Origin of the sequence: Methylobacterium sp. E-045, assembly GCF_022829685.1 — a bacterium.
Taxonomy (GTDB): Bacteria; Pseudomonadota; Alphaproteobacteria; order Rhizobiales; family Beijerinckiaceae; genus Methylobacterium.
This window is the reverse complement of sequence record NZ_JAKSYE010000055.1, coordinates 1-57,292: the sequence shown is the minus strand read 5'-3', so window position 1 is coordinate 57,292 and position 57,292 is coordinate 1. Positions and strand designations below refer to the sequence as shown.

The window sequence follows — 57,292 nt, the reverse complement described above, 5'->3', positions numbered from 1 at the left end:
GGCCACGAGTTCACGGTGATTCTGGGCGATGAGCTCGCGGGTATGGGTGACGATGGCGATCCGTGCCTCGGGGCGGTCGGCGATCACCTCCCGCACCAGGGCCGCGATGACGAAAGCCTTGCCCGCCCCGGTGGGCAGGACGATCAGCCCGTCGCCGGTCTCGTCGCGCCACGAGGCATAGAGGGCATCGAGGCTGGCGCGCTGGTAGGGTCTGAGATCCATCGCCGGCTCTGTAGGGCCGTTCGCGCCGAACCGGAACACCGCCCGCCGGGATGCGGGCTCGCCCGGACGGTCAGGCCCCTGCGCCGACCACCCCGTCGCGCATCGCCCGCGCGATACGCTCCACCATGCCCTGAGACAGCCGGACGAACTGCCCGGTGCCATGCCCGCGCCCATCGAGCAACTCGGCGAAGACGGGCTTGGCGGGCTCGCAGACCAGGGCCGCCACCGGCCTCGTATTGCGCCGCTTGGCTCGCAGCCGCTCGGCCAGCGCATCGGGAACGAACGGTTCGCGCAAGGCGGGCTTCTCCTGTCAGGGCCGACGGTCCGAGGAGAGGGGCCTAGGCGTTCAGGGTTGCCGAGAGATTAAGGCTGGCCGTTCGGCGACGTCATGCAGCGCCGCCGTGAACGTCGTGTCGAGGCGGCAGGGGAAAGGATCGGCCCTGCGGCTCGGGCGATTCTTCAGGACCAGTCCAGACCTTCGGATCAACCTGCAGAAGCGGTTCGAAGTCGTGTCGCATTCTTAGGAGAGAGGCGCCGATATCGAGAGGATCACGCCGTTCGAGCCGGAGGCCGCCTGACAAATCGGGGCAGCCTTTTCCTCGGTCGCCATCACCCGGCTCGGCGCCGCAGAGGACTCTTCTCGGTGACGTAGGGCGCCAGGACCCGGCTGAGATCCCGCTCGCGCGGCGGCTCGGCGACGATATGCGCGCGCACCGCGACGGCATCGAGGTGGTGATCCATCAGGTGGGTCGCCCGGTCGACGTCGCCGGCCATCAGCGCCGCCACGATCTCGCGGTGTTCGTTGACGGCGCAATCGGACGAATGCGGCCGGCTGTAGAGCGAGAGCGTCAGCGCGCAGCGATAGCCGAGTTCGGCCACGTAGCGGACGAGGACCGGGCTGCCGGTCATCCGTGCCAGCAGCAGGTGAAACTCGGTGGCGAGGCGGATCGATGGAGCTTCGGGTCCGCCGCGAACCGCGTCCTCCTCGTCGATATGGGCCAGCAGGATCGCTTCCTGCTCGGAGGTGAGGCGACCGGCCAGGCGCTGGACCACGAGGCGTTCGAGGGAGATGCGGACCTCGAACGTGTCGCGCGCCTCTTCCCAGCTCGGCGTTGCCACGATGGCGATCCGGTTGCGACGGAGTTCCACCAGCCCCTCGCCGGCGAGCTGCCCCAGGACCTGCCGCGCGATGGTGCGGCTCACGCCGAAGCGCTCGCCCAGGGCATCCTCCGGCAGGCGATCACCGGGCGCCAGCGCACGCTCGACGATGGCCCGGCGCAGGGACTGACACATCATCCCCACGCGATCCTTGGCCGCCTGCGTCTCAACTCCCGCCATCGCCCACTACATTCCTCTCTCGCAGCGCTTCGGTCACGGCCGTGCCGCCGGCACGCTGTCCGTCGTCGTCCGCCGAAGACGACATCGCCATGCACGAGAGAGACCAAAGCCGAGCGGCAATGAAAGACCCCGTCGGACGTTTCAAGCTCGGCGCCCGCCGAAACGGCGCCAGGCTGGACGTCCCCCGGCGTACCTGCCATCACCTCGACACTTCGAACAAGCGGTCGGAGACGCCCTCGGCGGCCCCTCCCGGATCGCGCCGGCCGCTTCCCCTTACCCGTGCCCCGCGAGCCACCCGATGACGATGCTCTCGCTCCTGTCCACGCGCTCGCGTATCGAGGCGGGGTCGCTCACCCCCGCGCAGGCGGTGGCGCTGACCCGCGAGGCGATGGCCGAGCACGAGCCCTCCGTCCGCGCCTTCGTGGCGACCGATCCCGATCCGCACGTCCCCGATACGGGGCCGCTCGCCGGCATCGCGGTGGGCATCAAGGACATCATCGACACCGCCCACCTGCCGACGCAGATGGGGTCGTCGATCTACGCGGGCTGGCAGCCGCGCGCCGACGCCCCCATCGTGGCGCGGTTGAAGCGCCTCGGCGCGGTGCCCCTGGCCAAGACCACCACGACCGCTTTCGCCTTCATCGACCCCACCGAGACCCGCAATCCCCGTGCGCCCGGCCGGACGCCGGGTGGATCGTCCGCCGGTTCGGCGGCGGCGGTGGCCGCGGGCATGCTGCCGCTGGCGCTGGGAACCCAGACCGGCGGCTCGGTGATCCGGCCGGCGGCCTTCTGCGGCGTGGTCGGCGTGAAACCGTCGTTCCGGCTGCTGCCGACGGTGGGGGTGAAGTGCTTCTCCTGGACCCTCGACACGCTCGGCCTGTTTGCCGCCAGCGCGGCCGACGCCGCCCGTGCCCTCGCCCTCATCGCCGGCCGGCCGGAAATCGACCAGCCGGCCTCGGTGCCGCGGATCGGGCTCCTCGTCCCGGAATATTGCGAGGCTGCCGAACACGAGGCCCTGCAGGCCCTCGACCGGGCGCGGGCGATGGCGGAGGCGGCGGGTGCCGGCATCCGCACCTTCACGCTGCCCGACGAGTTCCGCCACGCCTTCGACGAGCACGCGACGATCCAGGATTTCGAATCCGCGCAGGCCCTCGCCTGGGAGTACGAAGCCCATCGCGCCGCCCTGCCGCCGCTCCTGCGCGCCCATCTCGACGAGGCCCGGACCATCGAGGCCGCGGCCTACGACGCCGCCCGGCGCGTGGCGCATCACGCCAGGCGGAGCCTGCGGGACATCCTGCGCCATTCCGACATCGATGTCCTGCTGACGGTTTCCGCCCCGGGCCATGCACCGGAGGGATACGCGTCCACCGGCGATTCCCGCTTCAACCGGCTCTGGACGATGATGGGCGTGCCCTGCGTCACCGTCCCCGTGCCGGGGGAGGGGCCACCGATCGGGGTTCAGGTCATCGCCCGTTTCGGCGACGATGCGCGGGCGCTCTCGGCTGCGAGATTCCTTGAGAAGGCTTTCGCCGAAAGGCCCTGACGTCATCCCGGGGATCCGGCCGCCGGCACAGGTCGGCGGATCGCCCGGGCGGGGATCGAGCGGAGCGAGACCATAACGTCACGAAAACGCCGGTGTCGCACTGCAGGACCGTATGGAGCGGCGTCGCGCCGACGATGTCGTCCAGATCGATCCGCCGAACGGTGAGCCACCTCGTCATGCGCCTGCTTCGGCTTTTCGCGATCCTGCCGCTCCTCGTGTCGACCCAGATGATCCACGCGGCGGAGACCCCGCCGGCGAGCGGGTCCACCGCGCCCGCACCGGCGGTGACCATCGTGCCGGCCGCCAACCGCGAGATCGTCGAGGAGGCGGTGGTCACCGGCACCCTGGTTCCGCGTGACGAGATCCTGGTGGCGCCGGAGATCGAGGGCTACCGCATCACCGAATTGCTGGTGGAGGAGGGCGCCGAGGTCGAGAAGGGGCAGGTCCTGGCCCGACTTTCCCTGGAGATGATCGCGACGCAGGAAGCGGCCAACGCCGCCGCCATCGCCAAGGCCCAGGCGGCGATCGTCCAGGCCCGCAGCCAGATCGTCCAGTCCGAGGCGGCGCAGACCGAGGCCAACCTCTCGCTGGAGCGCGCCCGCTCCCTCCTCAAGACCGGGAACGCCACGGCGGCGGTGCTGGAACAGCGGGTCTCGGCCGCTCAGGGCGGCGAAGGCAGGCTCGCCGCCGCGAAGGGCGGCCTGCAACTCGCCGAGGCCGATCTCGCGGCGGCGCGGGCGCAGAGCAACGAGATCGCCCTCAAGCGCGCACGCACCGACATCAAGGCCCCCGACGGCGGCATCGTCAGCCGCCGCACCGCCCGGATCGGCGCGGCGGCGACGTCCACGGGCGAACCGCTGTTCCGGCTCATCGCCCGTGGCGAGATCGAACTCGAAGGCGAGGTGCCGGAGACATGGATGCCTCGGATCAAGCGCGGCGACGCCGTGCGCCTCGAGGCCGAGCAGGGCCGGCTGGTGACGGGGAAGGTCCGACGGATCGACCCCGAGATCGACCGGCTGACGCGCCTCGGCAAGATCCGCATCAGCCTCGACCGCGACCCGTCCCTGCGCATCGGCGCCTTCGCCCGCGGCAAGGTCGAAGTGGCACGGCGGGACTCCGTGGCCGTTCCCCTCTCCGCGCTTCTCTACGGGATCGACGGCTCGGCCCTCGTCTATGTCGTGGAGGACGGCACGGTCGAGGCCCGCAAGGTCACAGCCGGCCTCGCGACCGACGGTTTCATGGAGATCCGGGAGGGGTTGAAAGCCGGCGAGGCCGTCGTCGCACGGGCCAGCAGCTTTCTGCGCCATGGCGACCGGGTGCGGCCGGTGCAACCGATGGCCGACGCGGCCGCCACCGCGACCCCGCGCTGAGAACCGGACCGCACCGACATGCGCCTCAACATTTCAGCCTGGGCGATCCGCAAGCCGATCACCTCCATCGTGCTGTTCCTCGTCCTGATGATCCTCGGGCTCGTGAGCTTCCGGTCGCTGCCGATCACGCAATTCCCGAACATCGACATCCCGATCGTGGCGATCCAGGTAACCCAGGCCGGCGCGGCTCCCTCCGAGCTGCAGACCCAGGTGACGAAGGTGGTGGAGGATGCCGTCGCCGGGGTGAAAGGCGTCAAGCACATCATCTCGACGATCTCGGAGGGCGTCTCCGCCACCACCATCGAGTTCCGCCTCGAAGTGAACGTGGACCGCGCCGTCAACGACGTGAAGGACGCCATCGCCAAGGTGCGGGTGACCCTGCCGCGCACCATCGACGAGCCGATCATCAGCCGCGTGGAGATCGCCGGCCTGCCGATCATGGTCTATGGCGCCTCCGCCCCGGCCATGACGCCGGAAGACCTGTCCTGGCTCATCGACGACGTGATCGCCCGGCAGGTCCAGGGGGTGAAGGGCGTCGGCGGCGTCGAGCGCCTGGGCGGCGTCGCGCGCGAGATCCGCGTGACGCTCAAACCCGACCGCCTGCTGGCGCTGGGCATCACCGCGGCGGACGTGAACCGGCAGCTCCGCCTCACCTCGGCTGACATGGCGGGCGGACGCGGCGAACTCGGCGGCCAGGAACAGTCGATCCGGACCCTGGCCGGCGCCGCCAGCCTCGACACTCTGGCCCAGACGTCGATCATCGTGCCGGGCAACCGCAAGGTCCGCCTTGACGAGCTGGCGACGCTGGTGGACGGCTCGGAGGAGCCGCGCACCTTCGCGCGCTTCAACGGGGAGCCGGTTGTCGCCTTCGCGATCTCGCGGGCGACGGGCGCCAGCGATGCCGAGGTCGCCAGCGCCGTGGCGCGCAAGATCGCCGATCTCGCGGCGAAGAATCCCGGTGTCCGGTTCGACCTGATCGACACCTCCGTCATCAACACGGTGGGCAACTACCATTCGGCGATGCTGAGCCTCATCGAGGGCGCGGCGCTGGCCGTCATCGTGGTGTTCCTCTTCCTGCGGGACTGGCGGGCGACGCTCATCGCCTCGATCGCGCTGCCGCTCTCGGTGCTGCCGACCTTCTGGGTGATGAGCACCCTCGGCTTCTCGCTCAACGCCGTCAGCCTGCTCGCCATCACCCTCGTCACCGGCATCCTGGTGGACGACGCCATCGTCGAGATCGAGAACATCGTCCGGCACATGCGGATGGGGAAATCCGCCTACCGGGCGGCGCTGGAGGCCGCCGACGAGATCGGCCTCGCGGTCATCGCGATCACGGCGACGATCATCGCCATCTTCGCGCCGGTCTCCTTCATGAGCGGCATCGCCGGCCAGTATTTCAAGCAGTTCGGCCTCACCATCGCGGCGGCCGTGTTCATGTCGTTGCTGGTGGCGCGCCTGATCACGCCGCTGCTCGCCGCCTATTTCCTGCGCGATCACGGACCGGACCACGAGCGCGAGGGGCCGGTCATGCGGGCCTATACCCGCGTGGTCGCGTGGTCGGTGCGGCACAAGTTCATCACCCTCGTGGTGGGGCTCGCCTGCTTTGCCGGGTCGATCATGTCCACCGGGCTGCTGCCCGCCGGCTTCCTCCCCGCCGAGGATGCGGCGCGGACGATCTTCGTGGTCGAACTGCCGCCCGGCGCCCGCCTCGCCGACACCACCCGCGTCACCGACGGCATCGTCGACAGGATCAAGGCCCTGCCCGAAGTCCGCAGCGTATTCGTGGATGGCGGACGCCAGTTGCCGGCCAAGAAGGAGGTGCGGCTCGCGAGCTTCACCATCAACCTGACGCCGAAGAACGCGCGCCACCGCACCCAGAAGCAGCTCGACAAGGTCATCGGCGCGATCCTGCGGGAAGAGCCGGACATCCGGTTCTGGTCCCTGCGCGACAGCGGCCAGCGCGATCTCGCGCTCATCGTCTCGGGACCGGACCTGCGTCTGGTCTCGGAGACGGCGGCACGGCTGCAGCGCGAGGTGGCCGCAGTGCCCCACCTCGTCAACGTGCTCTCCACCGCCCCCCTCGACCGCACCGAGATCCGCATCCGCCCGAAGGCCGGCGTCGCGGCCGATCTCGGCGTCTCCACGGATCTCATCGCCGAGACCGTGCGGGTGGGAACGATCGGCGACATCGGCGCCAACCTCGCCAAGTTCAACGCCGTCGACCGGCAGGTGCCGATCCGGGTGCAGCTTCCCCTCGCCCTGCGCGGAGACCTGTCCCAACTGGAGAGCCTGAAGGTCCCGGTGAAGGGGGGCGCCTCCGTTCCCCTCTCCACGGTGGCCGATCTCAGCCTCGGTCGCGGCCCCACGGCCATCGACCGCTACGACCGTTCGATCCGCGTGGCCCTGGAGGCCGACATGGAGGGCTCGGACGCGCTGGGCACCCTGATCGAATCGGTGATGGCGCTGCCGACCGCGAAGAACCTGCCGCCGGGCATCGCCATCAGCCAGACCGGCGACGCCGAGATCATGGGCGAGGTGTTCGAAGGGTTCGCCCTCGCCATGGGCGCCGGCCTCATGATGGTGTTCGGCGTGCTGGTGCTGCTGTTCGGCAACTTCCTTCAGCCGCTCACCATCCTGTTCTCGCTGCCTCTGTCCATCGGCGGCGCGATCCTCGGGCTGCTGATCTTCCACATGCCGATCTCGATGCCGGTGGTGATCGGCATCCTGATGCTCATGGGCGTGGTCACCAAGAACGCGATCATGCTGGTGGATTTCGCCATCGAGGAGATGGCACGGGGCGTCGACCGCGCCACCGCCATCATCGACGCCGGGCGCAAGCGCGCGCGGCCCATCGTCATGACCACCATCGCCATGGCGGCGGGCATGGTGCCATCGGCCATGGCGCTCGGCATCGGCGGCGAATTCCGCGCACCCATGGCGGTCGCGGTCATCGGCGGCCTCATCGTCTCGACCGGCCTCTCCCTGATCTTCGTGCCGGCGATCTTCGTCCTGGTCGACGACCTGTCGCGCTTTTTCGTCCGGATCTTCGCTCGCTTCATCGGGCGGAAGGACGAACCCTCGGAGGGAGGCTTCGCCCTGCCGACGGCACTCGCCAATGACGGAAAGGGCTTTCCGTCACGCTCCGCCGCGGAGTAGCCGCGACCCTCTCAGCCCTTCCGATCGAGGGGGCGTCCCAGCAGCCGTGCGAACTCAGCCTCGATCTCCTCCACCGAGAAGGGATTCTGGCTCGCGGGCGCGGTCCGGCTCGGGGCAGGCACCGTCTGCGGGATCGGCGGAGGCGGCGGGGCCGGAAGGAACTCGTCCGGAGCCGTTGACGCCGGTTCGCGCCGTGCGGCCTCGCTCGGCCCGGTTTCGGCGAATACCGGTCCGGCGGGAGCGGGCTGCGCCGTCACCGGCTGGGCCTTCGGAGTGGGCGCCTCGTCCGGGACGCTGTCCGAAGGCGCGGCCATGGCGGCCGCCATCGGGTCGATCGGCTGGTCCGCCTTCGCCGTCTCGGCAGCAGCGGGTTCGGGACGCGGTTCGGGCTTTGCCGCGACGGAAGGCTCGACGAGGGGCGTCTTCGGCGGTGTCGTGGGCGGTGTCGCGGGAATGGCCTGGGAAGACGGGGAGATCGCGGCCGATGGCCGACGCAGGGCCTCCTCGAGCTGCCGTGCCATGTCCGACAGGATGGCCGCGTCCACGGGACGGGAACTCGTCGGGCGGACCAGGGGCGGCGGAACCGCGGGAGCCTGCTCCGCCACCGGCACGGGTTTGATCGCAGGTTGTGGCCGGGCCGCCTTCTCGAGACCCGGCGCCTCGATCACGGCGGGAGGGACCGGAGCGGGCGGGACCGGGGCGGGTGGGGCCTCCGGGACTGAGGCTTGCTTCGGAAGCTCCACGGCAGGGACGGTCGGTTCGGCGGCCGCGTCCGGCCGGGTGTCAGTCGGCCGGGGCCGGTCCGGGGTTTCGGGCTTCAGGTTGGCCAGCGGGGGCGGGCTGCGCCGCGCCGCCTTTGCCGCGAGCATATCGGCCTTCGTGAAGCGGGAAGCCGGCTTCGTCTCGGGGGGGACATCGCCACGCGGCTCGGCGGGCGGGTTGACGACCGCAGCCGGCTCCGGGGCCGGCGCCCTGGGCTCGTCGAAGATGGGAGGCTGCATGACCGGCGGAGCGGCCGGCGCGGGCGGATCGGCTGGCCGCGCCGGCTCGAAGACCGGCTCTTCGAGGAGCGACTCGACCCTGGCCGCCTCGTCGAGGGGAAGCCGCGCACCGGCGCCTCGGTGGATGTTGCGCTCCACGATGACGTCGTTGGGACCGCCCACGAGGAGCAGATGCTCGACATTGTCCCGGCGCAGCAGGATCAGCTGCCGCTGCCGGTCGAGTTCGTAGATGTCGACGATGCCGAGACGGGGCTGACGGCCGCGCGGCCCGGATTTCGACAGGGCCATGCCCCTGCCCGAGAACCGCCGGAAGACCAGGACGATGGCAGCCAGAACCGCGAAGATGACGGCGAAAATGATCAGGAACTGGAGCGGAAAGGAGCCGTCCGAATTGAAGAACGCTGACAAGATCGGGCTCTTTCGGGTTTCGGGCCGGAGGCCCTACGCAGCACAGACCATCTTGATATCACGGTCGGGGCGGCCGTAGGCAATAACGTTAAGAGTTCGTTAACAGGCAACTTCCGCGCCGAGCATCCGCTGCTGGCAAACAGGCTCTTAACCGAACGTTAACCATAGAGGCGGCAGATTTTGCCCACCGCTCCGGAGTCGTCCGGCGGCGCCGAGGGGCTCCGATCACCGTGTCCGTCACCGATCTTCCCATCCTCTCCATGCTTCGCACCCGGATGCAGTGGCATCAGACGCGCCAGAAGCTGCTTGCGGAGAACGTCGCCAACGCCGACCTGCCGGGTTTCAAGCCGCGCGATCTCGCGAGCCCCAGCTTCGGCGTCGGGACCAGCGACCTCGCCCAGCCATCCGGATCCACGGGCGGCAATTCGGGCCTGGCCGTCACCAGCCCGGCTCACACCGCCCTCAACGGCGGCCCCGAAGGCCCGGGCGCGGAACCGCGCCGGTTCAACGGGTTCGAGATCAGGCCGAGCGGGAACGGGGTCAATCTCGAGGAGGAGATGATGAAGGCCGGTGACAACCAGGCCGATTATCAGCTCGCCGCGACGATGTACCAGAAGAGCCTCGACAAGCTGAAGATCGCCATCGGCAAGCGCTGATCGTACCGCCCCCCTTAAGCTCGCGGAGGACGCGCCGTGGAATTCCTGAAATCCCTGACCATCGCGGCATCCGGACTCAAGGCCCAGTCGGGCCGGATGCGGATCATCGCCGAGAACATCGCCAACGCGGATTCGGCCCCGAGCGGGGTCGGCGCCGAGCCCTACCGGCGCAAGATTCCCACCTTCACCCAGCACATCGACCGCGAGACCGGCGCGTCGATGGTCGAGGCCGGGCGGGTGAGGCGGGATCCCTCGCCGTTCCGCACCAAGTACGATCCGGGAAACCCCAGCGCCGATGCGCGCGGCGAGGTGCGGATGCCCAACGTCAACGGGCTGATCGAGAACATGGACATGCGCGAGGCCCAGCGCTCCTACGAGGCCAACCTGAACATGGTCACCGCGACCCGCAAGATGATCAACGCCACCCTCGCCATCCTCAAGGCCTGACGCTCCTCTTCTCCCGAAAGTCCGCCGCCATGCCGACCAACGCCTTCGCCGCAGGAGCCTACGCCGCCGTCCAGAACATCGGCGGTATGAAGGGCGGCACACCCAGGATCGCCCCGACCTCGGGGGCGGATGGCGGATTCACCTCGCTCCTCACGTCGGCCATGGACAAGATCGGCGAGAGCGGCGCGAAGGCCGATGCCCAGGTCCTGTCGGTGGCGGGGGGCAAGGCCAACGTCGTCGACGTGGTCACCGCCGTCGCCGAGAGCGAGACGGCCCTGCAGACCCTGGTCGCCGTCCGCGACCGCGTGATCTCCGCCTATGAGGAAATCATGCGGATGCAGATCTAGTCGCCACGGCCCTTGTCTTCCCTCCAGCCCGCCTCCTCATCCTGACGTGTCCGCGTTGGCGCCCCCCGAAGGAGCCCTCCGGAGCCTGGCGGGCGAACCGGAGCCCACCTTTGAGGCCTTCCCTCCGCTCCGGCGCCCCGGGACGGGGGCGCGGATGAGCCTGACGCCCGACATCGCCGCCGCCCCGATACAATCCGTGAGCTCACTTCCATGACCGGCCTCGCCATCCTCGACGTCTCCCGCGACGGAATCTACGTCTTCCTCAAGGTTGCGGGGCCGCTGATGATCGTCGCCCTCGTGGTCGGCCTCATCGTGTCGCTGCTCCAGGCGCTGACGCAGATCCAGGAACAGACGCTCATCTACGTACCCAAGATCGTCGCCGTCTTCGCGGCGCTCCTGTTCATGCTGCCCTTCATGGGCGACGCCCTGGCCGGCTACATGACCCGCATCGCCGCCCGCATCGTGTCCGGCGGATGACGCGCCGGGCCGGGCGCTGCTATGCAGACTCATGAATCTGCTCCTGCCCGGTATCGCGGCGGCCTACCTGCTCACCTTCGCGCGCATCGGCACGCTGATGATGCTGCTGCCGGGGCTCGGCGAACAATCCGTCTCGCCGCGCATCCGGCTCGCCTTCGCGCTCCTCGTCTCGCTGATCCTGTTCCCGATGGTGCGCCCGCTGCTGCCGATGCAGGGCGCGGCCCTTGCCGGCCCCGGATTGATCGCGCTCCTCATCGGCGAGTTGCTGGTCGGGCTCGTGCTCGGGCTCACCGTCCGCATGGTCCTGGCCGCCTTGCAGACCACGGGCGTCATCGTCTCGCAGCAGCTCGGCCTGTCCTACGCGATGACCGTGGACCCGACCCAGGGCGGCCAGCAGGCGGCTTTGGGCAACTTCCTGATGATGCTCGGCATCACCCTCATCCTCGCCACCGACCTGCACCACGTGGCCCTCGATGCCATCGGCCGGAGCTACGTGATGCTGCCGCCCAACGGCGTTCTGGCCATGGGCGAGGCGGCCCAGCTCGCGCTCCGGGCGATGGCGCGCGGCTTCCTCCTGGCGGTCCAGATCTCGGCGCCGTTCATCGCCTTCGGCATCCTCTTCAACGTCGGCCTCGGCGTGCTCTCGCGCCTGATGCCGCAGATGCAGGTGTTCTTCATCGCGGTGCCGGCCTCCGTGCTCATCGGGATGCTGATCCTGTTCGGCAGCCTCGGCATCATGATGAGCGTCTTCCTCGACGATATCGGCCGCTATCTCGGCGAGTTGACCGGGCGATGAAGGCGGTGTCGAACGGACCGACGATGCGCCGGACAGGGGAGCGCTGAGCCGTGTCCGACGACAGCGACCAGGAAGACAAGACAGAAGAACCGACTCAACGGCGCGTCGAGAAGGCGATCGAGCAGGGCAACGTCGCCAACAGCATCGAGGTTAACACCTTCTTCATCCTGTCCGCCTTCATGATGGCGCTGCTACTGGCGTCGGGAACGATCGCCAAGGACCTCCTCGTCAGTCTGCGCGCTTTCCTGATGAACGCGCATCAGGTTCCCTCCGACCCCACTGCCTATACCGAAATGGGGATGCGGATGCTGCTGATCTGCGGCCAGGCGCTGCTGATCCCCGTCAGCCTCGTGGTCATCGCGGGCCTCGCCGGCGGTCTCGTCCAGCACCCGCTGGTCTTCTCCACCGATGCCCTGATGCCGAAATTCGATCGCATCTCGCCGCTGGCCGGCATCAAGCGCATCTTCGGCGTCGAGGCCCTGGTCCAGTTCCTCAAGGGCCTCGCCAAGCTGATGCTCGTGGGGGTCGTCGCCGGCACCATCCTGTGGAACGAGCGCGACCGGCTGGAGGTCTTCGCCCGCCTCGACCCGGCCGCGATGCTGCCCGCGATCCTCGGTATCGCCCTCAAGCTTCTGGGCGGCATGCTCGCCATCTTCGTCGTCATCGCCATGGGCGACGCCTTCTACCAGCGCTTCCGCTGGCGTTCGAAGCTGCGCATGACCAAGGAGGAGATGAAGCAGGAGCACAAGGAGAGCGAGGGCAATCCCGAAGTGAAGGGCCGCATGAGGCAGATCCGCGCTGCGCGGGGCAACAAGCGCATGATGGCGGATGTCCCCACCGCCACGGTCATCCTCACCAACCCCACCCACTACGCCGTCGCCCTGCGCTACGAGGCGGGCATGGCGGCACCGATCTGCGTCGCCAAGGGCGTCGACTCCCTGGCTCTGCGCATCCGCGCCGTCGCCAAGGAGCATGACGTCCCGGTCATCGAGAACCCGCCGCTGGCGCGGGCGCTCCACGCCACGGTGGAGATCGATTCCGAGATTCCGGCCGAGCATTACCGCGCCGTGGCCGAGGTGATCGGCTTCGTCATGCGGCTGAAGCGCCGCGCGGCGTGAAAACGCCACGCTTTATGCACCTTTTTTGACGAGACTTGTCCGTGACCTTCCGAGGATACCCTTGCTGCAGACGCGGCCCGGGCGCTAACCGGGATCGGTCGAGGGTGGAATGGCGCCGAAATGGCTGAGGTGAGCGGACCAACGAAACCGGTGTCGAGCGCCATCGACCGGTCGGAGAGGCCTGGGCGGGTCGGTTTGCTCCTGGTTCTCGCCGGACTTCTCGTGGGCGCGGCGGTGGGCCTGTCCTTCGTCGCCAACGAGCAGGCGCAGCCGCTCATCCTGGGGCTTCTCGCCCTGCTCGCCATGGCCGGCGTGTTCTGCCTCTTCGCCCTGGCGATCGGCGCGCTCCAGCTCTCGGGCCAGACCGGCCGCGACGACATCACCAAGGCCATCGTCGACGCCTCGCCCGAAGGCGCCATCGTGGTCGAGGATGGCGGCCGCCTGATCTACGCCAACGAGGCCTATCTGCGGATCTCAGGGGGAGAGACCTTCTCCAACCTGAAGCCGGTGGAGCGGGTCTTCGTCGGCTCGCCGGACGTGTCGGAGGCGGTCTACCGCCTCGCCCAGGCGGCCCATGACGGGCGCAGCCATGTGGAGGAGATCCGCATGGCGCCCCCGCCCCAGGGCGAGACCGAGCGGGCCTTCGCCTGGTTCCGCATCGCCGTGCGGGCGGTGGAGCGGCCGCGGCTCCCGGCGACCCTGTGGACGGTCACCGACATCACCCACGAGCGCGAGCGCCAGGAGAACGTCTTCCAGGAGCTTCAGCACGCGATCGATTACCTCGATCATGCGCCGGCCGGATTCCTCTCCATCGATCCGTCGGGCTCCATCGTCTACATGAACGCGACGCTGGCCTTCTGGCTCGGCTACGACCTCGCCACGGTGGGCTCGGGCGGGCTGCGCCTTCCCGAGATCGCGCCGAGCGCCGACGTGCTCACCGCCACCGAAGGCCTGCCCGGCGAGGTCCGCACGGACCGCTTCGACCTCGACCTGCGCCGCCGCAACGGCCAGCCCCTGCCGACCCGGCTCTATCACCGCGTGGCCTTCGGCCAGGACGGCAAGCCCGGGCCGTCGCGCACCTTCGTGCTCAACCGCTCGGCCGGGGCCGAGAGCGACGAGCCGCAGCGCGCCGCCGAGGTGCGCCTCGCCCGCTTCCTCAACAACAGCCCCATCGCCATCGCGACCCTCGACCCCACCGGGCGCATCGCGCGCGCCAACGCGTCCTTCGCCAGGCTGTTCGGCGGGACGCCGCGCCAGGCCGTGCCGGACGGGCGCGGCGAACTCGGCACCGAGCCGACCATGTGGGAAGCGCTGGTCGACCGCGACCGGGCCGCCCTCGAAAGCGCCCTCGTGAAAGCCGCCGACGGCACCGTCGAGGTGCAACCCATCGAGGTGGCGCTGGCGGGGCCGGGGAACCGCTCGGCGCGGGTCTGGCTCAGCCCGGCCGGCGGCGACACCGCGGCGGCGGCGGATGCGGCCACGCCCGCCGACCGCGAGCGCGTGATCCTCTATGCCCTCGACACAACGGCGCAGCGCCAACTCGAACAGCAGATCGCCCAGACCCAGAAGATGGACACGGTGGGTCAGCTCGCCGGCGGCATCGCGCACGATTTCAACAACGTCCTCCAGGCCATCATCGGCTATTCCGACCTGCTGCTGGCGAGCCACAGGCCGACCGATCCGGCCTTCCAGGACATCATGCAGATCAAGCAGAACGCCAACCGGGCGGCCAGCCTGGTGCGGCAGCTGCTGGCCTTCTCCCGGCGCCAGACCCTGCGCCCGGAGGTGATGAATGTCGGCGAGGCCCTGTCCGACCTGACGCTGCTGCTGAAGCGCCTGCTCGGCGAGCGGGTCGACCTCGACCTCAAGCACGGGCGCGACATCTGGCCGATCAAGGCCGACGTGAACCAGTTCGAGCAGGTCATCGTCAATCTCGCCGTCAACGCCCGCGATGCGATGCCGAATGGCGGCCGCCTGCTCATCCGCACCGCCAACATCCTCGAGGGCCTGGAGAACACCGAGCGCCGGCCCGGCGCACCGGCGGGCGACCATGTCCTGATCGAGGTGCTCGATACCGGCGAGGGCATCCCGCCCGACGTGATGGAGAAGATCTTCGAGCCGTTCTTCACCACGAAGGACATCGGCAAGGGGACCGGCCTCGGACTCTCCACCGTGTTCGGCATCATCAAGCAGAGCGGCGGCACCATCGACGTGCAATCGACCGTGGGCAGCGGCACGGCCTTCCGCATCTACCTGCCGCGCCACGAACCGGCGGCGGAGCCCGTCCCGGAGATCGCACCGGCCTCCGCTGCCCCGCAGAGCAACGCCGAGATCGCCGCCAACCGCCTTCGTGGCACACGCGACCTCGACAAGCCCGGAGGCGCCGGGCCCTCCGCCCCGCGCAAACCCTCGCCCGATCATACCGGCCAGGGCGTGATCCTGCTGGTGGAGGACGAGGACCCGGTCCGCGCGGTCAACAGCCGTGCCCTGTCGGCACGGGGCTACACGGTGCTGGAAGCGGCCTCCGGCCTCGACGCCCTGGCCCTCATCAGCGATGTCGACCAGCCCATCGACCTCGTCGTCTCCGATGTGGTGATGCCGGAGATGGACGGCCCGACGCTGCTGCGCGAATTGCGCAAGCACCGCCCGGACCTCAAGGTCATCTTCGTCTCCGGCTATGCCGAAGACGCGTTCCGCAAGAACCTGCCGGACGGCGAGGATTTCAACTTCCTGCCCAAGCCCTTCAGCCTCAAGCAGCTCGTCGAGACGGTGAAGGAGACGATCGCCCGTTGATGTTTGGCCCCGCGGCCTCCGGTCCCCACTGGGGCCGGGCCGCCTCACCCCGTATCGACGATATGGACACGATCGAATCCTTCCGCGGTCGTCGGCTCCTCGAACTGGTTCGCCACGGACAGGATCGCCGCAACCGGGACGATCCTGTCCGCCGGACGTCCGGCTTTGCGCTCGAGCGCCGTATCGAGCGGCGTCCTGATCCACACCGCATCGATGCCGGCGCCATGGCGTCGCGCGATGCCGAGAAGCGTCGCCCGATGTCGTATCCCGGGCAGGGCCGCGTCGAAGTAGATGACCGGCGACGACCGAGGCTGGGCGGCGATCCAAGTCGTCTTTCCCGAACCCTGCACGCCACAGACCACGACGATCCGGGCGTCGCGAAGCCGTTTGAGGGCTTCCTCCAAATCCTGGTAGGACCGCTGCCACGCTCTTGCGTTGCGTTCTGGCGTCCAGACCCGACCGCTCCCCGTCTCCAGGTCATCGTCGGGATTGATCGTCACCACGTTCGAGGCGCCTGGAACCATGTCACTCCTCCCGCATCCGACGGAATTTCGACGTGCGACCTGTCCATTTGCAGACCCACCTCCTTGCGCAATGAGAACAAAACGAGTACATCAATCGCATCCGAGGCGCATTGAGCCTTGAGCTCTCCCCATGCATAAGGATGCCGAGATATGGCCCAGCCCGCGCTGAAAGTTGTGGAATCCCCGATGGTGGACAAGGACAAGGCGAAGGCGATCGATGCCGCGCTGTCCCAGATCGAGCGTGCCTTCGGCAAGGGCTCGATCATGCGGCTCGGCAAGAACGACAAGGTGGCGGAGGTCGAGACCGTCTCCACCGGGTCGCTCGGCCTCGATATCGCGCTGGGCGTCGGCGGCCTGCCGCGTGGCCGGGTGATCGAGATCTACGGCCCCGAATCCTCGGGCAAGACCACGCTGGCCCTGCACACCATCGCCGAAGCCCAGAAGAAGGGCGGCGTCTGCGCCTTCGTGGACGCGGAACACGCCCTCGATCCGGTCTATGCGCGCAAGCTCGGCGTGCAGCTCGACGACCTGCTGATCTCGCAGCCCGATACCGGCGAACAGGCCCTCGAGATCACCGACACCCTGGTCCGTTCGGGCGCCATCGACGTGCTCGTGGTCGATTCGGTGGCGGCGCTGACCCCTCGCGCCGAGATCGAGGGCGAGATGGGCGACAGCCAGCCCGGCCTTCAGGCGCGCCTGATGAGCCAGGCCCTGCGCAAGCTCACCGGCTCGATCTCGCGCTCCAAATGCATGGTGATCTTCATCAACCAGATCCGGATGAAGATCGGCGTCATGTACGGCAGCCCGGAGACGACCACGGGCGGCAACGCCCTGAAGTTCTACGCCTCGGTGCGTCTCGACATCCGCCGCATCTCCACCCTGAAGGACCGTGACGAGGCCATCGGCAATCAGGTCCGCGTCAAGGTGGTGAAGAACAAGGTCGCCCCGCCCTTCAAGCAGGTGGAGTTCGACATCATGTTCGGCGAGGGCGTCTCCAAGGTCGGCGAGTTGATCGATCTCGGGGTAAAGGCCGGGATCGTGGAGAAGTCCGGCGCCTGGTTCTCCTATGCGAGCCAGCGTCTCGGCCAGGGCCGCGAGAACTCGAAGGGGTTCCTGCGCGACAACCCGGACATCGCCAACAAGATCGAAGCGGCGATCCGTCAGAATTCCGGCCTGCTCGCCGACAAGATCCTCGAGACCGCCAAGCCCACCGAGGACGATCTGGACGAAGGCGAGGCCTGATCGCCTCGCACTGACATGAAGGGGCCGCCGCACTCACGTGCGGCGGCCTTTTTTGATGGTCGGACCGGCGCAGTACCGATCCGCTCTTCGGCTGGACCTCAACGAGAGGCGTCACGGCTCGCGCGTTGCGCCTCCGCGCCACCCGCAAAGGGTCCGAGACGTCATCCTCGAACCGCCGTTTCGGAGGGGACGCGACGGGCACTGCCGCCGTTTCGCAGCCCCGTGGTGAAAAAGCGGAACCCACCGCGATCGACCGGGCGTGACTCGACGGTCCGGCCTCCTTATGAGGGCGCAAGCCACGAAGAAGCCTCGGGTCGTCGTCTCGACCGCCCAAAGCCCACGACAGAGTCATTTCACGATGAGCGGCGTCAACGAGATCCGGTCGGCCTTCCTCGACTATTTCGCCAGGGCGGACCACGCCGTGGTGCCGTCGTCGTCCCTCGTTCCCCGCAACGACCCGACCCTGATGTTCACCAATGCGGGGATGGTGCAGTTCAAGAACGTCTTCACCGGCGTGGAGAAGCGGCCCTACAACCGGGCCACCACGGCGCAGAAATGCGTGCGCGCCGGCGGCAAGCACAACGACCTCGACAATGTCGGCTATACGGCGCGCCACCACACCTTCTTCGAGATGCTCGGCAACTTCTCCTTCGGCGATTATTTCAAGCCGCGGGCGATCGAGCTGGCCTGGAGCCTGATCACGAAGGAGTTCGGCCTGTCGAAGGACCGCCTCCTTGTCACCGTCTATGCGGATGACGACGAGGCGGCCGATCTGTGGAAGAAGATCGCGGGTTTCGGTGACGACCGGATCATCCGCATCGGCACCTCCGACAACTTCTGGCAGATGGGCGATACCGGCCCCTGCGGTCCTTGCTCGGAGATCTTCATCGACCAGGGTCCCGGCCTGCAGGGCGGTCCGCCCGGTTCACCGGACGAGGACGGCGACCGGTTCCTCGAATTCTGGAACCTCGTCTTCATGCAGTACGAGCAGATCGAGCCGGGCAACCGCCTCGCCCTGCCGCGCCCCTCCATCGACACCGGCATGGGGCTGGAGCGCATGGCGGCGATCCTCCAGGGCGTCACCAGCAACTACGATACCGACCTGTTCAAGGCCCTGATCGATGCGGTGAGCCACGCGGTCGGCCGGCCGCCGGAGCCCGGCACCGTCGCCTCCTACCGCGTCATCGCCGATCACCTGCGGTCGGTCTCGTTCCTCATCGCCGACGGCGTGCTGCCGTCGAACGAGGGCCGCGGCTACGTCCTGCGCCGCATCATGCGCCGGGCCATGCGCCATCTCGAACTCCTCGGCTCCCGCGAGCCGGTGATGTTCCGCCTCGTTCCCACCCTCATCCGCGAGATGGGGCAGGCCTATCCCGAACTCACCCGCGCCGAGAGCCTGATCTCGGAGACCCTGCGCCTGGAGGAAACCCGCTTCCGCCGCACCCTGGAGCGGGGCCTCGCCATCCTCGATACCGAGAGCCGCAGCCTGGTCTCCGGCCAGAACCTGTCCGGCGACACCGCCTTCACCCTCTACGACACCTACGGCTTTCCCCTCGACCTGACCCAGGACGCCCTGAAGGCCCGCGGCATCGGCGTCGACACGGACGCGTTCGGCGAGGCGATGGAGCGCCAGCGCAAGGCCGCCCGCGCCGCCTGGACCGGCTCGGGCGAGGCCGCCACGGAAACGGTCTGGTACGGCATCAAGGAGCGCGTCGGCGCCACCGAGTTCCTGGGATACGAGACCGAGGGCGCGGAGGGCATCGTCACCGCGCTCCTGCGCGACGGGGCGGAGGTGGAGAGCCTGTCGGCCGGGGAGACCGGCCTCGTGCTCCTCAACCAGACCCCGTTCTACGCGGAATCCGGCGGTCAGGTGGGCGATACCGGCCGCCTGACCGCGTCGGGCCTGAGCGCGCGGGTCACCGCCACGGAGAAGAAGCTCGGCGATCTCTTCGTGCATCACGTCACCATCGACGGGGGGCGGCTGTCCCTCGGGCAGGCGGCCGAACTCACCGTCGATCACGCCCGCCGGTCGGCGATCCGCGCCAACCATTCGGCCACCCATCTGCTGCACGAGGCCCTGCGTCAGGTGCTCGGCGATCACGTGGCCCAGAAGGGGTCGCTGGTCTCGGCCGAGCGCCTGCGCTTCGATTTCAGCCATCCCAAGCCCATGGACGAGGCCGAGCTCCGCGCCGTCGAGGACATCGCCAACGCGGTGCTCCTGCAGAACACGCCCGTGGTGACGAAGCTGATGGCCCAGGACGAGGCCGTCGCCTCCGGTGCCCGCGCCCTGTTCGGCGAGAAATACGGCGACGAGGTTCGCGTCGTCTCCATGGGACGTCCGGTCGACGATCGGGGCGAACTCGCGGAGGAGGGCAGGCTTCCGGCCTTCTCCATCGAATTGTGCGGCGGCACCCATGCGGGCCGCACCGGCGAGATCGGTCAGATCTCGGTGCTCGGCGAGAGCGCGGTCGGTGCCGGCGTGCGCCGCATCGAAGCCCTCACCGCCGGGGCGGCCCGCCGCCATCGCGCCGAAGAGAGCCGCACCCTCGGCCAGATCGCCGGGCTCCTGAAGGTTCAGAGCGCCGACGTGCCCGAGCGGCTGAGCGGGCTCCTCGAGGAGCGACGCCGCCTGGAGCGCGAGTTGTCGGACGCCAAGAAGAAGCTCGCCATGGGCGGCGCGTCGGGGAACGACGACGGCATCGTCGAGGTCGGCGGCGTCAAGCTGATGGCCAAGGTCGTCGAGGGCGTCGAGATGCGCGACCTGAAAAGCCTGGCCGATGCCGGCAAGAGCCGCATCGGCACCGGCATCGTCGCCCTGGTCGGCGTGTCGCCGGACGGCAAGGCCGGCCTCGTCGTCGGCGTCACCGAGGACCTGATCGACCGGTTCGACGCGGTGGCCCTCGTCCGCGCCGGGGCAGGGCATCTCGGCGGCAAGGGCGGCGGCGGCCGCCGCGACATGGCGCAGGCCGGTGGCCCGGAGGGGGCCGGCGCCGGGGCGGCGATCGACGCCATCGCCCAGGCGCTCTCCGTCAGTTGACGCGCTTCCAGGTCTGGCGCTTGCAGAACACGCTCATGACGCAGCCCGCCACTTCGACCACGTTCGGCCCCTTGACGGTGAGACTGCCGGAATAGGTCTTGCCGTCGTTGGGGTTGTAGAGCGAGCCCTCGTAGCCGTCGCCGGACGGGGTCGCCGCGTTCATGATCTGGACGCCGATCAGGCTGCGGGATTGCAGGGCGGTATCGGGGTTCTTGGAATCGAGGCCCTTGCCCGGCACGCTCACCAGGGTGCCGCAATAGCCGCCGCCGCAGCGTGCGATCCGAACCTTCGAAGCCCCGTTCTCCGTGAGCCAGACCCCGCTCGGGTCAGCCCCCTTCTGCGCGAAGGCTCCCCCCATCATGGCGATCAGGGCGATCACGGCCACGGCGGATCGTGTCGGCATTTCTCGTGACGTCTTCATCGTCGTACGTCCTCCAGAACGGTTCCGGCGGCCGCCGGGGCGGTCCCACCTCGCGAGAAGCGGGAGTTAGCCCTCCGGGCGCCAGAGGGGCAAGCGCCCGGTCGGGACGGGCGAGAACGCCGGCGGATGCCTTGACAGGGCGGCCCGGCACGCGCCTAGAGGCCCCCGATGCAGAAGGGTGGATCGCGATGCGTGTGATCGAGACACAGATTCCCGCAGTCAGGCGGGTCGTGCCCAACCGGTTCGGCGACGACAGGGGCTGGTTCTCGGAGACCTTCCGGGCCGATATCCTGGCAGCGGCCGGGATCGCCGACACCTTCGTGCAGGACAATCAATCCTTCTCCGCACAGAGCGGGACCGTTCGCGGCCTGCATTTCCAGCTCGCACCGGCGGGCCAGGCCAAGCTCGTGCGCGTCCTGTCGGGCGCCATCCTCGATGTCGCCGTCGACCTGCGGCGCGGCTCCGAGACCTATGGCCGGCACGTCGCCGTCCGGCTCGACGCCGCCGCGGGCGAACAGCTCTACGTCCCGGTGGGGTTCGGCCATGGGTTCTGCACCCTGGAACCGGACACCATGGTCGCCTACAAGGTGTCAGCGTATTACAGCCGCGAGCACGACCGCAATCTGGCCTGGAACGATCCGGAACTGGCCATCGCCTGGCCGGTCGGCGAGAACGAGGCCGTCCTGTCCGACAAGGATCGCGTGGCACCGTCCTTCGCCGATCTCGGCACGGTGTTCTGAGCGTCTCTCACGAAACTCCCGCCGCACCATCGCGCTCGGAGGGAGACCGGACCGCGTCCGGGAGTTTTGTGAGGCACGCCGAGCCACCGCCCGCCCCATACGCGACGCCACGTGGTAGCCATAGGATACGGACCCGCCCATGCGTGACCACGAGGATTTGTGAAGATGGCCAAACCCCTGCGCATCCTGGTCACGGGCGGATGTGGCTTCATCGGCTCGGCGCTGGTCCTGCACCTCGTCCAGGATCTCGGCCATGAGGTCGCCACCCTCGACGCGCTGACCTATGCGGCCAATCCGATCTCGCTGGCGCCCCTCGACGGCGATCCGCGGCACCGGCTCGTGACCGGCGACATCTGCGATCCCGCCACCGTGCACGCCCTCTACGCCGAGTTCCGGCCGGATGCCGTCATGCATCTGGCCGCTGAGAGCCATGTGGACCGCTCGATCACCGATCCCGGTGCCTTCATCCGCACCAACGTCGTCGGCACGCAGGTGATGCTCGACGGCGCCCGCACCTATTGGGAGAGCCTGACCGGCGAGGCGAGGGCGGCGTTCCGGTTCCTCCACGTCTCCACCGACGAGGTCTACGGCTCGCTTCCCCCCGACGGCTTCTTCACCGAGGACAGCCGCTACGATCCGCGCTCGCCCTATTCGGCCTCCAAGGCCGCCTCCGACCATCTGGCGCGCGCATGGCACGAGACCTACGGCCTGCCGGTGCTGGTGACGAACTGCTCCAACAATTACGGCCCCCGGCACTTCCCCGAAAAGCTGATTCCGCTGATGATCCTGAACGCCCTCGAAGGCCGGCCCCTGCCGGTCTACGGCGACGGCCTCAACGAGCGCGACTGGATCCACGTGGAGGACCACGCACGCGGCCTCGTGGCGGTGCTGGAACGGGGCCGCCTCGGCGAGACCTATCTCCTGGGCGGCCGCTCGGTGCGCAACAACCTCGCGGTGGTGAAGGCCCTCTGCGCCGCCTTTGACCGCTTGCTGCCGGACCATGGACCGCACGAGCGCCTGATCGCCTTCGTCGCCGACCGGCCGGGCCATGACCGGCGCTACGCCATCGACCGCGGTAAGGCCGAGCGCGAGATCGGCTGGACCCCCACCAAATCCTTCGAGGACGCCCTGGAGGAGACCGTGCGCTGGTATCTCGCCAACGAGGCCTGGTGGCGCCCGATCCGCGAGGGCCGCTATACCGGCGAGCGTCTCGGCCTCGGCGCACAAGCGACGAAGGCGTGACATGGATATCCTGATCCTCGGCGGGGCGGGCCAGGTCGGCACCGAACTGCAGGCCTCCCGGCACTGGGGCCCGGGCGTGACCCTCGTCGCCCCGACCCGTTCCGAACTGGACATCACCGACGCCGCCGCCGTGGCCCGGGTGTTCTCCGAGCGCACGATCGGGGCGGTGGTGAACGCCGCCGCCTATACCGCCGTCGACAAGGCCGAGTCGGAGGTGGTGGAGGCCTGGCGCCTCAACGCCCTAGCCCCCGCCATCCTGGCGGCCGAGACGGCGCGGCGGGGCATCCCCCTCGTCCACGTCTCCACCGATTACGTCTTCGACGGCGCCGCGCCCGGCGCCTACGCGCCCGACGCACCGATCCGTCCGACGAGCGTCTACGGCGCCAGCAAGGCCGCCGGCGAGATGGCGGTCCGCACCGCCAATCCGCGCCACGCGATCCTGCGCACGGCCTGGGTCGTGAGCCCGCACCGGGGCAACTTCGTGAAGACGATGCTGCGGCTCGCCGCCGAGCGGGAGGCGCTGAACGTGGTGAACGACCAGCGCGGCTGCCCGACCTCGGCCGCCGATCTCGCCGCCGCCCTCGCGGACATCGCCCTGCGTCTTTCCGCCGACAGCGACGCGCCCACGGGCACGCACCACTTCGTCAACGCGGGCGCCACCACCTGGCACGGTTTCGCGCAGGCCATCGTCGCCGGCTCGGCCGCGCGCGGCGGGCGGGGCGTTCCGGTCAACGGCATCCCCACGAGCGCCTATCCGACGCCCGCGCGGCGGCCCGCCAATTCCGAACTGTCGACGGAGAGCCTGACGACAGCCTATGGGCTGACGCCGCGTCCCTGGCAGGCCGCCCTCGACGACATCCTCGATCGGCTTGTCGGCCCCGCGCCTCATTCAGCAGAGACACAGTCATGAAGGGCATCGTTCTCGCCGGCGGGTCCGGCACGCGCCTCCATCCGGCGACCCTGTCGATCAACAAGCAGCTTCTGCCCGTCTACGACAAGCCGATGATCTATTACCCGGTCTCGGTGCTGATGCTCGCCGGCATCCGCGAGATCCTGATCATCTCGAGCCCCGAGCATCTCGGCAATTACGAGCGCCTGTTCGGCACCGGCGAGCAGTTCGGCCTCTCCTTCAGCTACGCCGTTCAGCCGCGCCCGGAAGGCCTCGCCCAGGCCTTCACCATCGGGCGCAACTTCGTCGGCTCGGACGACGTCGCCCTGGTACTGGGCGACAACCTGTTCTTCGGCTCGGGCATGAGCGCCATGCTGAAACAGGCGCGCGAACGGGCAAGCGGCGCGACGATCTTCGCCTATCATGTGGACCACCCGGAGGCCTACGGCGTGGTCACCCTCGACCGTGACGGACGCCCCCTTCGCATCGTCGAGAAGCCTTCGGAGCCCGAAAGCCCCTGGGCCGTGACCGGCCTCTACTTCTACGACAACCGGGTGCTCGACATCGCCGCCGCCGTGAAGCCCTCGGCCCGCGGCGAGTTGGAGATCACCTCCGTCAACCAGGCCTATCTCGACCTCGGCGAACTCCATGTGCAGCGCATGTCGCGCGGCTATGCCTGGCTCGATACGGGGACGCATGACAGCCTGCTGGAGGCGGGCGAGTTCGTGCGGACGCTTCAGAACCGGCAGGGCCTCCAGGTCGCCTGCCTGGAGGAAATCGCCTATCTCCAAGGATTCATCGACAAGGCGCAGCTGATCGCCCGCGGCGAGCTCTTCGCCAAGACCGCCTATGGCCAGAACCTGCTGAAACTGTCGAAGCTCGACCCGGAATTCCGTCTCGACGAGTGACGAGCGCGGCTAAACGCTGCCTTCTGCGAGGATGGCGCCGGTATAGGTCTCGCTGACCTCGCAGATCGGACGCCCCGACCGGTCCGAGAGGATCGCCTCGATGGCGAAGACGAGATCCGACGGGCCGGGAATACCCGCATCCCGCTCCCACAATCTCAACAGGCGGAGGTTCCGCCGTTTGGGGAACAGGGTGTGGACCACCCGGCCGAAGGGCGCCTCGGTCACGTCGAGGGACCGGTTCATCTCCGTCGTCAGGCGAGCCGGGACGTACCAGTTCTCGGCCTGAGACAGGACGTGGCCTGCGCAACTCAGGCGGACGTGCCGGTACCGAACCACCTCTCCGTCGAGCAAGGCGAACCGCCGGCTCTGCGCCGGGTTCGGAAGCCGGTCGGGACCCGGAACCCGCGTCGCCACCAGACGGGCCGCCGACGCGAGCCGACGCTCCTCGCACCAGCCCTCGAGCACCGTCGTCGCGCTGTCGCCGTTCAGGAGCCGTGCGCTCAGAGTCTCGATCAGCAGCTCGGCGTCCGAAGCAGAGCGCGAGGTGAGGGCGAGCGGTGTTGCGGGACGCGTCATGACCCCGGATTATCATGCGGCGCTTGCCTGCACACGCCGTCGCCGTAGCGCCGGTCATGCATCATCGTCACGCGGAGCGGGATCGCCGGCCTCCGGCAGGGCTGTGCCGGGGGATGGAGTGCCGCGCCGAAGACCGGCAGGGGCAGCCGAGCAACACCCCGGCCCGGACGACCAAACCGCAATCTTCCCACGTCCGGATGGCGGCCATCACTGCGTCGTCGCACAAAGACTATTTGATCTTGGACCCGTCCGAGGTATCAACACCCGTCATTCCTTTTCGAACACTCCAAATTCATCACGAATCATTGATTTGACGGCGGGGCGAACATGTCGGTGGTCAATCTCACACCTAATAACGACACCTATGTCGATGACCTCGGCCAGAGCAATACCATCAATGGCATGGCAGGCGACGATGTCATTTCCGGCCTCGACGGGAAGGATCGGATCGATGGTGGTGCCGGATTCGATATCGCCAATTATGCGAACGATTTTCGGCTTGGTGGCACGAAGGGCGTCATCGTCAACTTCGCCACCGGCAAGGCCACGGATGGATTCGGCAACGCCGATACGCTGATCTCCATCGAAGCGGTGATGGGAACGCAACTCGCCGACAAGCTTACGGGAGGCAATGTCGCCCTGGACAGCACGGGGGAGTATTTCTACGGGCTCGCCGGCAAGGACGTGATCGACGGCGGCAGCGGATTCGACGAGGTCCGCTACGATCGGGACGCGGCCTTCGGCGGCACGCAGGGTGTCACCGTCAATCTCACCACCGGCAAGGCCGTCGACGGGTTCGGGACCGTCGACACGCTCCGCAACATCGAATCGGTGCGAGGCACCGCCTATGACGACAAGCTCTCGGGCGGGGACACCGACCCGAACAGCGCGAACAACTTCTTCCTCGGCCTCGGCGGGAACGACACCATCGATGGCGGTTCGGGCTACGACGAACTGCGCTACGACAAGGACGCCAATTTCGGCGGCAACAGCGGCGTCACCGTGAACCTCGCGGCGGGGACCGCCATCGACGGGTTCGGCACCACCGATACGGTCAGCAACATCGAAGGCGTGCGCGGAACCCGATACGCCGACAAGCTGCACGGCAACGACACGAACGACCGGAGCTTCGACAGCCTGATCGGCCTCGCCGGTGACGATACCCTCGACGGCGGCGGCGGCAACGACGCGGCCCGCTACGACAGGGACGCGAGCTTCGGCGGGCTCCAGGGCGTGACCGTCAACCTCGCGAAGGGCACCGCCACCGACGGGTTCGGCAACCACGACACGCTGATCAGCATCGAGGTCGTGCGCGGCACGCAATATGTCGACATCCTGACCGGAGGCAACGCCGCGAGCGCCGCCTACGAGGGGTTCTACGGGCTCGGCGGTAACGACACGATCAACGGCGGCAAGGGGTTCGACGAGGTTCGCTACGACAGGGACGTCGACAATGGCGGCGGCTCCGGCGTCACGGTCGATCTCGCGGCCGGCACGGCGACGGACGGCTTCGGCACCACCGACAAGCTGATCGGGATCGAGGCCATCGTCGGCACCCAGTTCGACGACCACCTGACCGGCGATAGCCTTGCGAACCGCTTCACCGGCCACGCCGGAAACGACACGATCGACGGTGGGTCCGGCATCGACACCCTCGATTTCCGGAACGACGACCTTTTCGGCGCCGTCAATGGCGCCATCGTGGATCTCGGCGCCGGCACCGCGACCGGCACCTTCGGCAGCACCTATACCTTGACCTCCATCGAAGCGGTCCTCGGCTCGGTCTTCGCCGACGCCATCACGGGGAGCAAGGTCGCCAACACCCTCGTGGGCAATGCCGGCGATGACCGGCTCGACGGCCTGCTCGGCAAGGACGTCCTCACCGGCGGAGCGGGCAGCGACACGTTCCGCTTCAGCACCGCCTTCTCCGCCGCCAATGTCGATCACATCACGGATTTCGAGACCGCCGATACGATTGAGATCGCGAAGGCGGTCGCCCCGGCCCTGCCCACGGGCACGCTGGCCGCCACGGCGTTCAAGGATCTCTCCACCGGTTCGGCGGATCCCACCGACCGCATCCTCTACGACCGCAGCACGGGGACCCTATCCTACGACAAGGACGGCAGCGGAAGCGCCTCCGCGGTGACGTTCGCCGTGCTCGATCACCCGATCGCGCTCACGTACCAGGATTTCCACATCGTCTGAGCGGGATCGTCTCCCACAGGGCGGTGGCGCCGCGCATCGCGGCGTGATCGGCATCGGACACGGGCATCCGAGGACCATGCCGGGGCGGGGCGGCGACGTCCCTGCCCGACCGATGGGCGGGGCAAGCGGATTGCCCGCTCACGAAGCCCATGGGCCGAGGCGCACCCGTCACGCGCCAAAGACGAACAGGTCGCTCGGCATCGCCCTCACGTCAAAGCTTCCCGTATCGGGCAGGATGATCTCGATGGATCGATCAGAGCCGACGTCTTCCGCAATCGAGCTTGCGACCGGACATACGCACGATTGAATTTCGAAGGGCGACACCATTCCGCGCGGTAGCGTTGTCGCCCCACGAGCCGCAACATTCGCGATGCCAGGACGCATCGGTGTCCCGGGGAACGCGCGTGGCAGCATCGACCTGGGAGGGACATCGGCCTCGCCGGCGATCTTGGAAAGTCAGTGGTCGGGGCGGGACGACACACCACCCTGGAGAGGATGGGCAGGCGGCTGAAAGTGAATGGTGGAGCCTAACGGGATCGAACCGATGACCTCTTCCATGCCATGGAAGCGCTCTCCCAGCTGAGCTAAGGCCCCACATTCCGGGACAATCGCGACGCCGTCTCGCGAATGTCGTCATCTTCGGTGAACCTCACCGAGATCGGTCTTGCCCGATTCGTTGAAAGCCGACCCTCGAGTCGACATCCGCGAACCGGACGGAAAGAAATGGTGGAGCCTAACGGGATCGAACCGATGACCTCTTCCATGCCATGGAAGCGCTCTCCCAGCTGAGCTAAGGCCCCACTTCTGGGACCACCGCAACACGTCTCGCGGTGGTCGTTCCGCCAACCTGCCTTGCGGCGTCCGGCGGAGGCGGTTCTATATTCGGGCCGTTGCCCGGACTCAAGCCCCTAATCGCATTCCCCGTCGAGAATTTTCGGCCGGGGCTCTCGGGCCAGGCGAAGCGAGGCGGGGGCGCGCCTCAGCTTTCCTCGTCGTTCTCGATGTCGCCGTCGATGAGATCGGCCACGTCGTCATCGCCGCTATCCTCCTCCTCGAGGAAGGTGTCGTCGGCGTCGGTCGAATCGGCATCGTCGTCGCCGGTCGTGGTGTCCGCCTCATCCTCGGCGGCCTCGACCTCGTCCAGGGAGACGATCTCGGGACCGCCCTTCTCAGCATCCGTATCCTCGTCGTCGTCAGCCGGGACGGCTGCGGCGCGGGAGGCGAGGGCGGGAGCGGCGATGCGCGACGTCGCGGCGGCCTGATAGATGGTCCCGCATTTCGGGCAGGTCGCGGGATCCTTGTCGAGATCGTAGAATTTCGCGCCGCAGCTCATGCATTGACGCTTCAAGCCGAGTTCCGGTCTGGCCACGGGCGAACCTCTGATAGGGATTTGGGAGAGGCGCCCCGTTAGTCGGGTGAAACGGTCCTGTCAAATGCCCTTGCGCGGGCGATCCGCCGCGTTCGGCCCAAACCTCAACCGGATTCGACCGCGCGCAGGCCACGACGGGTCGGATGACGCCGCCCCGCCTGCGTGGTAACCGGCCTCATGACGTCGCTGGCGGCCGAACGGTCGGACACGGCGGCCCGACTGCGCCAGAAGCCGAAAAGTCATCATTCTCGTGTCGCATCATTCCGAACCGCAACCCCTGACCGCTTCCGCCGGCGCGCCCCTGCGCGGGACGCTGCGGCCGCCGGGCGACAAGTCGATCTCCCACCGGGCGATGATCCTCGGCCTCCTGAGCATCGGCGAGACCCGCATCGAGGGATTGCTCGAAGGCGACGACGTGCTGCGCACGGCCGACGCCGCCAGAGCCCTCGGGGCCGGGATCGATCGTCTCGGGGAGGGGCGCTGGGTCGTGCGCGGCGTCGGCATTGGCGGGATGACCGACCCGGCCGGCGTGCTGGATTTCGGCAATGCCGGCACCGGCTCGCGGCTGATGATGGGCGTCGTCGGCGGCCAGGACGTCACCGCGACCTTCGACGGCGACGCCTCCCTGCGCAAGCGCCCCATGCGCCGCATCCTCGATCCGCTGATCCGCATGGGCACGCAGATACTCAGCGAGGAGGAGGGCGGCCGCGTGCCGCTCACCCTTCGCGGCCCGAGGGAAGCCATTCCGATCACCTACGAGACCCCCGTCGCCTCGGCGCAGATCAAATCCGCCGTGCTGCTCGCCGGCCTCAACGCGCCGGGGACCACCACGGTGATCGAGGCGGCGGCGACCCGGGACCACAGCGAACGGATGCTCCGCCTGTTCGGGGCCGAGGTGGCGGTGAGCCCGCACGGGCCCGGCGGCCACGGCCGCAGCATCGCCCTCACCGGCCAGCCGACCCTGCGCGGCTCCGACGTCGTCGTGCCGGCCGACCCGTCCTCGGCGGCCTTCCCCCTGGTGGCGGCGCTCATCGTCCCGGGCTCCGAAGTGACGATCGAGGGGGTGATGATGAACCCCCTGCGCATCGGCCTCATCACCACGCTCATCGAGATGGGCGCGGATATCGAGCGCCGCAACGAGCGCGACGAGGGCGGCGAGACGGTGGCCGATCTCCATGTCCGCGCCAGCCGCCTCACGGGGGTGGACGTGCCGGCCGAGCGTGCCCCCTCGATGATCGACGAGTACCCCGTCCTCGCCGTCGCCGCCGCCTTCGCCGAGGGCGTCACCCGGATGAACGGGCTGCACGAACTGACCGTGAAGGAATCCGACCGTCTCGCCGCCGTGGCGGACGGTTTGCGCGAGAACGGCGTGACCTACCGGATCGAGGGCGACGACCTCATCGTCGAGGGCGACGGCTCCGCCGCGCGCGGCGGCGGCACCGTGGCGACCCATCTCGACCACCGCATCGCCATGGCCTTCCTGGTGATGGGCCTCGCCACCCGCGAGCCCGTCACCGTCGACGACGGCGCCATGATCGCCACCAGTTTCCCGAGCTTCCTGCCGACGATGCGGACGCTCGGCGGCCGCATCGCGGAGTGAGCCCCATGCCGATGGTCATCGCGATCGATGGGCCCGCCGCCTCGGGCAAGGGCACGCTCGCCAAGCGCCTCGCCGCGCATTACGGGCTGCCGCATCTCGATACCGGCCTGCTCTACCGGGCCGTGGCCCTCACGGTGATCGATGCCGGCTGCAACCTCGACGATCACGCCGCCGCGGCACGGGCCGCCGCGACGCTGATCGCCGACCGCCTAGCCGACCCGAGGCTGCGCGAGCGGGCGATGGGAGACGCGGCCTCCCGCATCTCGTCGATCCCGGCCGTGCGCGCGGCCCTGCTCGCCTGGCAGCAGCGCTTCGCCGGGGGCGCCAGCGGTGCCGTCCTCGATGGCCGCGACATCGGTACGGTGGTCTGCCCGCAGGCCCAGGTGAAGCTGTTCATCACCGCCGCCGCCGAGGAGCGCGCCCGGCGCCGGCACCTCGAACTCCTGCGGCGCGGCGAGCCGGCGAGCCTCGGGGCGATCCTGTCCGACATCGTCGCCCGCGATGCGCGTGACGCGCAACGCTCCACGGCCCCCCTCAAGGCCGCCGCCGACGCCGTTCTCCTCGACACCACAGACCTCGATGCGGACGAGGCCTTCGAGGCGGCCCGCGCGGTGGTGGACCGGGCGCGCGTCCACTGACACCCGCTTACCGCTCAGGCTCCGGCCCGTAGCGGTTCGGGCCGGGCGTACCCCGCCGGCAGACGGTCTCGACGAAGAACCATAGATTGAACCCGGTCATGGCCAGCGTGGCGGCGATCACGGGCCACGGATAGACGTCGGCGAGGGTCTCGAACGGCGCGAAGCCCGCCAGGGTGGTGATGACGTCGGGCAGCATCCACCATCCCGTCCGGCCCCGGTCGTGCAGGCGCCGGATCGTCGCCACCACGAGGAAGGCCGCCGTCCCGGCCAGGGTCACACCGACGATGGCGAGGCCCGCGAACCGCGCGTCCAGCGACGCGGCCAGGATGGCGACGCTGCCGGAGACGACGAAGAGCAGCAGCATCCCGATCAACCGGCGATGATAGCTCCGGCGGGACGACCGGCCTCGCGGATCGAAGAGCGCCGCGAGCCAAGTGAGCGTGTCCATCATGTCCCCTTCGGCTTCACCCGCCGGGTCGGCGGCTCGGTCACCGGATCGTCCGGCCAGGGATGGCGCGGATAGCGCCCGCGCATCTCGGCGCGCACGGCACTCCAGGAGCCGCGCCAGAAGCCGGGCAGATCCTTCGTGATCTGGATCGGCCGCGAGGCCGGTGAGAGCAGGTGGAGGACCAGGGGCACGCGGCCGCCGGCGATGGCGGGATGGCGGTCGAGGCCGAACAGCTCCTGCACCCGGACGGCCAGGACCGGCCCGCCCTCGGCATCGTAGTCGATGGGAATGCGCGATCCCGTGGGTACCTCCACATGGGTCGGGGCCTCCGCGTCGAGGCGGTGGCGCATCTCCCAGGGGAGGAGCGCGTGGAGCGCGCGGCCGAGATCGTCGGCGGTGACGGCGTCCAGACTCGTGCGTCCTTCGATCTCCGGGGCGAGCCACGCCTCCACCGCTGCGCTCAACGCCGCGTCTGAGAGGTCCGGCCATGCGTCGCCCTCGGCCGCGCGGAGGAAGCTCAGGCGGGACCGCCATTGGGCAAGGGCCGGCGTCCAGGGCAGGCACTCGAGGCCGAGCCCGGCGATGCCCCGCGCCAGGATGACGGCCGATGCCGCGTCCTGCGGCACCGGCAGGATCCGCTCGCCGATCGTCGCCGCGCCGAGGCGGCGGGACGCGCGCGCCCGCAGGGAGCGGGAGCCCTTGTCGAAACTAACCTGGGTGACGGAATCGATCCGCTCCGCGAACGCGGCCTCGATCTCGTCCAGGGTGATCGCGGCGGCGGCGAGGATGCGCCCCAAGGCCGCCGTGCCGGCGATGTCGGCCACCACGAGGAAGGGTTCGCGGGCAAGGGCCGAGGCCGGGTCCACCCGCCCGGCGCGTCCGTTCGCCATGACGAACTCGCCGTCCCGCCCCCGTGAGCGGGCGACGCGGTCGGGATAGGCGAGGGCGAGGAGCGCCCCGGCCCCGCCGACTTCCGCCGTCGTTCCCGCGCCCGCAAATGCGCCGGCCTGCTCGGCCCAGCCGCGCGCCAGACGCCGCATGTCGGAGGCGCGGGGTCCGCGGTCCCGCGCGAACCGGTCGGCGCGGACGGAGAGGTCGGCATCGTCGCCCCCGAGCCCGCGCTCCACCAGGATGGCGGCGAGGTCGGCCGCCTCCCGCGCCCGCCCGAACCCGGCCGCCGCGACCACCATCCGGGCGAGGCGCGGGGGGAGGGGGATGGCGCGCAAGGCCCGCCCCGTCTCGGTGAGGCGCCCGTCGGGATCGAGGGCGGCGAGGTCGCGCAGCATCGCGCGCGCCTCCGCCAGGGCGGGCGCCGGCGGGGCGTCGAGGAACGACAGGGTGGTGGGATCGGAGACGCCCCAGGCGGCGCAATCGAGGAGCAGGCCGGAGAGGTCGGCGGCCAGGATTTCCGGCCGCGTGAAGGGTTCGAGGGCACTGGTCGCCGCCTCCGACCAGAGGCGGTGACAGATGCCCGGCTCGGTCCGCCCCGCGCGGCCGCGCCGCTGGTCCACCGAGGCGCGGGAGGCGCGCGCGGTGACGAGGCGGGTCAGGCCGATGCCGGGCTCGTAGAGCGGCACGCGGGACAGGCCGGAATCGACGACAATGCGGACGCCCTCGATGGTGAGCGAGGTCTCGGCGATGCTGGTGGCGAGCACGACTTTCCGGGTTCCGGGCGGGGCGGGCGCCACGGCGCGGTCCTGCTCGGCCGGGGGAAGCGCGCCGTAGAGGGGCGTGATCTCGGTCTGCGCGTCCACGCGCCCGGCGAGAAGCCCCGCCACCCGGCGGATCTCGCCCTGTCCGGGGAGGAAGGCGAGGACGGAGCCGGGATCGGCCCGCAGGGCGCGCAGGATGACGTCGGCCATGGCCTCCTCGATCCGCCGGTTCGGATCGCGCTCCGTGTGGCGTGTCTCCACCGGGTAGGCCCGCCCTTCCGATTCGACGATCCGCGCATCGCCCATGAGGCGCGAGACCCGCGCGCCGTCGAGGGTGGCGGACATGACCAGGATGCGCAGGTCGTCGCGCAGACCGCCCTGGGCGTCGAGGGCGAGGGCGAGTCCGAGATCGGCATCGAGGGAGCGTTCGTGGAACTCGTCAAAGATCACCGCGCCGATGCCCGACAGTTCGGGATCGTCGAGAATCATGCGGGTGAAGACGCCCTCGGTGACGACCTCGATCCGCGTCGCCCGCGAGATCTTCGAGCCGAGGCGGACGCGCAGGCCCACGGTCTCTCCCACGCGCTCTCCCAGGGTCGCGGCCATCCGCTCGGCCGCGCCCCGCGCCGCCAGGCGCCGCGGTTCGAGGAGGATGATCCGGCCATTCGCGCCGAGCCACGGCGCGTCGAGGAGCGCCAGCGGCACGCGGGTGGTCTTGCCGGCGCCGGGGGGGGCCACGAGCACCGCCGACGGTCCGCCTTCGAGGGCGGCGAGCAGGCCCGGCAGGGCCGAGTCGATCGGGAGGGCCGCTGAGGGGGATGAGTGTGTCGCCATCGCGGATGTGGTGGTGCGGGCAAGCCGGAGGATGCGCAACCCCGTTTTGCCATGCCGGCGCGGATCACGTGCGCGATGCGAAAATCATCCCATGATTCTGCCGCGTTCACCGTGTTTTCGCTGCGTAATCTTGCGGCGAAAAGAATGGGAACGGAGTCCGGGCGAACGACTTGTTGCCTCGACGCGCGCGGCGCGATCCAAACGGATGGACTACTCGATGACCAAGATTGCACTTGCCCTGGCGGCAGGAACCTTTTTCAGCGCACTCGGCCTCGGCGCCGCTTCCGCCGCCCCGGCCATGCCGGCCGCTCCCGTGATCGCCGGCGAGTCGCTCACCACTGAGGTGGTCACCCGCGGCCATCATCCGGGCTACGCCAGCCATCGCGGCATGCGCCATCGCCACCACCACCATCGTCACGGCGTGCGTCGTCACCGCGCCCCCGCCGCCTACAGCCACGGCGATCCGAACTCGCGCAACCCGCAGCAGCCGGGCTACATGCAGCGCAAGGGCACCACGTCGGGCGGCCCCCGCTACTGAGACACGAGCAGCTCGATCGTCAGGAGGGCCGGTGCGGAGACGCATCGGCCTTTTTTCGTCGCGGGACGGTTCTCCCCAGATGATGCCGAGAGGGCCGCTGATCCGGTCCCACGGCCTCTGCTATGGTGGCGCATGTCCCAGCGCGCCGCCCGCTCCAGCCCGAAGACCAGCGTCCCGGCCGAGGAGACGGTGAGCACCTCGCCCCTCGACATCGCCGGTGCGACGCCGATGATGGCGCAGTACATCGAGATCAAGGCGGCCAACACGGATTGCCTCCTGTTCTACCGGATGGGGGATTTCTACGAACTGTTCTTCGAGGACGCGGAGATCGCATCGCGCGCCCTCGGCATCGTCCTGACGAAACGCGGCAAGCATGGCGGGGCCGACATCCCCATGTGCGGCGTGCCGGTTGAGCGCTCGGACGATTATCTCAGCCGCCTCATCGCCCTCGGGCATCGGGTGGCGGTCTGCGCTCAGACCGAGGATCCGGCGGAGGCCAAGAAGCGCGGCCCGAAATCCGTGGTCCGGCGCGAGGTCGTCCGCCTCGTCACCCCCGGCACGATCACCGAGGACCGCCTCCTCGACCCGGCGCGGGCCAGCATCCTCCTGGCCCTCGGCCGCCGCAAGTTCTCGGAATCCGGCTACGCCTACGGCATCGCCGCCGTGGACATCTCCACCGGCCGCTTCTCCCTGAGCGAGGTGCCCGAGGGCGAACTCGGCGCGGCCATCGCCCGCCACGATCCGCGCGAGATCGTGCTGTCCGAGGCCATCCATTCCGATCCGTCTCTGGCCGCCCTCTGGCGCGACGTGAAGGCGCCCGTCACGCCCCTGGCGCAGGCGGAGCTCGAACCCGCCTCGGCGGAGCGGCGGATCAAGGAACAGTTCGGCGTCTCGACCCTCGACGGGTTCGGGCAGTTCGGCCGGGCTGAACTCGCCGCGGCGGGGGCTGCGCTCCTCTATATCGAGCGCACGCAGATCGGTGCCCGGCCCGCCCTGTCGCCGCCGACGCGGGAGACGAGCGGCGCGACCCTGGCCATCGATGCGGCGACCCGCGCCAACCTCGAACTCACGCGAACCCTGTCCGGCGAGCGCACGGGCAGCCTGCTCGATGCCATCGACCGCACTGTGTCGGCCATCGGCGCACGCCTCCTCGCCGAGCATCTCGCCGGCCCCCTCACCGACCTGTCGGCGATCACGCGCCGCCACGAGGCGGTGTCGTTCCTGGTCGAGGACGGCGCCCTTCGCCGCAGCCTGCGCGACGCCCTGGCCCGGGCGCCCGACATCGCCCGCGCCCTGTCGCGGCTCGGCCTCGGGCGCGGCGGCCCGCGCGATCTGGCGGCCCTGCGCGACGGCCTCGACGCGGCCCTGGCGATCTCCCAGCGCTGCGGGCAGGTCGCGGCCTTGCCGGAGGACCTCGCCGGCCTCGTCCAGCGCCTCGGCACGGTGGATGCCGACCTCGTCGAGCATCTGCGCGCGGCGCTCGCCGACGACCTTCCCCTGAACCGCCGCGACGGCGGCTTCGTCCGCGCCGGCTATGACGGCGAGATCGACGAGGCGCGCCTTCTCGGCCAGGATTCGCGCAAGGTCATCGCCGGGCTGCAGGCGCGCTATGCCGAGGAGACCGGCTGCCGCACCCTGCGGATCAAGCACAACAACATGCTCGGCTATTACATCGAGGTGCCTCAGGCGGTGGGCGAGACCTGCCTCAAGGGCGCCCTGCGCGAGACGTTCATCCATCGCCAGACCATGATCGACGCCATGCGGTTCTCGAGCGTGGAACTCAATGGGCTGGAGAGCCGCATCTCCGGGGCGGCCGAGCGTGCCCTCGCCCTCGAAACCGAGGTCTTCGACGCCCTGGCGGCGCGGATCATGGCGCAGGCCGAGACCATCGCCGCCATCGCCGACGCCCTCGCCTGCCTCGACGTCACCGCCTCCCACGCCGAACTGGCGGTGGAACGGGATTGGCGCCGGCCCTTCGTCGACGACAGTTTCAGCTTCGTCGTGGAAGGCGGCCGTCACCCGGTGGTGGAATCGGCCCTCAGGCGGTCCGGCGAGCCGTTCATCGCCAACGATTGCGACCTCTCCGGCGAAGGGCGCGGCCGCATCCGGCTCATCACCGGGCCGAACATGGGCGGCAAGTCGACCTTCCTGCGCCAGAACGCCCTCATCGCCGTCCTCGCCCAGATGGGCGCCTTCGTTCCGGCCACCCGCGTGCATCTCGGCGTCGTGGACCGCCTGTTCTCGCGGGTCGGCGCCGCCGACGACCTCGCGCGCGGGCAGTCGACCTTCATGGTGGAGATGGTGGAGACGGCCGCGATCCTGAACCAGGCGAGCCGGCATTCCCTCGTCATCCTCGACGAGATCGGCCGGGGAACGGCGACCTTCGACGGCCTCTCCATCGCCTGGGCCTGCCTCGAATATCTCCACGAGCAGAACGGGTGCCGCGCGCTGTTCGCCACCCATTTCCACGAACTCACCGCCCTGAGCCAGCGTCTCACGCGCCTCGACAACGCGACGCTGAAGGTCGCCGAGCACAAGGGCGAGGTGGTGTTCCTACACGAGGTCGTGCCGGGGGTGGCCGAGCGGTCCTACGGCCTTCAGGTCGCCCGCCTCGCGGGCCTGCCCGCCGGGGTCATCGCACGGGCCGGCTCGATCCTGAAGAACCTGGAGAAGGCCGAGCGCGACCGCCCGACCCGTCCCCGCATCGACGACCTGCCGCTCTTCGCCAGCCTCGCGCCGCCGCCCCTGCCGGAGGTCCAGGCTCCGTCTAAGGACGATCCCCTGCGACAGGAGCTGGACGGGATCGATCCCGACGCCCTGACACCGCGCGAGGCGCTGGAGGTGCTCTATCGCCTCAAGAAGGCGGCGCGGGATGGCATGAACTGAGGCCCGGCGGCGTCAGGGCCCAGGCCCGGCCCCGGGTTTCCGCGCCCAGTAAGCATCCTCCGCCACATCCTGCGATGCCGGCCGGAACCCGTCCGATCCGTCCGAGACGGGTTGGCCGCCGGCCCGGATCGTCGCCACGTAGCGCAAGGCGCCGGCGACCGCGCGTTCCGAATAGGGCTTAGCGATGACTCCCAGCGCGCCGGCAAAATCCGCGGGGATGCGCTTGTCGTTGGCGGTCATGAACACGACGCTGGTGCGCGGATCGCGGCTCAGCATCCTCGCCACCTCGATCCCCGTCGGACCGTCGATGAGGTGGATGTCCACCAGGGCGATGTCGGGGGCGGTCGCCCGCCCGAGTTCGATCGCCTCGGCCGAGCTACTCGCCACGCCGGCGATGACGTAGCCGAGATCTTCCAGGAGACATTGGAGTTCGAGGGCGATGAGCGCCTCGTCCTCGACGACGAGAATGCGAAGTCCGTCGCCGCCGCTCACCCTGCCTGCCCTAGGGCGACTTCGCGCGGTGCAGTCGTGCCCGGCCGCGAGCTCTCCGCATGCAGGGGAATGACGATCTCGACGCGCGTGCCCGCGCCGGGTTCGTGCCAGGTGATGACCCCGCGCAATTGCTTGACCACCATTTCCACCAGGGAACAGCCGAACCCGGCCGGGTTCGGCGGCGCGGCCTTCCGTCCGATCCCGTCATCCTCGATCAGGAGGCGCAGGCCGGTGTCACACCGGCGGGCGGAAATGCTGACCCGCCCTTCGCGGTCATCCGGAAAAGCGTGGCGCACGGCGTTGGTCGCGAGTTCGTGCAGCATCAGGGCGAGGGGTGCCGCGATGGCGGCCGGCAGGGAGATCGGATCGATCTCGGCGGTGACCGCCGTGCGCGCCGGATCGATGCCGGCGGTGAGGTCGGACATGAAATCGTCGGCGAACTCTTCCAGATTGAAGCGGCTCACGTCCCCGGCCGAATAGAGCATGCGATGGACCATGGAGAGCGCGCCGATGCGCTCGGCCATGCCCTGCAGGGCGTCCCGTGCCTCGCCCTGGGGGGTTCGCCGCGCCTTCAGCAGCACCAGGGAGGAGATGACCTGCAGGTTGTTCTTGACCCGATGGTCGACCTCGTGGAGCAGGGCTGTCTTCTCTTCCAAGGCGGCCCGCAGGTCGGCGGTCTGCTCGTGCACCTGCCGTTCGAGTTCGTCGTTCGTTCCCTGCAGGGCGAGTTCGAGAGCGTGTTTCCCGGTCATGTCGGCCTGGGCGGCGTAATAATAGATCAGCTCGCCCGCATCGTTCCGGACCGGCGAGATCGTCATGGCGTTCCAGAAGGAGGAGCCGTCCTTACGATAGTTGCACAGCTCGACCTCAACGGGTGCCTGCCGCCTCATGGCGTCGCGAATGGCGTCGACCGTCCGCGGATCGCTGTCGGGTCCCTGGAGCAGGCGGCAGTTGCGGCCCTGCAGTTCAGCGCGTGCATAACCGGTGAGGTTCAGAAACGCGTCGTTGACCCAGACGATGGGGTTGTCGGCAAGACGGGGGTCGGTCACCACCATGGGCGTGGGACTGGCGTCGAACGCCATGGCGAACATCGTGGCATCCACGGAGGCGTTGCCCACCGGGCGGAGTTCGGCCGAAACCTGTTTGTTGTTGCTACCCATCATCCTGACATCACGCTTGCACCACCGCCCTCTCGGAATGACAGCAGCACGTCGACGGTACAGACCGAAACGATCGCCTCGGCAAATAGATCGCGAGGACGTTGCCTCGTGACATAGACTCGTCCGCTAGGAATATGTCTCATTCCGAGCCAATAGCTACCTACAAACTCCGCGCACTCATTAAGTTCCTGGTGACCATTCTTCCCTTCGGTCACGCGCGGCGGCACGGGCCGGACCGCGTCGTCATGCCCCCTTGGACGAACCAGCGTCCGGCGGACATGGCAGCCGACCCTCAAGGGTCATAAGCCTTCAGGAGTTCCACGAATGGCCCAGAGTCCAGCGATATCGGGAAAGGTGCGCAAGCTCGCCTTGCGGGATATCTTCGAGGATCCGCGCATCGTCCTGATGCTGGCCCTGGGCTTCTCCTCCGGCCTACCGCTGCTCCTCGTGCTCGGCACCTTCTCCACGCGGCTCGCCTATTCCGACGTGGACATCAAGGCGATCGGCCTCTTCAGCTATCTGGCGCTGCCCTACACCCTCAAGTTCCTCTGGGCGCCGCTCATCGACCGGTTCGACATTCCCCTCTTGAGCGTCCGCATCGGCCGGCGGCGGTCCTGGATGATCGCCACACAGGTGGCCGTCGCCCTCGCGCTCTCCCTCATGGCGACCGCCAACCCGGCGACCAGCCTCGTCCTCCTCGGCCTCGGGGCGTTCCTGGTGGCGATCTGCGCCGCGACCCAGGACGTGGTCATCGACGGATGGCGCATCGATGCCGCCGGCACCGATCTCCAGGGCGTCATGGCGGCGACCTCGAACCTCGGCTACCGGCTGGCGCTCATGTGCGCCGGGGCCGGCGCCCTGTTCATCGCCGACTGGGCGGGGTGGTCGGTGGCCTATTTCAGCATGGCCGGGCTCATGGGCGTCGGCATGATCGCCGCGCTCCTGGCCCCCGCCTACGACAGAGAGCACGCCGAGGCTTTGGGCGCCGCATCGGCGCCGCCGGCCGGTGCTCCGGCGAAGGTCTGGTCGTTCCGCGCCGCGGTCCTCGAACCCCTCACCGAATTGCATACCCGCCTCGGCCCCGGCCTGTGGGCGATCCTGATCCTCGTCGCGTTCTATCGCATGCCGGATTTCATCTCCGGCGTGATGGCGAGCCCGCTCTATAAGCAGGTCGGCTTCACCCTCACCGAGATCGGCGCGGTGTCGAAGCTCTACGGCATCTGGGTCGGCATCGCCGGGGCCTTCGTCGGCGGCTGGGCGATGACCCGGTTCGGCCTGTTCCCCACCCTCGTCACCGGGGCGTTCCTGGGCGCAGCCTCCAACCTCTCGTTCTCGTGGCTGTCCTATGGCGGACCGGAGGTGTGGCGCCTGACGGCGGCGATCTCCATCGACAATTTCTGCGGCTCCTTCGCCGGCATGGCGCTCATCGCCTACATGTCGAGCCTCACGGCTCCGGGCTTCGCGGCCACGCAATACGCGCTGTTCTCCTCGCTCTACGCGCTGCCGGGAAAACTCGTGGCGGGCACGTCCGGCTTCATGGTGGCGAGCTACGGCTACCCGGTCTTCTTCGCCCTCACGGCGGCGGTGGGCATCCCGGTGGTGATCCTCTGCTTCTTCGTCGGGCGTGCCGGCGAGCGCAGCGCCGCCCGCGCCGCCGCCGAGACCGCCGCGTTCGAGACCGCCGCCTCCGGTGACACCGAGGCCGTGAGCGGGAACCATCAAGCGGGCCTCACGCTTGCATCCAGCGATCGGCCCGGCGCGCCGGCGCCCGAAACACGAATGAGACCGCAGAAGTGAGCAACATTTCCCTCGTCGACGACACCCGCTCCACCCCGGCCGAAGCGTCGGCCGGCCCGGACCTCACCGATGCCGACCACGCCGCCCTCGTTCGTGCCGTCCGCACGCTGGAGACGCCGGGCCTCGCCGCGCGCCTGTCCGCGGCGGCGGGGGCTCCCCTCGACATGATCAGCCGCAGCCTTCCGGCGCCCGTGACCGACGCGGTGTCGCGCGCCACGGAAGGGGCGATGCGCACGGCCCTGCGCGTGGCCCTCGCCACCCTGCCGGAGGCCGAGAGGACCGTCGTCCCGGCAGCGGCCGGCGATGCCACCGATGCCACCGACTCGTCGGTGATCGACGACCTTCCCGCGCCGGTGGCCTCATCCACGGCGGGCGAGCGCTTCGCGCGATTCCTGCCCACCGGCGATTTCGGACACAAGGCCATGGCGGCCCTGTCCGGCGCGGTGGGCGGCGCCTTCGGCATCGCCACCCTGCCGGTGGAACTGCCGGTCTCGACCACGCTGATGCTGCGCTCCATCGCGCAGATCGCGCGGGAGGAGGGCGAGGACCTGTCGGACCCGGAAAATGCCCTGGCCTGCGTCCAGGTCTTCGCACTCGGCGGACGCAGCGGCGCCGAGACGGCGCTGACGGAGAGCGGGTATTTCGCCGTACGCGCGGCGCTGGCCAAGACCATGTCGGAAGCGGCGCGCTATGCCGGCAACCGCGCCCTCCTCGACGAGGCGGCCCCGGCCCTGATCCGCTTCTCGACGCAGATCGCGGCGCGGTTCGGCCTCGTCGTCTCGCAGAAGGTCGCCGCGCAGGCGGTGCCGATCCTCGGCGCGTTCGGGGGGGCCGCCGTGAACACCGCCTTCATGAACCATTTCCAGGCGATGGCGCGCGCCCATTTCACCGTGCGCCGCCTGGAGCGAGCCTATGGCAAGGACGTCGTCCGCGTCGCCTATATCGCGGAGAAGGCGCAGCTGGCGGCCTGACCCCCCTCCCTACCGTGCCGGATAGTGCTCCTTCAGGAGGGCATAGACGAGGCGGGCGGTCTGGACCTCGCCGCCCTCCGGCCGGCCGGGCTTCGTCGACGGGTTCCAGCCGTACAGATCGAAATGCACATGCGCCCGCGTGCCCGGCGCGAACCGCCGCAGGAACAGGGCGGCGGTGATCGCCCCCGCGAAGGGGCCGCCGGAGACGTTGTTGAGGTCCGCCACCTTGGACTCGAGCAGGCTCGCATAGGGCCTGTGGAGCGGCAGCCGCCAGACCGGATCGACGGCTCGTTCTCCCGCCTCCGAGACGGAGGAGGCGAGGGCATCGTCCTCGGTAAAGAAGGCCGGCAGATCGGGACCGAGGGCGACCCGCGCCGCTCCGGTAAGGGTGGCGAAATCGATGAGGAGATCGGGCTTCTCCTCATCCGCGAGGGCGAGGGCGTCGGCGAGGATCAGGCGCCCCTCGGCATCGGTATTGCCGATCTCCACGGTCAGCCCGGCGCGGCTCCTGAACACGTCGCCGGGCCTGAACGCGTTGCCGGCGATGGCGTTCTCGACGGTGGGAACGATGACGCGCAGGCGCAGGTTCAAGCCGGCGCCCATGATCATCGCGGCGGCGGCGAGGGCGGCGGCCGAACCGCCCATGTCCTTCTTCATCAGCAGCATGCCGCTCGACGGCTTGATGTCGAGGCCGCCCGTGTCGAAGACGACGCCCTTGCCGACGAGGGTGACTTTCGGAGCGTTCGCGTCCCCCCAGGTCATGTCGATGAGGCGGGGCGCGCGGGGCGAGGCCGCGCCGACCGCGTGGACGAGGGGGAAGTCGCGGGCGAGCTCCGCGCCCTGGGACACGGAGATCGCCGCACCGTGGCGATCGGCCAGCGCTCGGGCGACGGCCTCGATCTCCTCGGGGCCGAGATCGTTGGAGGGCGTATTGACGAGGTCGCGCCCGAGGGCGACGGCCTCGGAGATCCGTTGTATCTCGGCGGCGTCGACCCCCTCCGGGGTCACGAGGACGGGCCCCGTCGGCGACGGCTTGCGGTAGCGCGTGAAGCGATAGCTTCCGAGCAGCCACGCCAGGGACGCGGCCTGCCTGTCGAGGGAGGGCGTGGGTTCGAGCCGGTAGGTCCCGGGCGGCAGGAGCGAGGGCAGCTTGCCGACCAGGAACGGATCGGCTCCGTCTCCGAGGCCGAACAGGACCCGATCGATGCTGCCATCCTCGGCGGGAAGCAGCGCCACCCGTCCGGCCTTGGGGGCGAAGTCGATCGCCTTGGCGAAGACCCTGTGCCGCGCGGCGAGGTCGGTTTCGAAGCGGCTCCACTCCTCGCTCCGGATGCAGAAGATCGGAAGGGCGGCGGGATCGTCGGCGCTGAAATGGGGCAGGGTCGGAACTCGAGGGCATTGCGTGGCGCGGCCGGCTGACCCTTGGAAGCCCTGACGTCGGGTTAACCGGCGATTAGGGTTAACGGTCTATCACTGCCCGACCGGCGGCGTGAAGCGTCCACCGGCAGGCTCGTGGGAGCACGTCATGGTGTCGTTGCGTTCAGACCAGCCCCAATCCTCTCCGTCGCTGCCGCTGCGACTGGCCGGTGTGGTGCTCCTCGGCCTCCTGGCGAGCGCCTGTCAGTCGCGCTCACCGGAGACCACCGGCTCGATCGGCGGCCCCTCCCTCAAGAGCTTCGGGCGTGCGCCGAGCCGCGAGGTGGTGACCCTGCGCGACGTCGACACCCTCGGCCAGAAATACAATGCCGACCAGGCCGATGTCGGCCTCGCCCTGCGCTACGCGCAGGCGCTCAAGGCCACGAACCAGAAGCCGCAGGCCGTGGCCGTGCTGCAGCAGACGGCCCTGCGCAACGCCAAGAACTCGGCCGTGCTGGCGGCCTACGGCAAGGCCCTGGCGGAGGTCGGACGCTTCACCGAAGCCGCCGAAGTGCTCCAGAACGCCCATACCCCGGCCCGGCCGGACTGGCGCGTCCTGTCCGCCCAGGGCGCGGTGGCCGACCAGATGGGCGACCATGCCCGCGCGCAGGGCTTCTACGAGGCCGCGCTGAAGATCCAGCCGAACGACCCCATGGTCCTGTCCAATCTCGGGCTCTCCTATGCCCTGGCCAGACAGCTCGACCAGGCGGAGGCCGTGATGCGCAACGCCGTGGCGCAGCCGCGCGCGGATGCACGCGTACGCCAGAACCTCGCTTTGGTCCTCGGGTTGAGGGGCAAGCTCGCGGAGGCCGAGGAGGTGACCCGGGGTGACCTGACCCCGGAAGAGGCGGCGGCCAATGCCGCCTCCCTGCGGGCGATGACCGCCCAGGTCCGGGCGCAGAAACCACCGAGAGCCTCGAGCCGCCCCCTCGCCGGCGAGATGCCGCGCGGCTGAACGGCGGCGCCACGACGAGCGAAACGGCCCTCCCTTTCAGACGATGACGTCGTCGTCTCGGCCCTCGATCGAGACGTATCCCCCAGCGTCGGCGATGCCATCGTCGCCCCGGGTGCCGACGATGTCGCCGGCATTGCCGATCCGATGGGCCATCAAAGAGGCGCGGCGGCGCCTCAGCGGTAGATCTGGATGATCGCCGGCGTCAGGATCACGACGAACAGCACCGGCAGGAAGAACAGGATCATCGGCACGGTAAGCTTCGGCGGCAGGGCGGCGGCCTTCTTCTCCGCGGCGTTCATGCGCTGGTCGCGGCTTTCCTGGGACAGCACGCGCAGGGCCTGGCCCATGGGCGTGCCGTAGCGCTCGGCCTGGATCAACGCGGTGGCGACCGCCTTGACGGAATCGAGGCCCACACGGTTGGCGAGGTTCTCGAACGCCAGGCGGCGATCGGGCAGGTAGGACAGTTCCGCCGCCGTGACGGCGAGTTCCTCCGCCAGCGCGACGGATTGCGTGACGGCCTCGATGCTGACCCGGCGGATGGCGTGCTCCACCGACATCCCGGATTCGACGCAGATCAGGGCGAGGTCGAGGGCATCGGGCCAGGCCGCCTGGATCTCGGCCTGACGCTTCTTCGTGGCATTGAGCAGGTAGAGCTCGGGCGCCTTGATGCCGAGCAGGAGCGCCGCGATGACCATCATGAGGCGGATGGTGACGGAGTAGTCCAGCACCTTCAGGACGAAGAGGTAGAAGATCGCCGCGAGGCCCACCGCGATCGGGGTGACCATGCGGAAGAACAGGAACCCGGTCTCCGCCCCCGGCGAGCGGTATCCTGCCATGATCAGCTGGCGTCGGGCGGTATCGGTCCCGAGCCAGCGGCTCAGGTTGAACTGATCCACGACCCGCTTCATGTAGGCCTTCGGCGCCACCCGCAGGGTGGACCGGTTGTTGAGCCGGTCGCGCTCCCGCCGGCGCAATTCCTCGCGCTCGTCACCGATCAGCTTCATCCGCTTGTTGAGCTTGTCGGGCTCGATGAGCGGCTGCAGCAGGGCGAACGCGGTCGCCGCAGCCGCCACCCCGGCCAGAACCATGCCGATGAAGCGCGGATCGATGAGCTTTTCGCCGATGAGGGACAACATGGGCGGTCAGACCTCGAAGCTGATCATCTTCTTCATCACGAAGATCCCGATCGACATCCAGATTGCGGATGCGACGAGGGCCATCTTGCCGGTATCCGTCGTCCAGAGCAGCGAGATGTAGTCGGGGCTGGACAGGTAGGTCAGCACCGCGACGATGAAGGGCAGGGCGGCGATGATGCCGCCGGACGCCTTGGCCTCCATGCTCATGGCCTGGATCTTCCCGGCCATCTTCTTGCGCTCGCGCAGCACCTTGGAGAGGTTGCTCAGGGCTTCCGAGAGGTTGCCGCCGGACCGGCCCTGGATGCCGATGACGATGGCGAAGAAGTTGACGTCGGAAACGGGCACCCGCTCGTACATCCGCACCATCGCATCGCCGAGGCTGAGACCGAGGGTCTGGGCTTCCACCACCTGGCGAAACTCGCCGCGGATCGGCTCCTCGGCTTCCCGCGCGATGATGCGGAAACAGTCGCCCACCGGGATGCCCGCGCGCACGCCGCGGGTGATGATGTCGATGGCGGTGGGCAATTCGGTGATGAAGGCGTTGATGCGCCGCTTGCGCAGGATGCTCAGCATCCACAGGGGCAGACCGAACCCGCCGGCGAAGAGGGCCGCCAGCGTCGCGAGCTTGTGCGAGGTGATCACGAAGATGACGAGGGCGGTGACGATTGCCATGAGCGCGGAGACGACCCGGAACTTCTGCTTCGTCCAGTCCAGTCCGGCCCGGGCGATCTTGAGGTCGAGGGTGACCGTCGTCCCGCCGCGCTTGGCCTCGACTTCCTTCAGGCTCTTGGCCACCTGTTCGCGCCGGTTCGCCGTGACCGCGCGATGAGCGGGGGAGGTCACCATGCTGACCGCCTGCCTGCGCTTGGCCGCCCGGCTCTCCCCCGACAGGAGGGGGGTCAGCACGGCATAGGCGACGGCCCCGGCCGCGACGGCCGCGAGCCCGACGGCGAGAGGCATCTGCACGGCGTTCATGTATTGCCGGCGTCGTAGGCCGCCGCATCGAGGGCGGCCGCCAGGGCCTTCTCCTCACCGTAATAGCGCGCGCGCTCCCAGAAGCGCGGACGGCCGATGCCGGTGGAGCGGTGGCGCCCGAGGAGCCTGCCGTTGGCGTCCTCGCCGAGGACATCGTAGACGAAGAGGTCCTGGGTGATGATGACGTCGCCCTCGAGGCCCATCACCTCGGTGATGTGGGTGATGCGGCGCGAGCCGTCACGCAGGCGCGTCGCCTGGACGATGACGTCGATCGACCCGACGATCATCTCCCGCAGGGTCCGCGAGGGCAGGCTGAACCCGCCCATGGTGATCATCGATTCGATGCGGGCCAGCGCCTCGCGCGGGGAGTTGGCGTGGAGCGTGCCCATCGAGCCGTCATGGCCGGTATTCATCGCCTGGAGCAGATCGAACGCCTCCGGGCCGCGAACCTCGCCGACGATGATCCGCTCTGGCCGCATGCGCAGGCAGTTTCTCACGAGGTCGCGCATGGTGACCTGCCCCGACCCTTCCATGTTCGCGGGCCGGGTCTCCAGGCGCACGACATGGGCCTGCTGCAGTTGCAGCTCGGCCGCGTCCTCGCAGGTGATGATGCGCTCGTCCTCGTCGATGTAGCGCGTCAGGCAGTTCAGCAGGGTGGTCTTGCCGGACCCGGTGCCGCCGGAAATCACCACGTTGCAGCGGACGCGGCCGATGATCTGCAAGATCCGCGCGCCTTCCGGCGAGATCGCCCCGAAGGTGACGAGCTGGTCGAGGGTGAGCTTGTCCTTCTTGAACTTGCGGATGGTGAGGACCGGCCCGTCGATGGCGAGCGGCGGCGCGATGATGTTGACGCGGGACCCGTCGGGCAGGCGCGCGTCGCAGATCGGCGAGGATTCGTCGACGCGCCGGCCGACCTGGCTGACGATGCGCTGGCAGATGTTCATCAGCTGCTGGTTGTCGCGGAAGCGCACGTTGGTCAGCTGGATCTTGCCCCCGACCTCGATGAAGGCCCGGTTGGCGCCGTTGACCATTATGTCGGCGATGTCGTCGCGGGCCAGCAGCGGCTCCAGAGGTCCGTAGCCGAGGACATCGTTGCAGATGTCGTCGAGGAGTTCCTCCTGCTCGGCGATGGACAGGACGATGTTCTTGAGGCCGATGATCTCCGAGACGATGTCGCGGATCTCCTCGCGCGCCGATTCGACGTCGAGGCGCGACAGCTGCGCCAGATCGATGGCCTCGATCAGCGCGCCGAAGATCATGCTCTTGGTGCGGAAGTAATCCTCCGACTTCACCGCCTCCCGGACGGGAACAAGCCGTTCCGCCCGGGGGGGCTTCGCCACGCCCGGCTGGTCGTCGAGGACGGGAAACGGAACCTGCGGCTTGGGCGCGGACGGAACCGCGATCGCCGTCGGGACCTCCGAGGCCGGGCTCCTCCTACCGAACATGACGGACCTCCAGGCGGGGTGCGGCCATCACGACGCCTTGCGGCGGGACAGTCGCGACAGCAGAGGCTCGAACAGGTTCCCGCGGGCACGGCGGGTCTCGGGACGGCCGATCATGCGCGCGGCGAGTTCGGAGAACACGTCCGAAGCCTTTGCGCCCGCCTGGACCTCGGCGATCATCTGACCGTTATTGGCCGCCGTGCCGAACAGGGCCGGATCGTACGGGATCGTCGCCGTCAGCGTGGCGTCCAGGGCCTTGGCGAACTCGCCCGCCGCGATTTCCGGACGCTTGGGCACGCCGACGCTGTTGAGGACGATGCGCGGCCGGGCGTCGTTGGGCCGGTTCTGCTGCAGCAGGGTCAGCAGGTTCTTGGCATTGCGCAGGGAGGCGAGCTCCGGCTGGGCGACGACGATGATCTCGTCCGAGGAGATCAGCAGGCGCCGGGTCCAGGCCGACCAGGTATGGGGCACGTCCAGGACCACGCAGGGCACGGCCGCGCGCAGGAGGTCGATGAGGTTGTCGAAGGACGGCTCGGTCAGGTCCGTGGTCCGTTCGAGGATGGCCGGCGCCGAGAGGAGCGAGAGGTTGTCGCTGCATTTCGAGAGCAGCCGGTCGAGGAGGTTGGAATCGAGGCGCTCGGGGGCGAAGACCGCCTCCGCGATCCCCTGCGGCGGGTCCTGGTTGAAGTTGAGGCTCGCCGTACCGAAGGCGATGTCGAGATCGGCGATGACCGTCGCCATCCCGTGCTCGCGCGCCACGGTCCAGGCCAGGTTGTGGGCGATGGTGGAGGAGCCGACGCCTCCCTTGGCGCCGACCACCGCGATGGTGCGGCCGAGGGGCTTGGCGCCGGGGGCCGCGAACAGGTCGGACAGGGCCTGGATCAGGACGATCGGCTCCACCGGCGCCATGAGATACTCGCTCACGCCGCGCTGGATGAACTGGCGATAGAGATGCACGTCGTTGATGTGGCCGATGACGACGACCTTCGTCCCTTCGTCACAGACCTCCGCCAGGGAATCGAGGATCTCCAGGGGACGGGACTTCGCGCTCTGGGTCTCCAGGATCACGACGTTCGGCGTGGGGGCGTGGCGGAAGGCCTCGACGGCGGCGGGGCCGCCGCCCATCTGGATCTTGATCTGGGCCTTCTGCAGCCGCCTGTCGCTTCCCGCCGCCTCGATCGACGCGGCGGTCTCGCCGGTCTCGCAGAATGCCTGGATCGTGATCCGCGGCACCGGAGCGATGACGCGCTCGGGTGACTCGATGAAGTCAGGCATGGGGCGGGTCCGGTCTTTGGGTAACAACGAGGGCCGAAGCTCTGTCGAACGACGGGAAGGGACGGGCCGATCAGTTGTCGATGGCTGCCTTCACCGACGTCTTCCCATCCTGACGCCATATGGTTGACGGATCCTTGCCCTCCCGCAGCTTATTGATGTCGACGGTGCGGCGGATCGAGTCGATGCGCCCTTCCGGCCGGCCGCGGACGAGGTCGACCGGATCGGCCACCTGGGTCGCGATATTGGCCTGCATGGCGCAGCCGAGATTCCAATGGGTCTCGTTGCGCGCGGAGAAGGCCGGGCTTCCGACGCCGAGATCCTGGGGCCAGACACCGCATTGGCTGGCGACCTTCGCCTCCATGCGCTGGAAGCTGAGGCGGAGCGGAGCGGCGAGGAACGGGTCCGCCACCGCGTAGCCGGTGACGATCATCTGCGGTCCGCCGACGCCGTTGTCGACGGCGAGCCTGCGGATCGCCGCGCCGGTCCGCTCCACGGCGCCCCCCTGCGACGGCGAGACCCCGCGCGGCATGTCGAGGATGACGGTGCCGCGTCCGTAGCGGCGGAACTCCAGCAGGAAGGCCTCGATCTCGGCGCGCTGGCGCGGATCGATATGACCGGTGCCGGTGACGAAGACGTCCAGGGACCGCGTGGCGTCGGCGAGCACGATGGGATGACGGACCCGGTAGTCCGCCGGATAGAGCGAGCCGGTGGTCTCGGCCCGGTCGGCGCGGCACGCGCCCAGGGCGGTGGCCAGGGCGATCGAGGCGACGATTGCGGCGGGGGAGCGGAAGGGGGGGAATGACATGGGGGTCGGGTCCTGATGGTGCCTGGGCCGCTTCGTCCCGGGAGGTCGTCGTGTCGCGGTCTCGGATCGTCGCGTCAGTCCGTGATGAAGCCGACGCGGCCCCGGTAACCGGCGCCCAGCGGCGCGGCGCCGCCCGCGCCGTAGACCCGGTTGAGGCGTCCGAGCAGGATGCCCTGACCGTCCTGGGCATCGATGAAGCCGTCATCCGGCCGCACGACCTGCTTCGCCTCCATCGCCTTGGCGATGTAGGGCGTGACCATGATCATGAGCTCGGTCTCCTGGCGCTGGTAGTCGCGCGAACGGAACAGGGCACCGAGGATGGGCAGGTTCACGAGGCCGGGCAGTCCGCTGACGGCGGCCTTGTTGCGCTGCTGGATCAGGCCGGCGGTCATCATGGTCCCGCCGGAAGCGAGTTCCACGGTGGTCTCGGTCTTCCGCAGGGTGAAGCCGGGCACGGCGACGGCGGAATCGCCCTGAGTGAAGGTGAAGGAGTTGGTCTGGTCGATCTCGGAGACTTCCGTGGCGACACGCACGGAGATGCGGTTCTCCGCCATCACCACGGGGGTGAAGTTCAGGGTCACGCCATAGGTCTTGAACGCGATGCCGATGGAGCAGACGCCGCCCGTGCAGTTCTGCGAGGCGGGAACGGGAATTTCCCCGCCGGCGGTGAATTTCGCGGATTCCCCCGAGATCGCGGTGAGCGTCGGCTCGGCGAGAATGCGTGAGACGCCCGCCTGCTCGAAGGCCCGCAGGGTGGCCGAGACACTCGCCCCGCCGCCGCCGTTGATCGTCGCCTTGATCTCGTTCCCGTTCGGGAACTGGCCGCCATTGAGCCCGAAGGGCGCGACGTTCGCGAGGTTGAGGCCGGACCAGTTGCCGCTGAGATTGACGCCGAACTGCTTCAGCACGGTCCGGGCCACTTCGACCACGGTGACGCGGAGCATCACCTGATCCTTGCCCCGGATGGTGAGGTTGTTGATGACGGCGCCCCTGGCGACCGTTCCGCCGCCGGCGGCACCGCCGGCTTGGCCCACGAAGGCGGTGGCGATGTCCATGGCCTGGGCCGCCTCGGCCGCCGAGCCGACGGAGCCCGACAGGATCAGCGAGTCGCCGGCGGTCCGGATGTCGAAGCGCCCCCCCGCGATGCTCTGGAGCAGGATCTGCCGCAGGGTCCCGAGCTTGAGGTCCCGCGCGACCGTCACGTCGAGGGCGGTGATCTGGCGGCCTTCGGCGTCCATGATGAAGATCGAGGTCGCGCCGTCCTCCATGCCGATGACGAAGACTTTGCGGGTCGAGCGCACGACGGCGTTGGCCACCTTCGGATTGGCGACGAAGACCTCCTTGGCGTCGCGCGGCAGGTCGATGACGAGGGAGCGCCCCGTCGTCAGCTCGATGCGGCGCGAGGTGCCGGATTCGTTGCCGCCCACATCGACGATCGGGGCGGCGGTGAAACCGTCCCGCGGCGCCGCCCCGGCGGAGGCGGCGGCGAGAACCAGACCGGCAAGGGCCGCGAACACGGACAGGCTGCCCACGCGGACCCGGTGTCTCGTGGTCATCGGAAAATCTTTCATGATCGCGCGGTTCGGCATCTCAGCGACGCGGCTGTTGTTTGGCGACACCGAAGCGGACGACCGTCAGGGCGGTGTCCTGCTGAGTCTCCGTCGGAGCATCCACGGTCCGGCCGGCATCCATGAGGCTGCGCAGGGAGAGGGAGAGCTGCCCCACCTTCTGGGCCAGGGTGACGGTTTCGGCCTGGGCGGGTGTCAGCGCGAGGGTGGCGGTCTCGCCGGTGACGACGTTGGTCCCGTTCCGCTCCTGAACGATCTGGCCGACGGCGAGCACGCGGATATCGGTGAGCAGGGTCTCCGAAATCTGGACCTCGCCACCCCCGGTGCGGCTCGATTCCTCGTCGCGATAGGTGCGGATGACGTCCACGTGGTCGTTGGGGAGGATGAATCCGCCGGCCGAACTCGACCCCCGCGTATCGGTGACGATGGCGACGGCGCGCATGCCGGAGGGCAGGATCGCCGCCATGAAGCCGCCGTCGGACCGGGCAAGTTTCTGCGGGCGGATCGGCTCGCCCGCCAGGAAGGCGCTGCGGGTGATCGAGCCGATGATGGTGTCCATGGCGTTGGGCGAGGCCGTGCGCGTCATGTAGCCGACGGTGATGGCCTGGTCGGGCCAGGGCTGCCAGCGCAGGTCGGCCGCCTGGATGTTCTGTCCCATCGGCAGGTCGGCGGCGGCCACCAGCACATCCGTCACCGGCAGCGGGGGAGGAGGAGGGACCTCGACCACGGTCTGGACCGGAGGCGGCGCATCTCCGCCGCTCATCAGGAATGCGGCGCCCGCACCGGCTGAGAGCGCGATGGCGATGACGGCAAGGCGGGCTGGTTTCATCGCCGTGTTCGAACCTGACAGAACGGCCTGCTGCCGTCGCCGTCTAGGCTTCGCCGGGATTCCTCAAATTACGGTTAACGAAAACTAACGCATGCAAATGATGTCCGACCCACGATAGGTCAGTCGGATCAAGTACCGTGTGCGGCAAGCTACGGACACGCGTCGGGAAGTTCATCCGTTGCGTGCATCCGACTTCACGATGCCATCATCCTTGCCCAGATCATCGTCTCCGGGATCACGATCAGCGCTCCGAGGGAGAGGGCGATCCCATAGGGTACGCCGGTCTTGGCGTCATGAAGGTGCAGGGCGAAGGGGAGGCGGCCGAGACATCGCGGCAGGGGATGCGCCCGCGCGACGAGGATCACCAATGTGAGTGCGCCGCCGGCGAGCGACGCGACGACCAGGTACTCGCCCAATCGGTCGAACCCGATCCACACGGCGGTGGCGGCGGCGAGCTTGGCATCGCCTCCGCCGATGATGCGAAAGGCGAAGAGGCCGAACGTCACGACCAGGGTCGCCGCTCCCGCTCCGAGATGGCCCACGAGATCCCAGCCCCAGATGCCGGTGGCACCGGCGAAGATCGCGAAGCCGAGCAGCAGCAGCAGGGACACCGCGTTGGGGATCGTCATCGTCAGCAGGTCCCGAGCGGCCGCATAGGCCATCAGGAACGGGAAGACGATCAGGAGCGTGACACTCGCCATCGGGTCCGTCTCGGTCTGGGGTCGGAATTCAGATGGTCAGCCGGTGAAACACCCTCGCCGCAGGGGGCTCGGTCGCATCGACAGAGGCGGTGTCGGGAACCCGTCGGACCGCGTCGTCACCGTCCGCAGGAAGCGGGACACAGGCAACGTGCTCTGCCGGACGATCGGGTCGGATCGTCCGGCGAGGTGTTCGATCCACGCGATGCCCGCGTGAGCGAAACATGTGCACAAGCCTGAAACGATCGGCCGGAACTCGACCCGTTTCAGACCACCTCGTCAGCTTGCCTTGAGGTTGGTCGCAACCTTGCTGAGGGTATTGGTCAGATTGCCGCCGAGGGTGGTCAGGACCGTGATGATGGCGACGGCGATGAGCGACGCGATGAGACCGTATTCGATCGCCGTTGCACCCGACTCGTCGGCGGCAAAACGCTTGAAGAGGTTCGACATGATCGTATTCCTTGAGGGTTCGTCTTGCGGAGTTGCCGTCGAGGAGCGGTATATTTCGACCGGCGACTGAGGATGACGTTGGCCCGCTTCATCTTGAAATTGCGTTAAGCGGAGTCTGAAAATGGGATCGTATGCCTCTCGTTTGCCATGTGGTAAAAAAACATTAAATGGTAAACGGACATTTGTTAGTAGTTGTCGGACAGAAATACCGTGAGAAATCGGGGAAATATTACGGATTGCAACCTTCGCTCGCGCGGTGAGCGCTCGAAACACGAAAAGCCGGCGTCCGCCAAGCTCGAACGACGGCCGCCGACGAAGGATCGACGTTACATGTTCGTTTACCAACACGTCGTTAGGACTTTCGTGACGACAAAGGTCGCCGGCCGTTCCGGCGCGCGCGATCGTCTCGAAACCCGACCGTCGCAACCGAGAGCACCCGAGCCATGGGCCACCGGTCAATGCCGAGACCCTCGCCCTTGAAGGGATGCGCCAGGGCGACCGGGATCGCTCTCTGCCTCGCCTTCGGTGCGGCCCCGTCCCTCGCGGAGACGGCACCGGCCATCGTGGCGGTGAACGTCGACAACGCCAAGGTCATCCGCCTGCCGGAGCGGACACAGACGGTCATCGTCGGCAACCCCCTCGTGGCGGACGTGGCGCTCCAGAAGAGCGGGATCGTCATCCTCACCGGCAAGAGCTTCGGCTCCACCAACCTCATCGCCCTCGACGCGTCCGGCACGATGCTCGCCGAATCGACCATCAGCGTGCAGGCCGCGCAGGGATCGATCGTCACGGTCCAGCGGGGACTCGACCGCGAATCCTACTCGTGCACGCCGAACTGCATGCCGTCGATGCAACTCGGCGACGCGACGAAGTATTTCGGAGACGTCAGCGGACAGGCCGATACCCGCCGCAACCTCGCCACCGGGGCAGGCGGCCAGAAGTAGGCCGGCGCAGAATCGGGCCGCGTCAGCCGCGCAACGTCAAGCGGCCGTCGGACATCTTGAAGTCGTTGAGACGCCTCAGGAACGACATGCCGAGGAGGCTCTTGCCGAGACGCCCCTTCGGCAGAACGACCGCCTCGACGTCGCGGACGCCGATCGTCCCGATCCGCATCACCGGGACCCGAATGGTGGCGGCAGAGACGGCACCGTTGGCGGTGTCGATGCGGCGGTTGAAATCGCGCTCGTAGACATGGAGCCCCAGGCGCTGCGCGTCCTCGTAGCTGAACGCGCAGATGCTCGCCCCGGTATCCACCAGCATGCGCAGGCTGCGCCCCGCCACGTCGACCTCGGTGGAGAAATGCCCGAGGGAATCGGCCGCCAGGGTGACGGAGTTGGGCGCGAAGCGGGTCGGGTTCGTCCCGCCGAGGCCCGCCTGGTCGAGGTTGAGGACCGCGGCGCCGCGGTCACGAGGGCGGGAGGCATTCTCGAACTGCGTCACCAGGGCCAGGCTGACGCTCGCCACAAAAGACGTGGTTCCCAACGCCCAGAGGACCGGATGCGCCATCGATGGATCCCTCGCCACACGGGGTGCGATCCTCGTCCGGGACGAATGAACGAAGTCTTCGCCCGTCCGCATGAGCCGGGAGTCGACCGTCCGGATGATGAACGCCGCATGCGCGAGATGCCGGGCATTCTCCCCATCGCGTCACGGCGATTGTTGCGCTCCGCGGCTCTTGTTGCGCTCGCCGGCTCTTGCGGGTATGCACCTCACGCGCTCGCCAGACACCCTTGGAGGCACGGGCGCGTCGTGGATCGGTGAGGGCCGTCCGTTTCGGGCGGCCTTTGGCGTTGCGCGGCATTTTTCTGTTTTTTGAAGGATCACGCCATGAGCGCAGTAAAGCCGCTTGAGGCCGTGGCACGCGACCGGGTCGGCAAGGGGGCCGCCCGGGAAGTTCGTCGCCAGGGCAACGTTCCCGCCGTCATCTATGGTGGTGGCCAGGCTCCGCAATCGATCGCCATCGACCTCGTCCGCACCCGCACCCTGATCTACGCCGGTGGTTTCAAGACCACCCTGTTCGAGATCAACGCCGGTGGCCGCAAGACCCGCGCGATCCCGCGCGACTTCCAGCTCGATCCGGTGACCGGCGTGCCGCTGCATGTCGATTTCCTGCGTGTCGTCGCCGGCCAGAACCTCACCGTCGAAGTGCCCGTGCACTTCATCAACGAGGACGAGGCCCCCGGCATCAAGAAGAATGGCGGCACCCTGAACGTCGTCCTGCACACGCTCTCGCTCGAAGTCCCCGCCGACGCGATCCCCGATGCGGTCGAGGTCGATCTCACCGGTCTCCAGATCGGCGATTCGATCCACATCGAAGCCGTGACGCTGCCGGCCAACACGACCTTCACCGGCGAGGCCGAGGCCGTCGTCGCCAACATCGTGCCGCCGACCGTGCTCGGCGCCGAGGTCGAGGCCGAAGAGGCCGCGATCGCCGAGGCGCAGTCGAACGAAGCCGCCGAGGAGAAGGCCGAGGCTGAGGCCGAAGAGGCCGCCGAAGCCGAGGACGACAAGAAGGAGGATTGAGGCCCGGGGGCTTCGCGCCCCGGTCCCGTCCCTGTCAAAAGGTGCTCCGGCCGCGAGGTCGGGGCATCTTTTCGTTTGACGCCGCTCGTCCGTCTTCGTGACGAAGCCTTCTTGGAGATGATGCCATGCGCCTGATCGTCGGGCTCGGCAATCCAGGGGCCCGCTACGCGGGCAACCGCCACAATATCGGTTTTCTCGCCCTCGACGAGATGGCACGCGTCCACCGCGCCGGGCCGTGGCGGCGCAAGTTCCAGGGCGAGGTGACCGAGGCCACCCTCGGCACCGAACGGGTCGTCCTCTTGAAGCCGCAGACCTTCATGAACGAGTCCGGCCGCTCGGTCTCGGAGGCGCAGCGCTTCTACAAGATCGCGCTCTCCGACGTGATCGTGCTGCACGACGAACTCGACCTCGCCCCGGCCAAGCTCCGGGTGAAGCTCGGCGGCGGCAATGCCGGCCATAACGGTCTGCGCTCGATCACGGCCCAATGCGGCAACGATTACCGGCGCGTGCGCCTCGGGATCGGTCATCCGGGCGACAAGGCCCTGGTCCATGCCTACGTCCTGAACGATTTCGGCAAGGGCGAGCGGGCCTGGGTGGAGGATCTCTGCCGCGCCGTCGCGGACCATGCCGCCCTGCTGGCGGCAGGCGAGGATGCGAGCTTCCAGAACAAGGTCCACCTCGCCCTGGCGGGCCGCGGCTGGGACGACGTCAAGCAGGTCAATGCCGCGGCCACCGGCCGTGATTGACACGAAAACACGGGGACACGATATCTCGGCCATCGCGAGGATCGCTCATGAAGAACCTCACCATCACCCTCGACGACGACCTGTTCGCCTGGGCTCGCGTCGAGGCGGCCAGACGCGGTCAGAACCTGTCGCGTTTCGTCAGCCACGCTCTCATCGAGCGCAGGGCGCCGGACGTCGCCGACCGGTTGGCGGCGCTCAACGTCTTCCTCGACGGTCCGGGATGGCCCGGCGTGACCGAGAACCTGCCGTCCCGCGAGGATCTCTATGACCGGCCGGCTGTTCGTCGACACGAATCTGCTGATCTACGCGATGGATCCGAAGGATGGGACGAAGCGGGCCCGGAGCGTGCGGCTTCTGAAGCAGGCCTTCGGGCAGAGCCGTATGGTCATCAGCCCGCAGATCGTGAACGAGTGCTACGCCGTCCTCGTCCATAAGCGTCGTCTCGTATCGGCCTTCGTGGCGGCATCCTACCTCGCGGCCCTGTATCCGGCCTGCACGGCGCCCCTCGACGCGCAGACCCACCGGGCGGCGATCGTCATCGAGGAGCGCTACCGCTTCTCGTGGTGGGACAGTCTCGCCATCGCCTCCGCGCTCCAGGCCGGATGCCAGTTCTTCGTGTCCGAGGACATGAGC

51 protein-coding genes and 2 tRNA genes (1 of these 53 cut by a window edge) are annotated in these 57,292 nt (G+C 68.8%); 28 read left to right on the top strand and 25 right to left on the bottom strand.

The window, feature by feature from the left end; translation table 11 throughout:
- From MKK51_RS07360 to MKK51_RS07350, 3 genes are all read right to left on the bottom strand, one after another.
- Nucleotides 1–222: the beginning of a DEAD/DEAH box helicase gene (locus tag MKK51_RS07360; RefSeq protein WP_243976008.1), read on the bottom strand. It extends 1,410 nt beyond the left edge of the window; the window shows 222 of its 1,632 coding nt (coding positions 1–222); the start codon lies at nt 220–222; the stop codon falls past the left edge of the window.
- A 70-nt stretch (nt 223–292) separates the two neighbouring features.
- Nucleotides 293–517: a hypothetical protein gene (locus MKK51_RS07355; RefSeq protein ID WP_243976007.1), complete on the bottom strand. Its 225-nt coding sequence runs from the start codon at nt 515–517 to the stop codon at nt 293–295.
- 314 nt (nt 518–831) lie between these two features.
- A complete protein-coding gene (locus tag MKK51_RS07350; RefSeq protein ID WP_243976006.1) occupies nt 832–1,560 on the bottom strand; it encodes a GntR family transcriptional regulator in 729 nt (242 codons plus the stop codon).
- A gap of 304 nt (nt 1,561–1,864) precedes the next feature.
- Here MKK51_RS07350 and MKK51_RS07345 point away from each other — a divergent pair, with 304 nt between their 5' ends.
- The 3 genes from MKK51_RS07345 to MKK51_RS07335 all read left to right on the top strand — a co-directional run bounded on the left by MKK51_RS07345 (nt 1,865) and on the right by MKK51_RS07335 (nt 7,629).
- Nucleotides 1,865–3,103 (top strand): amidase, encoded by a 1,239-nt coding sequence (locus MKK51_RS07345; protein ID WP_243976061.1) that lies wholly within the window; start codon nt 1,865–1,867, stop codon nt 3,101–3,103.
- 176 nt (nt 3,104–3,279) lie between these two features.
- A complete protein-coding gene (locus MKK51_RS07340) occupies nt 3,280–4,473 on the top strand; it encodes an efflux RND transporter periplasmic adaptor subunit (RefSeq protein ID WP_243976060.1) in 1,194 nt (397 codons plus the stop codon).
- Between the two features lie 18 nt (nt 4,474–4,491).
- The gene (locus MKK51_RS07335) at nt 4,492–7,629 is read left to right on the top strand and encodes an efflux RND transporter permease subunit (RefSeq protein ID WP_243976005.1); all 3,138 of its coding nucleotides are present in this window, start codon (nt 4,492–4,494) and stop codon (nt 7,627–7,629) included.
- Nucleotides 7,630–7,640: 11 nt separating this feature from the next.
- Here the strand turns inward: MKK51_RS07335 and MKK51_RS07330 are convergent, their stop codons facing one another.
- The gene (locus tag MKK51_RS07330; RefSeq protein ID WP_243976004.1) at nt 7,641–9,038 is read right to left on the bottom strand and encodes a hypothetical protein; all 1,398 of its coding nucleotides are present in this window, start codon (nt 9,036–9,038) and stop codon (nt 7,641–7,643) included.
- A 230-nt stretch (nt 9,039–9,268) separates the two neighbouring features.
- Here MKK51_RS07330 and flgB point away from each other — a divergent pair, with 230 nt between their 5' ends.
- The 7 genes from flgB to cckA all read left to right on the top strand — a co-directional run bounded on the left by flgB (nt 9,269) and on the right by cckA (nt 15,672).
- Complete coding sequence (flgB, locus tag MKK51_RS07325; protein ID WP_243976002.1) at nt 9,269–9,694, top strand: flagellar basal body rod protein FlgB; 426 nt, start codon at nt 9,269–9,271, stop codon at nt 9,692–9,694.
- Between the two features lie 36 nt (nt 9,695–9,730).
- A complete protein-coding gene (gene flgC, locus MKK51_RS07320) occupies nt 9,731–10,141 on the top strand; it encodes a flagellar basal body rod protein FlgC (RefSeq protein ID WP_056252364.1) in 411 nt (136 codons plus the stop codon).
- Between the two features lie 29 nt (nt 10,142–10,170).
- A complete protein-coding gene (fliE, locus tag MKK51_RS07315; RefSeq protein ID WP_243976001.1) occupies nt 10,171–10,488 on the top strand; it encodes a flagellar hook-basal body complex protein FliE in 318 nt (105 codons plus the stop codon).
- Nucleotides 10,489–10,698: 210 nt separating this feature from the next.
- Nucleotides 10,699–10,965 carry a flagellar biosynthesis protein FliQ gene (gene fliQ / locus MKK51_RS07310; RefSeq protein WP_243976000.1) on the top strand — a complete coding sequence of 89 codons (267 nt, stop codon included), beginning with the start codon at nt 10,699–10,701 and terminating at the stop codon, nt 10,963–10,965.
- Between the two features lie 31 nt (nt 10,966–10,996).
- Nucleotides 10,997–11,761: a flagellar biosynthetic protein FliR gene (gene fliR / locus MKK51_RS07305; RefSeq protein WP_243975999.1), complete on the top strand. Its 765-nt coding sequence runs from the start codon at nt 10,997–10,999 to the stop codon at nt 11,759–11,761.
- A gap of 50 nt (nt 11,762–11,811) precedes the next feature.
- Entirely contained in the window at nt 11,812–12,879 is a 1,068-nt protein-coding gene (flhB, locus tag MKK51_RS07300) for a flagellar biosynthesis protein FlhB (protein WP_243975998.1), read from the top strand.
- Between the two features lie 120 nt (nt 12,880–12,999).
- Nucleotides 13,000–15,672, top strand: coding sequence for a cell cycle histidine kinase CckA (gene cckA / locus MKK51_RS07295; protein WP_243975997.1), 2,673 nt, complete (start codon nt 13,000–13,002; stop codon nt 15,670–15,672).
- Between the two features lie 44 nt (nt 15,673–15,716).
- Here cckA and MKK51_RS07290 read toward each other — a convergent pair whose 3' ends face one another.
- A complete protein-coding gene (locus MKK51_RS07290) occupies nt 15,717–16,196 on the bottom strand; it encodes a kinase (protein ID WP_243975996.1) in 480 nt (159 codons plus the stop codon).
- Between the two features lie 150 nt (nt 16,197–16,346).
- Here MKK51_RS07290 and recA point away from each other — a divergent pair, with 150 nt between their 5' ends.
- Together recA and alaS are read left to right on the top strand one after the other, a co-directional pair.
- Nucleotides 16,347–17,438 (top strand): recombinase RecA, encoded by a 1,092-nt coding sequence (gene recA, locus MKK51_RS07285; protein WP_243975995.1) that lies wholly within the window; start codon nt 16,347–16,349, stop codon nt 17,436–17,438.
- A gap of 358 nt (nt 17,439–17,796) precedes the next feature.
- Nucleotides 17,797–20,475 (top strand): alanine--tRNA ligase, encoded by a 2,679-nt coding sequence (alaS, locus tag MKK51_RS07280; protein ID WP_243975994.1) that lies wholly within the window; start codon nt 17,797–17,799, stop codon nt 20,473–20,475.
- Here alaS and MKK51_RS07275 read toward each other — a convergent pair.
- A complete protein-coding gene (locus MKK51_RS07275; protein ID WP_409565635.1) occupies nt 20,468–20,896 on the bottom strand; it encodes a DUF2147 domain-containing protein in 429 nt (142 codons plus the stop codon). The two genes, alaS and MKK51_RS07275, sit on opposite strands and share 8 nt — an antisense overlap.
- A 188-nt stretch (nt 20,897–21,084) precedes the next feature.
- Between MKK51_RS07275 and rfbC the strand changes: the two genes are divergently transcribed.
- The 4 genes from rfbC to rfbA all read left to right on the top strand — a co-directional run bounded on the left by rfbC (nt 21,085) and on the right by rfbA (nt 24,675).
- Nucleotides 21,085–21,636, top strand: a complete 552-nt coding sequence (gene rfbC, locus MKK51_RS07270) for a dTDP-4-dehydrorhamnose 3,5-epimerase (protein ID WP_243975992.1) — start codon at nt 21,085–21,087, stop codon at nt 21,634–21,636.
- 177 nt (nt 21,637–21,813) lie between these two features.
- A complete protein-coding gene (gene rfbB / locus MKK51_RS07265; RefSeq protein ID WP_243976058.1) occupies nt 21,814–22,878 on the top strand; it encodes a dTDP-glucose 4,6-dehydratase in 1,065 nt (354 codons plus the stop codon).
- 1 nt (nt 22,879) lies between these two features.
- A complete protein-coding gene (rfbD, locus tag MKK51_RS07260; protein WP_243975990.1) occupies nt 22,880–23,788 on the top strand; it encodes a dTDP-4-dehydrorhamnose reductase in 909 nt (302 codons plus the stop codon).
- Nucleotides 23,785–24,675 (top strand): glucose-1-phosphate thymidylyltransferase RfbA, encoded by an 891-nt coding sequence (rfbA, locus tag MKK51_RS07255; RefSeq protein WP_243975988.1) that lies wholly within the window; start codon nt 23,785–23,787, stop codon nt 24,673–24,675. Before rfbD ends, rfbA begins: the two co-directional genes overlap by 4 nt.
- A gap of 9 nt (nt 24,676–24,684) precedes the next feature.
- Here rfbA and MKK51_RS07250 read toward each other — a convergent pair whose 3' ends face one another.
- Nucleotides 24,685–25,251, bottom strand: a complete 567-nt coding sequence (locus MKK51_RS07250) for a hypothetical protein (RefSeq protein WP_243975986.1) — start codon at nt 25,249–25,251, stop codon at nt 24,685–24,687.
- A 327-nt stretch (nt 25,252–25,578) separates the two neighbouring features.
- Between MKK51_RS07250 and MKK51_RS07245 the strand changes: the two genes are divergently transcribed.
- Nucleotides 25,579–27,456, top strand: a complete 1,878-nt coding sequence (locus MKK51_RS07245; RefSeq protein ID WP_243975984.1) for a calcium-binding protein — start codon at nt 25,579–25,581, stop codon at nt 27,454–27,456.
- Between the two features lie 518 nt (nt 27,457–27,974).
- Here the strand turns inward: MKK51_RS07245 and MKK51_RS07240 are convergent.
- The 3 genes from MKK51_RS07240 to MKK51_RS07230 form a co-directional block, all read right to left on the bottom strand.
- Nucleotides 27,975–28,050, bottom strand: a tRNA-Ala gene (locus MKK51_RS07240).
- A gap of 130 nt (nt 28,051–28,180) precedes the next feature.
- A tRNA-Ala gene (locus MKK51_RS07235) sits at nt 28,181–28,256 on the bottom strand.
- A 179-nt stretch (nt 28,257–28,435) separates the two neighbouring features.
- Nucleotides 28,436–28,825, bottom strand: a complete 390-nt coding sequence (locus MKK51_RS07230) for a TIGR02300 family protein (RefSeq protein ID WP_243975983.1) — start codon at nt 28,823–28,825, stop codon at nt 28,436–28,438.
- A gap of 250 nt (nt 28,826–29,075) precedes the next feature.
- On the opposite strand from MKK51_RS07230, the gene aroA reads away from it, so the two are divergent.
- Together aroA and cmk are read left to right on the top strand one after the other, a co-directional pair.
- The gene (gene aroA, locus MKK51_RS07225; protein WP_243975982.1) at nt 29,076–30,425 is read left to right on the top strand and encodes a 3-phosphoshikimate 1-carboxyvinyltransferase; all 1,350 of its coding nucleotides are present in this window, start codon (nt 29,076–29,078) and stop codon (nt 30,423–30,425) included.
- Between the two features lie 5 nt (nt 30,426–30,430).
- A complete protein-coding gene (gene cmk, locus MKK51_RS07220) occupies nt 30,431–31,063 on the top strand; it encodes a (d)CMP kinase (protein ID WP_243975981.1) in 633 nt (210 codons plus the stop codon).
- A 7-nt stretch (nt 31,064–31,070) separates the two neighbouring features.
- Here the strand turns inward: cmk and MKK51_RS07215 are convergent, their stop codons facing one another.
- On the bottom strand, nt 31,071–31,514 hold the full coding sequence (locus MKK51_RS07215) for a DUF805 domain-containing protein (RefSeq protein WP_243975980.1): 444 nt from the start codon (nt 31,512–31,514) through the stop codon (nt 31,071–31,073).
- Nucleotides 31,511–33,997 (bottom strand): ATP-dependent helicase HrpB, encoded by a 2,487-nt coding sequence (gene hrpB / locus MKK51_RS07210; protein WP_243975979.1) that lies wholly within the window; start codon nt 33,995–33,997, stop codon nt 31,511–31,513. The genes MKK51_RS07215 and hrpB overlap by 4 nt, the downstream gene beginning before the upstream one ends.
- Before the next feature lie 217 nt (nt 33,998–34,214).
- Between hrpB and MKK51_RS07205 the strand changes: the two genes are divergently transcribed.
- Both MKK51_RS07205 and mutS read left to right on the top strand, forming a co-directional pair.
- A complete protein-coding gene (locus MKK51_RS07205) occupies nt 34,215–34,535 on the top strand; it encodes a hypothetical protein (RefSeq protein WP_243975978.1) in 321 nt (106 codons plus the stop codon).
- Nucleotides 34,536–34,667: 132 nt separating this feature from the next.
- Nucleotides 34,668–37,421 (top strand): DNA mismatch repair protein MutS, encoded by a 2,754-nt coding sequence (gene mutS, locus MKK51_RS07200; RefSeq protein WP_243975977.1) that lies wholly within the window; start codon nt 34,668–34,670, stop codon nt 37,419–37,421.
- Nucleotides 37,422–37,433: 12 nt separating this feature from the next.
- On the opposite strand, the gene MKK51_RS07195 is transcribed toward mutS, so the two are convergent.
- Entirely contained in the window at nt 37,434–37,913 is a 480-nt protein-coding gene (locus MKK51_RS07195) for a response regulator (protein ID WP_243975976.1), read from the bottom strand.
- On the bottom strand, nt 37,910–39,076 hold the full coding sequence (locus tag MKK51_RS07190; protein WP_409565634.1) for a histidine kinase dimerization/phosphoacceptor domain -containing protein: 1,167 nt from the start codon (nt 39,074–39,076) through the stop codon (nt 37,910–37,912). The genes MKK51_RS07195 and MKK51_RS07190 overlap by 4 nt, the downstream gene beginning before the upstream one ends.
- 321 nt (nt 39,077–39,397) lie before the next feature.
- On the opposite strand from MKK51_RS07190, the gene MKK51_RS07185 reads away from it, so the two are divergent.
- Both MKK51_RS07185 and MKK51_RS07180 read left to right on the top strand, forming a co-directional pair.
- Nucleotides 39,398–40,870, top strand: coding sequence for an AmpG family muropeptide MFS transporter (locus MKK51_RS07185; RefSeq protein ID WP_243975974.1), 1,473 nt, complete (start codon nt 39,398–39,400; stop codon nt 40,868–40,870).
- On the top strand, nt 40,867–41,841 hold the full coding sequence (locus MKK51_RS07180) for an EcsC family protein (RefSeq protein ID WP_243975973.1): 975 nt from the start codon (nt 40,867–40,869) through the stop codon (nt 41,839–41,841). Before MKK51_RS07185 ends, MKK51_RS07180 begins: the two co-directional genes overlap by 4 nt.
- A gap of 9 nt (nt 41,842–41,850) precedes the next feature.
- On the opposite strand, the gene MKK51_RS07175 is transcribed toward MKK51_RS07180, so the two are convergent.
- Nucleotides 41,851–43,182, bottom strand: coding sequence for a leucyl aminopeptidase family protein (locus MKK51_RS07175; RefSeq protein ID WP_409565636.1), 1,332 nt, complete (start codon nt 43,180–43,182; stop codon nt 41,851–41,853).
- Nucleotides 43,183–43,366: 184 nt separating this feature from the next.
- On the opposite strand from MKK51_RS07175, the gene MKK51_RS07170 reads away from it, so the two are divergent.
- Nucleotides 43,367–44,212 carry a tetratricopeptide repeat protein gene (locus tag MKK51_RS07170; RefSeq protein ID WP_243975972.1) on the top strand — a complete coding sequence of 282 codons (846 nt, stop codon included), beginning with the start codon at nt 43,367–43,369 and terminating at the stop codon, nt 44,210–44,212.
- Nucleotides 44,213–44,385: 173 nt separating this feature from the next.
- Here the strand turns inward: MKK51_RS07170 and MKK51_RS07165 are convergent, their stop codons facing one another.
- From MKK51_RS07165 to MKK51_RS07125, 9 genes are all read right to left on the bottom strand, one after another.
- On the bottom strand, nt 44,386–45,348 hold the full coding sequence (locus MKK51_RS07165) for a type II secretion system F family protein (protein ID WP_243975971.1): 963 nt from the start codon (nt 45,346–45,348) through the stop codon (nt 44,386–44,388).
- 6 nt (nt 45,349–45,354) lie between these two features.
- Complete coding sequence (locus MKK51_RS07160) at nt 45,355–46,323, bottom strand: type II secretion system F family protein (RefSeq protein ID WP_243975970.1); 969 nt, start codon at nt 46,321–46,323, stop codon at nt 45,355–45,357.
- A complete protein-coding gene (locus MKK51_RS07155; RefSeq protein ID WP_243975969.1) occupies nt 46,320–47,768 on the bottom strand; it encodes a CpaF family protein in 1,449 nt (482 codons plus the stop codon). The genes MKK51_RS07160 and MKK51_RS07155 overlap by 4 nt, the downstream gene beginning before the upstream one ends.
- A gap of 27 nt (nt 47,769–47,795) precedes the next feature.
- Nucleotides 47,796–49,040 (bottom strand): CpaE family protein, encoded by a 1,245-nt coding sequence (locus MKK51_RS07150; protein WP_243975968.1) that lies wholly within the window; start codon nt 49,038–49,040, stop codon nt 47,796–47,798.
- Nucleotides 49,041–49,110: 70 nt separating this feature from the next.
- The gene (locus tag MKK51_RS07145; protein WP_243975966.1) at nt 49,111–49,845 is read right to left on the bottom strand and encodes a CpaD family pilus assembly protein; all 735 of its coding nucleotides are present in this window, start codon (nt 49,843–49,845) and stop codon (nt 49,111–49,113) included.
- 74 nt (nt 49,846–49,919) lie between these two features.
- Entirely contained in the window at nt 49,920–51,401 is a 1,482-nt protein-coding gene (locus tag MKK51_RS07140; protein ID WP_243975964.1) for a type II and III secretion system protein family protein, read from the bottom strand.
- A gap of 34 nt (nt 51,402–51,435) precedes the next feature.
- On the bottom strand, nt 51,436–52,242 hold the full coding sequence (gene cpaB / locus MKK51_RS07135; protein WP_243975962.1) for a Flp pilus assembly protein CpaB: 807 nt from the start codon (nt 52,240–52,242) through the stop codon (nt 51,436–51,438).
- A 194-nt stretch (nt 52,243–52,436) separates the two neighbouring features.
- On the bottom strand, nt 52,437–52,943 hold the full coding sequence (locus MKK51_RS07130; protein ID WP_243975961.1) for a prepilin peptidase: 507 nt from the start codon (nt 52,941–52,943) through the stop codon (nt 52,437–52,439).
- Nucleotides 52,944–53,219: 276 nt separating this feature from the next.
- Complete coding sequence (locus MKK51_RS07125; protein ID WP_243975960.1) at nt 53,220–53,390, bottom strand: Flp family type IVb pilin; 171 nt, start codon at nt 53,388–53,390, stop codon at nt 53,220–53,222.
- A gap of 458 nt (nt 53,391–53,848) precedes the next feature.
- On the opposite strand from MKK51_RS07125, the gene MKK51_RS07120 reads away from it, so the two are divergent.
- Nucleotides 53,849–54,334 (top strand): pilus assembly protein N-terminal domain-containing protein, encoded by a 486-nt coding sequence (locus tag MKK51_RS07120; RefSeq protein WP_243975959.1) that lies wholly within the window; start codon nt 53,849–53,851, stop codon nt 54,332–54,334.
- A 22-nt stretch (nt 54,335–54,356) separates the two neighbouring features.
- Here MKK51_RS07120 and MKK51_RS07115 read toward each other — a convergent pair whose 3' ends face one another.
- Nucleotides 54,357–54,896, bottom strand: coding sequence for a TIGR02281 family clan AA aspartic protease (locus MKK51_RS07115; RefSeq protein WP_243975958.1), 540 nt, complete (start codon nt 54,894–54,896; stop codon nt 54,357–54,359).
- Between the two features lie 321 nt (nt 54,897–55,217).
- Here MKK51_RS07115 and MKK51_RS07110 point away from each other — a divergent pair, with 321 nt between their 5' ends.
- The 3 genes from MKK51_RS07110 to MKK51_RS07100 form a co-directional block, all read left to right on the top strand.
- Nucleotides 55,218–55,913 (top strand): 50S ribosomal protein L25/general stress protein Ctc, encoded by a 696-nt coding sequence (locus tag MKK51_RS07110; RefSeq protein ID WP_243975957.1) that lies wholly within the window; start codon nt 55,218–55,220, stop codon nt 55,911–55,913.
- 125 nt (nt 55,914–56,038) lie between these two features.
- Nucleotides 56,039–56,659, top strand: a complete 621-nt coding sequence (gene pth, locus MKK51_RS07105) for an aminoacyl-tRNA hydrolase (RefSeq protein ID WP_243975956.1) — start codon at nt 56,039–56,041, stop codon at nt 56,657–56,659.
- Between the two features lie 264 nt (nt 56,660–56,923).
- Nucleotides 56,924–57,292: PIN domain-containing protein (locus tag MKK51_RS07100; protein ID WP_243975955.1), on the top strand; the 369-nt coding region annotated here is incomplete at its 3' end.

Bases quoted from the DNA above. Each gene is read 5' to 3' on its own strand.
- MKK51_RS07155 (WP_243975969.1), bottom strand. From the start codon at position 47,768: ATGTTCGGTAGGAGGAGCCCGGCCTCGGAGGTCCCGACGGCGATCGCG.
- MKK51_RS07340 (WP_243976060.1), top strand. From the start codon at position 3,280: ATGCGCCTGCTTCGGCTTTTCGCGATCCTGCCGCTCCTCGTGTCGACC.
- alaS (WP_243975994.1), top strand. From the start codon at position 17,797: ATGAGCGGCGTCAACGAGATCCGGTCGGCCTTCCTCGACTATTTCGCC.
- MKK51_RS07170 (WP_243975972.1), top strand. From the start codon at position 43,367: ATGGTGTCGTTGCGTTCAGACCAGCCCCAATCCTCTCCGTCGCTGCCG.
- mutS (WP_243975977.1), top strand. From the start codon at position 34,668: ATGTCCCAGCGCGCCGCCCGCTCCAGCCCGAAGACCAGCGTCCCGGCC.
- pth (WP_243975956.1), top strand. From the start codon at position 56,039: ATGCGCCTGATCGTCGGGCTCGGCAATCCAGGGGCCCGCTACGCGGGC.
- MKK51_RS07335 (WP_243976005.1), top strand. From the start codon at position 4,492: ATGCGCCTCAACATTTCAGCCTGGGCGATCCGCAAGCCGATCACCTCC.
- MKK51_RS07125 (WP_243975960.1), bottom strand. From the start codon at position 53,390: ATGTCGAACCTCTTCAAGCGTTTTGCCGCCGACGAGTCGGGTGCAACG.
- MKK51_RS07290 (WP_243975996.1), bottom strand. From the start codon at position 16,196: ATGGTTCCAGGCGCCTCGAACGTGGTGACGATCAATCCCGACGATGAC.
- MKK51_RS07145 (WP_243975966.1), bottom strand. From the start codon at position 49,845: ATGTCATTCCCCCCCTTCCGCTCCCCCGCCGCAATCGTCGCCTCGATC.
- MKK51_RS07130 (WP_243975961.1), bottom strand. From the start codon at position 52,943: ATGGCGAGTGTCACGCTCCTGATCGTCTTCCCGTTCCTGATGGCCTAT.
- MKK51_RS07150 (WP_243975968.1), bottom strand. From the start codon at position 49,040: ATGCCTGACTTCATCGAGTCACCCGAGCGCGTCATCGCTCCGGTGCCG.
- MKK51_RS07215 (WP_243975980.1), bottom strand. From the start codon at position 31,514: ATGATGGACACGCTCACTTGGCTCGCGGCGCTCTTCGATCCGCGAGGC.
- MKK51_RS07120 (WP_243975959.1), top strand. From the start codon at position 53,849: ATGCCGAGACCCTCGCCCTTGAAGGGATGCGCCAGGGCGACCGGGATC.
- MKK51_RS07245 (WP_243975984.1), top strand. From the start codon at position 25,579: ATGTCGGTGGTCAATCTCACACCTAATAACGACACCTATGTCGATGAC.
- MKK51_RS07205 (WP_243975978.1), top strand. From the start codon at position 34,215: ATGACCAAGATTGCACTTGCCCTGGCGGCAGGAACCTTTTTCAGCGCA.
- MKK51_RS07115 (WP_243975958.1), bottom strand. From the start codon at position 54,896: ATGGCGCATCCGGTCCTCTGGGCGTTGGGAACCACGTCTTTTGTGGCG.
- MKK51_RS07185 (WP_243975974.1), top strand. From the start codon at position 39,398: ATGGCCCAGAGTCCAGCGATATCGGGAAAGGTGCGCAAGCTCGCCTTG.
- MKK51_RS07250 (WP_243975986.1), bottom strand. From the start codon at position 25,251: ATGACGCGTCCCGCAACACCGCTCGCCCTCACCTCGCGCTCTGCTTCG.
- MKK51_RS07275 (WP_409565635.1), bottom strand. From the start codon at position 20,896: ATGAAGACGTCACGAGAAATGCCGACACGATCCGCCGTGGCCGTGATC.
- MKK51_RS07165 (WP_243975971.1), bottom strand. From the start codon at position 45,348: ATGTTGTCCCTCATCGGCGAAAAGCTCATCGATCCGCGCTTCATCGGC.
- rfbC (WP_243975992.1), top strand. From the start codon at position 21,085: ATGCGTGTGATCGAGACACAGATTCCCGCAGTCAGGCGGGTCGTGCCC.
- cmk (WP_243975981.1), top strand. From the start codon at position 30,431: ATGCCGATGGTCATCGCGATCGATGGGCCCGCCGCCTCGGGCAAGGGC.
- MKK51_RS07190 (WP_409565634.1), bottom strand. From the start codon at position 39,076: ATGATGGGTAGCAACAACAAACAGGTTTCGGCCGAACTCCGCCCGGTG.
- MKK51_RS07160 (WP_243975970.1), bottom strand. From the start codon at position 46,323: ATGAACGCCGTGCAGATGCCTCTCGCCGTCGGGCTCGCGGCCGTCGCG.
- rfbA (WP_243975988.1), top strand. From the start codon at position 23,785: ATGAAGGGCATCGTTCTCGCCGGCGGGTCCGGCACGCGCCTCCATCCG.
- fliE (WP_243976001.1), top strand. From the start codon at position 10,171: ATGCCGACCAACGCCTTCGCCGCAGGAGCCTACGCCGCCGTCCAGAAC.
- MKK51_RS07345 (WP_243976061.1), top strand. From the start codon at position 1,865: ATGCTCTCGCTCCTGTCCACGCGCTCGCGTATCGAGGCGGGGTCGCTC.
- MKK51_RS07140 (WP_243975964.1), bottom strand. From the start codon at position 51,401: ATGACCACGAGACACCGGGTCCGCGTGGGCAGCCTGTCCGTGTTCGCG.
- MKK51_RS07350 (WP_243976006.1), bottom strand. From the start codon at position 1,560: ATGGCGGGAGTTGAGACGCAGGCGGCCAAGGATCGCGTGGGGATGATG.
- MKK51_RS07110 (WP_243975957.1), top strand. From the start codon at position 55,218: ATGAGCGCAGTAAAGCCGCTTGAGGCCGTGGCACGCGACCGGGTCGGC.
- recA (WP_243975995.1), top strand. From the start codon at position 16,347: ATGGCCCAGCCCGCGCTGAAAGTTGTGGAATCCCCGATGGTGGACAAG.
- fliQ (WP_243976000.1), top strand. From the start codon at position 10,699: ATGACCGGCCTCGCCATCCTCGACGTCTCCCGCGACGGAATCTACGTC.
- fliR (WP_243975999.1), top strand. From the start codon at position 10,997: ATGAATCTGCTCCTGCCCGGTATCGCGGCGGCCTACCTGCTCACCTTC.
- cckA (WP_243975997.1), top strand. From the start codon at position 13,000: ATGGCTGAGGTGAGCGGACCAACGAAACCGGTGTCGAGCGCCATCGAC.
- hrpB (WP_243975979.1), bottom strand. From the start codon at position 33,997: ATGGCGACACACTCATCCCCCTCAGCGGCCCTCCCGATCGACTCGGCC.
- rfbD (WP_243975990.1), top strand. From the start codon at position 22,880: ATGGATATCCTGATCCTCGGCGGGGCGGGCCAGGTCGGCACCGAACTG.
- cpaB (WP_243975962.1), bottom strand. From the start codon at position 52,242: ATGAAACCAGCCCGCCTTGCCGTCATCGCCATCGCGCTCTCAGCCGGT.